Origin of the sequence: Pseudobutyrivibrio ruminis CF1b, from assembly GCF_000424005.1 — a bacterium.
GTDB lineage: Bacteria > Bacillota > Clostridia > Lachnospirales > Lachnospiraceae > Pseudobutyrivibrio > Pseudobutyrivibrio ruminis_C.
Genome location: NZ_AUJB01000010.1, coordinates 1 through 57,671, shown reverse-complemented (window position 1 = coordinate 57,671; position 57,671 = coordinate 1). Strand labels below are relative to the sequence as shown.

40 protein-coding genes, 5 tRNA genes and 1 rRNA gene (1 of these 46 running past the window's edge) are annotated in these 57,671 nt (G+C 40.5%); 8 read left to right on the top strand and 38 right to left on the bottom strand.

Features of this window, described 5'->3' with window-relative positions:
- The 17 genes from G592_RS0108915 to G592_RS0108835 all read right to left on the bottom strand — a co-directional run.
- On the bottom strand, positions 1–378 hold the start of the coding sequence (locus G592_RS0108915; RefSeq protein ID WP_028247520.1) for an ABC transporter ATP-binding protein. It extends 1,368 nt beyond the left edge of the window; only the first 378 of its 1,746 coding nucleotides appear in the window; it begins with the start codon at positions 376–378; the stop codon falls past the left edge of the window.
- Positions 379–381: 3 nt separating this feature from the next.
- Entirely contained in the window at positions 382–1,554 is a 1,173-nt protein-coding gene (locus G592_RS0108910) for a peptidyl-prolyl cis-trans isomerase (protein WP_028247519.1), read from the bottom strand.
- A 69-nt stretch (positions 1,555–1,623) separates the two neighbouring features.
- Complete coding sequence (mfd, locus tag G592_RS0108905) at positions 1,624–5,151, bottom strand: transcription-repair coupling factor (RefSeq protein ID WP_028247518.1); 3,528 nt, start codon at positions 5,149–5,151, stop codon at positions 1,624–1,626.
- A 33-nt stretch (positions 5,152–5,184) separates the two neighbouring features.
- Positions 5,185–6,834 carry a SulP family inorganic anion transporter gene (locus G592_RS0108900; protein WP_028247517.1) on the bottom strand — a complete coding sequence of 550 codons (1,650 nt, stop codon included), beginning with the start codon at positions 6,832–6,834 and terminating at the stop codon, positions 5,185–5,187.
- A gap of 9 nt (positions 6,835–6,843) precedes the next feature.
- Positions 6,844–7,950 carry a type IV pilus twitching motility protein PilT gene (locus G592_RS0108895; RefSeq protein WP_028247516.1) on the bottom strand — a complete coding sequence of 369 codons (1,107 nt, stop codon included), beginning with the start codon at positions 7,948–7,950 and terminating at the stop codon, positions 6,844–6,846.
- Positions 7,951–7,959: 9 nt separating this feature from the next.
- On the bottom strand, positions 7,960–8,328 hold the full coding sequence (locus tag G592_RS0108890) for a hypothetical protein (RefSeq protein WP_028247515.1): 369 nt from the start codon (positions 8,326–8,328) through the stop codon (positions 7,960–7,962).
- A gap of 20 nt (positions 8,329–8,348) precedes the next feature.
- Positions 8,349–8,729 (bottom strand): hypothetical protein, encoded by a 381-nt coding sequence (locus G592_RS0108885; RefSeq protein ID WP_028247514.1) that lies wholly within the window; start codon positions 8,727–8,729, stop codon positions 8,349–8,351.
- The gene (locus tag G592_RS0108880; RefSeq protein ID WP_196801832.1) at positions 8,719–9,258 is read right to left on the bottom strand and encodes a DUF4860 domain-containing protein; all 540 of its coding nucleotides are present in this window, start codon (positions 9,256–9,258) and stop codon (positions 8,719–8,721) included. Before G592_RS0108880 ends, G592_RS0108885 begins: the two co-directional genes overlap by 11 nt.
- A 24-nt stretch (positions 9,259–9,282) precedes the next feature.
- On the bottom strand, positions 9,283–9,639 hold the full coding sequence (locus tag G592_RS0108875; protein ID WP_051194842.1) for a hypothetical protein: 357 nt from the start codon (positions 9,637–9,639) through the stop codon (positions 9,283–9,285).
- A gap of 1 nt (position 9,640) precedes the next feature.
- Positions 9,641–10,693, bottom strand: coding sequence for a type II secretion system F family protein (locus tag G592_RS0108870; RefSeq protein ID WP_028247511.1), 1,053 nt, complete (start codon positions 10,691–10,693; stop codon positions 9,641–9,643).
- Between the two features lie 11 nt (positions 10,694–10,704).
- On the bottom strand, positions 10,705–11,679 hold the full coding sequence (locus tag G592_RS0108865; protein WP_155942185.1) for a transglutaminase-like domain-containing protein: 975 nt from the start codon (positions 11,677–11,679) through the stop codon (positions 10,705–10,707).
- A 23-nt stretch (positions 11,680–11,702) separates the two neighbouring features.
- Positions 11,703–12,125 carry a hypothetical protein gene (locus G592_RS0108860; RefSeq protein ID WP_028247509.1) on the bottom strand — a complete coding sequence of 141 codons (423 nt, stop codon included), beginning with the start codon at positions 12,123–12,125 and terminating at the stop codon, positions 11,703–11,705.
- Positions 12,125–13,372: a BTAD domain-containing putative transcriptional regulator gene (locus tag G592_RS0108855; protein WP_028247508.1), complete on the bottom strand. Its 1,248-nt coding sequence runs from the start codon at positions 13,370–13,372 to the stop codon at positions 12,125–12,127. The genes G592_RS0108860 and G592_RS0108855 overlap by 1 nt, the downstream gene beginning before the upstream one ends.
- A 130-nt stretch (positions 13,373–13,502) precedes the next feature.
- Positions 13,503–14,072 carry an aminoacyl-tRNA hydrolase gene (pth, locus tag G592_RS0108850; protein WP_028247507.1) on the bottom strand — a complete coding sequence of 190 codons (570 nt, stop codon included), beginning with the start codon at positions 14,070–14,072 and terminating at the stop codon, positions 13,503–13,505.
- A 6-nt stretch (positions 14,073–14,078) separates the two neighbouring features.
- On the bottom strand, positions 14,079–14,339 hold the full coding sequence (gene spoVG, locus G592_RS0108845) for a septation regulator SpoVG (RefSeq protein ID WP_028247506.1): 261 nt from the start codon (positions 14,337–14,339) through the stop codon (positions 14,079–14,081).
- A gap of 5 nt (positions 14,340–14,344) precedes the next feature.
- The gene (gene glgD / locus G592_RS0108840; RefSeq protein ID WP_028247505.1) at positions 14,345–15,478 is read right to left on the bottom strand and encodes a glucose-1-phosphate adenylyltransferase subunit GlgD; all 1,134 of its coding nucleotides are present in this window, start codon (positions 15,476–15,478) and stop codon (positions 14,345–14,347) included.
- Positions 15,475–16,749 (bottom strand): glucose-1-phosphate adenylyltransferase, encoded by a 1,275-nt coding sequence (locus tag G592_RS0108835; protein ID WP_028247504.1) that lies wholly within the window; start codon positions 16,747–16,749, stop codon positions 15,475–15,477. The genes glgD and G592_RS0108835 overlap by 4 nt, the downstream gene beginning before the upstream one ends.
- A gap of 322 nt (positions 16,750–17,071) precedes the next feature.
- Here G592_RS0108835 and murC point away from each other — a divergent pair, with 322 nt between their 5' ends.
- The 4 genes from murC (at position 17,072) to G592_RS0108815 (ending at position 22,003) form a co-directional block, all read left to right on the top strand.
- On the top strand, positions 17,072–18,451 hold the full coding sequence (gene murC, locus G592_RS0108830; RefSeq protein WP_028247503.1) for a UDP-N-acetylmuramate--L-alanine ligase: 1,380 nt from the start codon (positions 17,072–17,074) through the stop codon (positions 18,449–18,451).
- Positions 18,452–18,665: 214 nt separating this feature from the next.
- Positions 18,666–19,793, top strand: a complete 1,128-nt coding sequence (locus G592_RS0108825) for a DnaD domain protein (protein ID WP_028247502.1) — start codon at positions 18,666–18,668, stop codon at positions 19,791–19,793.
- A gap of 12 nt (positions 19,794–19,805) precedes the next feature.
- Positions 19,806–20,798 carry an ATP-binding protein gene (locus G592_RS0108820; protein WP_028247501.1) on the top strand — a complete coding sequence of 331 codons (993 nt, stop codon included), beginning with the start codon at positions 19,806–19,808 and terminating at the stop codon, positions 20,796–20,798.
- A gap of 26 nt (positions 20,799–20,824) precedes the next feature.
- Entirely contained in the window at positions 20,825–22,003 is a 1,179-nt protein-coding gene (locus G592_RS0108815; RefSeq protein ID WP_028247500.1) for a ribose-phosphate pyrophosphokinase, read from the top strand.
- Between the two features lie 65 nt (positions 22,004–22,068).
- Here the strand turns inward: G592_RS0108815 and G592_RS16080 are convergent, their stop codons facing one another.
- A complete protein-coding gene (locus tag G592_RS16080) occupies positions 22,069–24,249 on the bottom strand; it encodes a sulfatase-like hydrolase/transferase (RefSeq protein WP_036952430.1) in 2,181 nt (726 codons plus the stop codon).
- Positions 24,250–24,386: 137 nt separating this feature from the next.
- Here G592_RS16080 and G592_RS0108805 point away from each other — a divergent pair, with 137 nt between their 5' ends.
- Positions 24,387–26,939 carry a hypothetical protein gene (locus G592_RS0108805; RefSeq protein ID WP_028247499.1) on the top strand — a complete coding sequence of 851 codons (2,553 nt, stop codon included), beginning with the start codon at positions 24,387–24,389 and terminating at the stop codon, positions 26,937–26,939.
- Between the two features lies 1 nt (position 26,940).
- Here G592_RS0108805 and G592_RS0108800 read toward each other — a convergent pair whose 3' ends face one another.
- From G592_RS0108800 to G592_RS0108760, 9 genes are all read right to left on the bottom strand, one after another.
- On the bottom strand, positions 26,941–27,588 hold the full coding sequence (locus G592_RS0108800; protein ID WP_081660363.1) for a lysoplasmalogenase family protein: 648 nt from the start codon (positions 27,586–27,588) through the stop codon (positions 26,941–26,943).
- A gap of 11 nt (positions 27,589–27,599) precedes the next feature.
- Positions 27,600–29,465: a leucine-rich repeat protein gene (locus tag G592_RS0108795; protein WP_028247497.1), complete on the bottom strand. Its 1,866-nt coding sequence runs from the start codon at positions 29,463–29,465 to the stop codon at positions 27,600–27,602.
- Between the two features lie 43 nt (positions 29,466–29,508).
- Entirely contained in the window at positions 29,509–30,687 is a 1,179-nt protein-coding gene (locus G592_RS17035; protein WP_051194841.1) for a class B sortase, read from the bottom strand.
- Positions 30,688–30,829: 142 nt separating this feature from the next.
- Positions 30,830–41,539, bottom strand: a complete 10,710-nt coding sequence (locus G592_RS0108785) for a hypothetical protein (protein ID WP_028247496.1) — start codon at positions 41,537–41,539, stop codon at positions 30,830–30,832.
- A 235-nt stretch (positions 41,540–41,774) separates the two neighbouring features.
- Positions 41,775–42,386: a Fic/DOC family protein gene (locus G592_RS0108780; RefSeq protein WP_051194840.1), complete on the bottom strand. Its 612-nt coding sequence runs from the start codon at positions 42,384–42,386 to the stop codon at positions 41,775–41,777.
- Between the two features lie 4 nt (positions 42,387–42,390).
- Positions 42,391–42,555: a hypothetical protein gene (locus G592_RS17550; RefSeq protein WP_155942184.1), complete on the bottom strand. Its 165-nt coding sequence runs from the start codon at positions 42,553–42,555 to the stop codon at positions 42,391–42,393.
- A 135-nt stretch (positions 42,556–42,690) separates the two neighbouring features.
- On the bottom strand, positions 42,691–44,601 hold the full coding sequence (locus tag G592_RS0108770; RefSeq protein WP_051194839.1) for an ABC transporter ATP-binding protein: 1,911 nt from the start codon (positions 44,599–44,601) through the stop codon (positions 42,691–42,693).
- On the bottom strand, positions 44,594–46,366 hold the full coding sequence (locus G592_RS0108765; RefSeq protein ID WP_028247493.1) for an ABC transporter ATP-binding protein: 1,773 nt from the start codon (positions 46,364–46,366) through the stop codon (positions 44,594–44,596). Before G592_RS0108765 ends, G592_RS0108770 begins: the two co-directional genes overlap by 8 nt.
- A 3-nt stretch (positions 46,367–46,369) precedes the next feature.
- Entirely contained in the window at positions 46,370–46,849 is a 480-nt protein-coding gene (locus tag G592_RS0108760; RefSeq protein ID WP_028247492.1) for a MarR family winged helix-turn-helix transcriptional regulator, read from the bottom strand.
- Positions 46,850–47,119: 270 nt separating this feature from the next.
- On the opposite strand from G592_RS0108760, the gene G592_RS17030 reads away from it, so the two are divergent.
- Positions 47,120–47,680 (top strand): TetR/AcrR family transcriptional regulator, encoded by a 561-nt coding sequence (locus G592_RS17030; protein WP_028247491.1) that lies wholly within the window; start codon positions 47,120–47,122, stop codon positions 47,678–47,680.
- A 60-nt stretch (positions 47,681–47,740) separates the two neighbouring features.
- Here the strand turns inward: G592_RS17030 and G592_RS0108750 are convergent, their stop codons facing one another.
- Complete coding sequence (locus G592_RS0108750; protein ID WP_028247490.1) at positions 47,741–48,679, bottom strand: ROK family glucokinase; 939 nt, start codon at positions 48,677–48,679, stop codon at positions 47,741–47,743.
- Between the two features lie 28 nt (positions 48,680–48,707).
- On the bottom strand, positions 48,708–50,765 hold the full coding sequence (locus G592_RS16065; protein ID WP_242830159.1) for a transglycosylase domain-containing protein: 2,058 nt from the start codon (positions 50,763–50,765) through the stop codon (positions 48,708–48,710).
- A 365-nt stretch (positions 50,766–51,130) separates the two neighbouring features.
- Here G592_RS16065 and G592_RS0108740 point away from each other — a divergent pair, with 365 nt between their 5' ends.
- Positions 51,131–52,165 (top strand): aldose epimerase family protein, encoded by a 1,035-nt coding sequence (locus G592_RS0108740; RefSeq protein ID WP_051194838.1) that lies wholly within the window; start codon positions 51,131–51,133, stop codon positions 52,163–52,165.
- Between the two features lie 53 nt (positions 52,166–52,218).
- Here the strand turns inward: G592_RS0108740 and G592_RS0108735 are convergent, their stop codons facing one another.
- The 3 genes from G592_RS0108735 to G592_RS0108725 are packed head-to-tail and all read right to left on the bottom strand — an operon-like array spanning position 52,219 to position 55,432.
- Entirely contained in the window at positions 52,219–53,157 is a 939-nt protein-coding gene (locus tag G592_RS0108735; RefSeq protein WP_028247488.1) for a transketolase family protein, read from the bottom strand.
- On the bottom strand, positions 53,157–53,984 hold the full coding sequence (locus G592_RS0108730; RefSeq protein WP_028247487.1) for a transketolase: 828 nt from the start codon (positions 53,982–53,984) through the stop codon (positions 53,157–53,159). Before G592_RS0108730 ends, G592_RS0108735 begins: the two co-directional genes overlap by 1 nt.
- 23 nt (positions 53,985–54,007) lie before the next feature.
- On the bottom strand, positions 54,008–55,432 hold the full coding sequence (locus tag G592_RS0108725; protein WP_028247486.1) for an ATP-binding protein: 1,425 nt from the start codon (positions 55,430–55,432) through the stop codon (positions 54,008–54,010).
- Between the two features lie 327 nt (positions 55,433–55,759).
- Here G592_RS0108725 and G592_RS0108720 point away from each other — a divergent pair, with 327 nt between their 5' ends.
- The gene (locus G592_RS0108720) at positions 55,760–56,755 is read left to right on the top strand and encodes a zinc dependent phospholipase C family protein (protein WP_028247485.1); all 996 of its coding nucleotides are present in this window, start codon (positions 55,760–55,762) and stop codon (positions 56,753–56,755) included.
- 89 nt (positions 56,756–56,844) lie between these two features.
- On the opposite strand, the gene G592_RS0108715 is transcribed toward G592_RS0108720, so the two are convergent.
- The 6 genes from G592_RS0108715 to G592_RS0108690 form a co-directional block, all read right to left on the bottom strand.
- Positions 56,845–56,917 (bottom strand) — tRNA-Phe (locus G592_RS0108715).
- 6 nt (positions 56,918–56,923) lie between these two features.
- A tRNA-Met gene (locus tag G592_RS0108710) sits at positions 56,924–56,997 on the bottom strand.
- 13 nt (positions 56,998–57,010) lie between these two features.
- Positions 57,011–57,092, bottom strand: a tRNA-Tyr gene (locus G592_RS0108705).
- A gap of 29 nt (positions 57,093–57,121) precedes the next feature.
- A tRNA-Val gene (locus G592_RS0108700) sits at positions 57,122–57,194 on the bottom strand.
- A 21-nt stretch (positions 57,195–57,215) separates the two neighbouring features.
- Positions 57,216–57,289, bottom strand: a tRNA-Asp gene (locus G592_RS0108695).
- Between the two features lie 71 nt (positions 57,290–57,360).
- A 23S ribosomal RNA gene (locus tag G592_RS0108690) occupies positions 57,361–57,671 on the bottom strand; the annotation flags it as partial.

Sequence of the window (57,671 nt, the reverse complement as noted above, 5' to 3'; positions counted from 1 at the left end):
TCCGCTTTGGACCTGGTTAATATCATTTGTAATTCTGGTGGTGAGAACCTCATCTCCCACCTTCTCTTTTGTGCCCTGAGACAGAGAGAGAATCTTTGCAAACACATCTCTTCTAATCTCAGCTGCAGAATACACTGCAACATAAGCACTAAAATACTGAGCAGTAATAGAGAACATCAGTCCCACTACAGCAAGGAAAATCAAAACCCCACTCATCCTAATGATGTAGTGGGTATCTGAGCCCGCGATTCCCTTGTTAATGATCTGCGCCATAACAAGTGGAACCAAAAGCTCAAATATCGCCTCTAACATTTTGAATAGTGGGGCTAAAACTGCTCTTGTTTTATATTTTTTTACATAACTGATAACAAAGCTCATAGTTTAGTTTGATTCTGAATCCTCTGTTTCCTCAGTATTTTCCTCTGTAGTTTCTTCTGAAGACTCTTCTGTCTCTTCGGTTGTTTCTTCAGTTGTTTCCTCTGATGTCTTTTCTTCTGTAGTCTCTTCTGTTACTTCTTCTGCTGGCTCCTCAGTAGACTCTTCTTCCTTCTCAGGTGCCTTGAAAAGTGATGTGAATTGAACCTTTTCCCATACCTTTTCATCTACTGTCCACTCGATAGCTTCCTTCCAAGAATCCATCAATGTGTTGAATGCTTCTGTCTGTAAGCTGCTTCTCTTATTTTCTGAAGCATCTGAATCATGGTCGCTCTCAAGCTTGATTACATAATATCCAGCGTCTTTAACTTCGATTACAGATGAAACCTCGCCTTCCTTAAGTGCCTCGGCAGCCTTGATGATTTCCATATCCATTGTGCCGTCTTCTTCCTCGCCCTTAAGGTATGAGTAAGACTCCTTAGTAGCTCCAAGTGTCTCTACCTCAGCATCAAAATCCTCAGCCTCAGCAAGTGCCTTTGCGTTAGCCTTCTTCTCTAAGATTTCATCATCTGTAAGTGGCTCTACATTGCCATCTTCTGAAGTCTTGCTTGTTGTATCAAATACCACGTATGAGAATGTGCGCATCCAACAATCATCCTCTGTGATGTCCTTATCTGCTTCCTTCTTGGCAGCGTCTGCTACAAGTGTGTAGTAAGTTCTGTACTCAAGATACTCCTTAACTGTATCTACTGTAGCACCCATCTGCTCTAAAGATTCTTTATCGTTATCAGAGATAAACTTGTTTGCAGCATCCTCGATAGCCTTCTTCTGGTCATCTGTGAGGCTGATGTTGTAATCTGCAGCATGAGCCTTTGCTAAATACTGCTCCTCGAGCTCGTCGAGAACCCCATCCTTTGTCTCATCCTGAAGTGTTGAACCAGAACCTGACATATCCTGCTTCCACATGCCCTCGCCGTAATATGAAAGAAGATACTGGTCGTACATAGACTGCTGATATCTTGCAGCAAAATTACCAAGACCAAGTGAAATGGTATCTGTATTATCTCCGTTCTTTATAGTTACAAGTGTCTCGTTTGGATCAAGTTTTCCGCAGCCTGTGAGTAAAACTGAAGCTGAAAGAGCCGCAATACAAGCTGACTTTACGTATGCTTTTTTCATTATTTCCTTCTTCCTGGGTAAACCCTACCCATTATTTTTTCTAACATTTCGATTATAGTTATTCTTGGCCTAATTATCAACTTTTAGAGACTTCAAATCTGATAAGAAATCCTGCAGATATTCATATATTTCATTAGGTTTTATTCTCGTATTAGCCTTTGTGTTGAAAATAAACGCTGGCGCCTTAGGATCTGCAGCAAAAGTGATGTGTGGATTGTTCCTCTCCAAAAGGGCCGGAATCTGAGCCACATCTATCTTAGCTTTCTCATACATAACTATCTTGATAATGTCACCCTTCTGCTCAATAGCAGTAACGTATGCATCGTGTGCCTTCACCCGCAGCATAGCCACCCAGAGAAGATTCTGAACGCACTTCTTTGGCTCTCCAAATCTGTCCACAAGCTCATCCAGCATATCATCTCTAGCTTCTTCGGAATCGATAGCAGCAATTCGCTTGTAAATATCGATACGCTGCTCCTCGTTAGAAACATAGGTATCAGGAAGGTAAGCCTCGATATTGATATCCACGGAGGTATTGAAGCTGTCTTCCTTTACCTCGCCCTTTTCGCGCTTTACGGCCTCGTTAAGCATCTTACAGTAAAGATCATAACCTACGGCTGTCATGTTTCCGTGCTGCTCCACACCAAGAAGGTTTCCTGCACCACGAATTTCCAAATCTCGCATGGCAATCTTAAAGCCCGAACCAAGGTCAGTAAACTCCTTAATTGCAGCCAGACGCTTCTCTGCCACCTCTTTCAGCATCTTATCCCTCTTGTACATAAGGAATGCGTAGGCTGTTCTGTTACTTCGACCGACACGTCCTCTCAGCTGATACAGCTGGGAAAGACCCATATTATCTGAATCATGAATGATGATTGTATTTACGTTTGAAATATCAAGACCGATTTCGATGATGGTAGTGGCTACAAGAACATCAATCTCATGGTTAATGAACTGCATCATTACATCTTCGACTTTAGCCTCTGTCATCTGGCCGTGAATGTATCCGACAGTTGACTCTGGTACCAACTTCTCGATTTCAGCAGCCATATCCTGTATACCACGCACTCGATTGAACACGTAATAAACCTGACCATCTCGTGCCATTTCGCGCACAATTGCCTCTCTAACCATCTCCTCGTTGTATTCAAATACAAAAGTTTGGATAGGGGTTCTCTCCATTGGAGCCTCATCCAAAACGCTCATATCTCGGATTCCAACAAGGGACATATGGAGGGTTCGAGGTATAGGGGTAGCAGAAAGTGACAGCACATCTACCGTCTTTTTCATCTGCTTGATTCGTTCCTTGTGATTTACACCGAAACGCTGTTCCTCATCAATAATAAGGAGGCCCAAATCCTTGAATTCCACGTCCTTCGAGAGAAGTCTGTGAGTACCAATTACTATATCTACCATGCCGTTTTTCAGGCCTTCGATAGTCTTTTTCTGCTCTGCTGCTGTTCTGAAACGGCATAAAAGTCCCATATTTACAGGGTATCCGCCCATTCGCTGAACGAAATTGTTGTAGTGCTGCTGGGCCAGGATAGTGGTAGGCACCAGATAAGCTACCTGCTTGCCCTCCTGAACAGCCTTGAAAGCAGCTCTCATGGCTACTTCCGTCTTTCCAAAGCCTACATCGCCGCAGATAAGGCGGTCCATAATCTTTCTGGACTCCATGTCTGCCTTCACCGCTTCTATAGCTGTAAGCTGTCCCTCTGTCTCATCATATGGGAAGCTTTCCTCAAATTCCTTCTGCCATACCGTATCAGGCCCGTAAACAAAGCCGTCTGTATTCTGTCTCAGAGCATATAAATCCACCAGCTCCTTAGCCACAATACCTACAGCAGACTGCACTTTCTGCTTTGTCTTTGTCCATTCCTGGGTTCCTGAACCAAGAGAATTAAGCTTTGGTTTCTTTCCATCAGGCCCAGAGTACTTCTGAATCTGGTCTAGTTGATTCGTGAGTACATACAAATTGCTTCCCTTGGCGTACTCGATTTTTATGTAATCTCGGATTACACGATCCAATTCCATCTGCTCGGTACCCTTATAGACACCCAGACCATAATTTTCATGAACCACATAATCGCCAACATGTAGATCAGAGAATGAGGAAATACTCTCTCCTTCGTACCTTTTTACCCTCTTTTTCTTCTTTCTGACATGACCGAATATATCTCCGTCAGACAGCATTACAAAGGCTGAATCAGGATAATCAAATCCTCTTTTAATATTTCCAACACAAATCATTGTTTCACCAGGATTTATCCTGTGATCCAGATCTGTAGTGAAATATGAGTTCAACCCTTCGTCTAAAAGGTCCTCTGCAAGACGCTGTCCCTTGGTGGTGGAGCTTGTTACCAGAAGCACCTTATATTTTCTCTTTTTATACTGTAACAGCTCCTTTGTAAGAAGCTCGAAACTACCGTTATAAGCATTGACACCCTGTACAGCAATGCTGAAATGATCTGCAGATTTAAGCAGCTTATTCTTAGCATCCAGCACCGACATGAGGGTAATAGGATATCTCTCCAGCTTACCGAAGACCTCAGAAACACCGTAAAGCATATCCATCTGACCCTTCAGCATGTATCCAGCCTCTACACGGCGGGTCATTGCATCAGCAAACTCAGTCTCAGTGATTTCTGCTTTATTAATAACCTTCTGAACCTCATCGATAAAGACATATGTACCCTTCGGCATGAAATCAACGAAAGAACCCAGCTTATCGCAGAAGTATGTAAGATGTGTTTCCAGCTCCTGACTGAGCCCCCACTCACGAGTCTCTTCGATGACTCTGTCCGCATAGGTCTTCAGATGAAAAGCTTCCTCAGTTTTCATCTCTTTTCGGTATGCTTCGTACCTTTCATCACGCTCTTTTTCGATCTTTGCCAATCCTGTTTCAACTTCATCAGCGCTTAATATTAGCTCGACTGCGGGGAAAATTAAAACAGAATTTATATTTTCGATAGATTTCTGGTTTGTAGGATCATAAGAGCGAATACTGTCTACTTCATCGCCCCATAATTCAATACGAACTGGTAATTCCGCTGTCAGTGGATAGACATCGATAATACCACCTCGTACTGCAAATTCTCCTGGATGCTCGCAGGTGCCCACATTCTCGTAGCCCATAGCCACAAGCTTTCGTCTCAGAGCCTCCAGCTCCACACTGTCAGTATCAGAAATAGCTACTACACCATTCTCAAAATAAGAAAGAGCAGGAAGCTTATTCATAAGGGCGTCTATTGTAGTGATAACTGTACATGCATTATTGCTTATTACAGCCTCAATAGCCTGCATACGCTCTCTTGTAAGGGCATTGCCCCTGATATCAGACTGATAGAAAAGGAAGTCCTTAGCAGGAAAATACACTACGTCATTATCGAAGAAGCGATACTCCTCATACAATTCCCTTGCTCTAAGCTCATCACTGGTAACAATCAGCTTATAGCTAATATCATGTCCTATACCATAAATAAGGTGCGCCTTATCAGCGCACCCAGTAATATCATATATCTTTCCAAACTTAAGTAGAGCCTCCCTAAGAGACTCTACTGCAGTAAGTGATTCAAATGGTTCTAAAAAAGCCTTCATATAGTTAAACCTGCATTAAATATTCTAGTCCAATTACTTTAACCAAAGGATTTCTTCTGCTCTATCAAGAGCGGCATCAATGTTAGGCTGGAAGTTTTCCTCGCCTACAAGCTTAATGAAATCAGCTCTTTCCATCATCTGACGAGGCTGTTCATTTACATGTGAGAATACAACTGTAACGCCCTTTTTCTCTGCACGCTCCACTAAATCTCTAAGAGCACGAAGAGCTGTGATATCGATAGCAGGAACAGAACGCATTCTCATAACGAGAACCTTAGTGAAATCTTTTACGTTGATGCTTTCAGCAAGAGCATCTGAAACACCAAAGAAAAGAGGTCCTGTAATCTCGTATACGCGGATTTCTTTCTTAACTGGACGAAGGTCATCAACGAACTCTTCATCATCTTTCTGGTATGTCCAGCCACTTACATGTGTCTCCTCGCTCATTCTCTTGATGAAGAGGATACAAGCAACGATCATACCCCACTCGATAGCTACAACAAGGTCGAATACGATTGTGAGTACGAATGTGAGCACAAGCACGATAATATCTGACTTAGGTGCATATTTTACAAGTCTTACGAATGGTCTCCACTGGCACATGTTGTAAGCTACCTGGAAAAGAATAGCTGCGATACATGGCATTGGAATGAACTTTGCATAAGGCATAAGCACTACTAAGATAATAAGCAATGTGATTGAGTGAACCATACCAGCGATTGGTGTACGTCCACCATTCTTAATATTGGCTGCTGTACGGGCGATAGCACCTGTTGCAGGGATACCACCGAATAATACTGAACCAATATTTCCGATACCCTGACCAATAAGCTCCTGGTTACTTCTATGCTTGCTGTTTACCATTCCGTCAGCAACTACAGCTGAAAGGAGTGACTCGATAGCAGCAAGAATAGCAATTGTAAAGGCATTTGGCATCTCATTCTTAATCACTCCAAGTGAGAAATGAGGAACTGAGATAGATGGTAATCCAGCCTTTAAATCAGGATAAAGAGTACCGATTGTGTTTACGTTAAGTCCAAGTCCCTTCACCATAAAGATTCCCACGAATACAGCAATAATAGATGCTGGAACCTTTGTGAAGAACTTTGGCCAGATAATAAGCACTGCAAGACAAACAACACCTACAAGCACTGCCTGCCAGTTGATAGTATCGATATTTACAAAGAAAAGCTTAAGCTTATCCATTGTCTCGATTGGCTTCTCGCCGTGGAAATCCATACCGAAGAAATCCTTGAACTGACCAATGAGAATTGTAACAGCGATACCAGCTGTAAATCCTGTGGTGATTGTGTAAGGGATGAACTTGATAAGCGCACCAGCCTTAAATACACCAAGTAAAATAAGGATAATACCAGCCATGATAGTAGCGATGATAAGGCCATCCATACCATCAGTGGCGATAATGCCTGCTACGATAGTAGCAAAAGCAGCTGTTGGGCCAGCAATCTGAACTGTACTACCACCGAAGAAGGAAATTAAAAATCCTGCTACGATAGCTGTGTACAGACCTGGCTCTGGGCCTACGCCAGAGGCAAGAGCCAAGGCAATAGAAAGTGGCAATGCAATGATTGCCACAATAATTCCAGACACAACATCTTTTACAAACTGTTCTTTGCTGTATTTTTTCATACAGGTGAACAGCATAGGCTTAAATTGTTCCATACTTTTTCATTACACTCCTAATCTTCTTCCTAACATTTCTGCGTTAACGGAAAATTCTAACGCAGTGTCCTTAGTGATTTTACCATCCTTTACCAACTTGTAAAGACTGGAATCCATAGAAACCATATCATCAGTGTCACTTGAGTAAATTACACCCTCAATCTGTGGCACCTTATTCTCCCTAATCATGTTTCTGATGGCCGGTGTGACAGTCATTACCTCAAATGCAGGCACCAGTGTTCCATCTATAGCAGGAACCAGCTGCTGAGAAACTACAGCCTTAATTACCATTGAAAGTTGCAGAGCAATCTGATGCTGCTGTTCTGATGGGAATACATCGATAATTCTGTCGATGGTGTTTGCCGCACCTATAGTATGAAGGGTTGATAAAATCAAATGTCCAGTTTCTGCAGCGGTCATAGCTACAGAGATAGTCTCTGCATCACGCATCTCTCCAAGCAAAATAACATCAGGGCTCTGGCGCAATGACGCACGTAGAGCCGTAACGTAATTTTCAGTATCAAGATGAATTTCTCGCTGGGAAACAATAGACTTATCATGCCTGTGGAGGTACTCAACCGGATCCTCCAAGGTGATAATATGCTTATTATAGTTTTTATTAATCTTATCTACAATACATGAAAGTGTAGTTGATTTACCACTTCCTGCCGGACCTGTAACCAATACCAGTCCCTTTGACTCATTGGAAAGATTAATAACTGTTTCAGGAACGCCCAAATGCCTGTAATCTGGCAGGGAGAATGTAATAATACGTACTACTGCCGCATAGGTACCTCTCTGTTTAAAGGCATTTACTCTGAAACGGGAAACGTCCTTTATTGCGAAAGAAAAATCGTCATCACCATTTTTCTTATAGTATTCCATATCCCTTTTTGCAAGTGTGTAAATCTGGGTCACCAGCTCCTCTGCCTTTGCAGGCATAACAGGACCATCATCCTGCTCAGACTTCTCTAAGCTATTGCTTTCCAGCTCTGATCTGGTCATGACCATATCATTTACTCTGAAGGAAATTTCTCGGCCTGTGATGATAAATACATCAGAAGCCCTGTACTTTTTTACCGCATCTGTTAAGTAAGTTACGATATCTACAGCCATAGTCCCTCCTTAATTCCAGTCATCCAAAGTGATTACCGGCTGAGTACTGTCTGCCTCCCAGCTACTGTTATTGATAACCTCCCAGCTGACTATCTCACCACCACTTACCTTTACGTTTAAATCCTGTGTATCATTGATACTTACTGTAAATTCCTGATCTTCCCAGCTTGTAGCTGCTATCTTTTCATAAGCCTCATTTGATGCTGCATAATATTCGTCCGTGTGGGCTCTCTGCTTGTCGCTTAGGCTGTAATTATTGTGGCTGGAAGATATAGCCAGAGCCGCAATTACAGCAAAAGCCAGGCCAATGAGAATTACCACCATCAGCGAGGTTCCAATATTTATTATTGTACGATTTTGACTCTTCTGCTCTTCCATACTAATCCACACCAATACCCTTATTTCAAAGCTTTTTCCACAACTAATGAATAGATTTCCCTGTCCTCTGCAGTAGCTACCACTATTCGTAGGGACTGACAACTCTCTTTATTCTCAGACTCAGTAATTATAGCTGTTGTCTTGTATGCTCCCTCATCGTTTACTATTTGCCAGTTTTCATCATAATATTCTGTATATCCTTCGAAATCAGGCTCAGTCAGATATCTCTCTGCTGCATTTGTCGCTGCATTTACTGCACCTGTGATTTCACTTGCATCTTTGCTTTTTGCATAGGCGGTAGCAAAGCACTGAATACATATCGTTGATACTATAATGAAGAATAATATTGAAAACATTAGCTCCGTCATGAAGATTCGAGAGCCATTATTTCTAGTCTTCATTTGCCACCTCCTCTTCTAAAATCTCCTTAGTTTCAGAGGTTTCTTCTATATTGTTAACTATAGATTTAATTCCTATATCTACTACTTTCTTCTCTCCTGTAGTCTCTTCTACCTCCACCTCTATAAGTTGATTGTTCTTCCAACTAAAGTCCAATCCATTTATAGCAATCAGCTGATTTCCAAAATCTGCAGTTACACCAGCGTCTTCCTTTGCCTCTAATTCCATGAGGTAACCATCCATATAGTAGATATAAAGATAATAATCCTCGCCCTCATACATCCTGATTGCTTCAATACCATCAATATCTGCTATCTCAACACTTCCCATCTTATCGTGCTGGCGCACTTTCTCTCTGATGTAAGCCGTTGCAGCTCTCGTGTTTGAATTCTTCTCATTTGATACTACTACTGCTTTATAAGAATTTACGGCAAGCAAAAGAACACTCACTGCAGAAAAAGTGAATATCAAAAAAAGAATCATAAGGAACATGATATCGATATTATGTTTTCTCAATCGATTCTTGTTCATTGCCAAGGCTTTTTCCTCCCCAAACTACCTTTCACCGATATTTATAATGGTAATATCAGGCTTCATATTAGTTCCAAAGATTACATAATCCACCCTGAATAGCTCGTCATCATAGATAATTCCATAATTTTCCTTCAGGTATTCAAAGCTCTCAGGATAACGGCCCTCTGTGACATAGCACTGCATAACAGCCCTGTCGATGGCTGCTGACAGATTATTTTTCTGCTCGTCTACAGACCCCTTAGATGCTGCTGATACCGCAAACAAAAAACCAATAAATATGAGAATGAACAGGCCTGCAGAAATAAGTGTCGTGGAGGCCACATTCTTTTTTCTGATTTGATGAATGCCATCAAGGCTTCCAAATCTTGTTTTAGCCATATTAAATCATCCCTGACATAATGTTTAACAGTGGTAACATAACTGAAAGAAGGATAATTCCAACGATAACAGAAAGGATAATAACCAGTGTTGGCTCTACAACAGCGATTAAATCGTTAATCTCCTCATCTGCCTCCTGCTGATATGTTGTAGCTACCTTCTCCAAAACAGTCTCCATATTTCCTGTTTTTGCTCCTAAAATAGCCATTCTTCCATATAGGCCGCCAAAGATACCTGACATAGAAAATGCCTTTCCTACATCCATTGTATCTGCGAAGGCATCCTTACATTTCTCCACCTTCTGCTCGAATTCCGGAGCATCTACAATACGTCCACTTACATCCAGCGACTGCATTACGTCCATACCACTTGAAAGTGTCATTGCCATAGCAGATGCAAAACGGCTGGTAGCAATCTTTGAATGAATAGACTTAAATCTTGGGCTCTTGTAAAGGATTCCGTTTCGGTGCTCCTTGCCCCATGAAGTTTTGTTAATAACGATGAGATATACCACAATGGCAGCCAAAAGAATTAAGAATAATACGCCATTGCTCTTCATGAATTTTCCAACTGAAAGAAAGCCTGCCGAAAGGCCGTCCATTGTGCCGCCCAGCTGCTTAAAGACCCTGTCAAAGACAGGCATAATTTCTGTAACTAATACGATAATGATTACAAGCATCATTGCAACCATCATAAGCGGATAAGTAACCGCACTTCGAATGGCGTTGCTGATAGCCATTTCTCTTGAATAATGAGCCGCAAGATTAACAAGAACAGAATCCATTTTACCGGTCTGCTCACCCATCTTTGCCATCTCTACAAAATAATCAGGGAAGACACCTGCCCCTTCGATGGCCTTTGAAAGAGAACCAGTCTCTCCCACAACCTGCTCCATCTCTGTAAGAAGCTCTTTTTCCTCACCACCTTCTGATTCATCAATCATCATGGTAAGTCCCTGAATTGCTGATACACCACTTGAAATCATCATTCCCATTTCATCTGAGAATGCATATAATTCTTCCGACGTTAATCTCTTTCTAGATTTCTCACTCATAGCCCCACCCTTTAATATTTATACTTTAACTGGTAATAGGTATTGTCTTCTAGATATTTCTTAACTACGCTCTTGCTTGCATAGGAACCAAGTGTTGGATCCATCAAAGTCCATGTTGTACCGTCAAATTGTATTATCTTGTCTATCCAGCCTACCTCTTGAATATAAACAGATATCCATGCATGATACTCTGTTCCAGCATAGCCAATCTCTAGTCTGGTTGGTATGCCCTGTGACCTTAGCATTGCGCCCATTAAAGAGGCATAGTCGAAGCATATTCCGGTTCCAGTGGCCAATGTCCTATCCACCGTTGGAATATAGCCTGACTGGACTGTAGCCGCCTTTTGATGGTCATAACTTACGTTTTCAATAATGTAATGATATACATTCTGAACCACTTCAAGGTCGGTATTACATCCTGCCGCCAGCTCTGCGCCCTTCAATACAGCCTTTGAATTTGCATTAAAATCCACATAGGCATTAGGGTACAGGAACATGCTAAATTGGTCTTTTAGAGTGACATTCACTGACTGAGTAAATGCTGCTGCATACTGGTCATCGTGTAGGTTCTCATAGACACCGATTTTGTATTTTCCGCTACCTTCAGACAATGGATAAACATCATAGTTTCCATCAAGCGCCATCAGATAATTGTATGTATTCCCTGCTGGTGTCTCTATTAGCATTCTAACCTTTGCGGCACTTCCGGTGTACTTTACCATCACATATCCATCAGCAGCGTTGCTGGCGTCAATAGAGGCGTCATTGTTTCCGTAAACAGTAACACCACTAGCCACAGGTTCAAGCACATTTATCTGGTTGGTTCTGGCACCCTGGGATCCTTTCGCCTGAGTGCCTCCCGATGATGCGCTTGCTGTATCACCTGGCCCGCTGTTTTGTAATGCAGATGTCCCCTCCAGGGTTCCGCATGCCACAAGGCTAATACTCAGAACAATCAGTGAAAGCAAATACTTAAATCTTCCCACTTGCTTCCTCCACTTGCTCTACATTATTTCAGCAATCTTATAAGTTCTACCTCACTATTGAAAGTAAATTCAACATCTTTCTTTTTGTCATAAATCATTCCCTGCCATGTAACGTTATCACGGCTTGTAACCATAACTACGTAGCCATTCTTAGCGTCTGCAGGAATAAGCTCCTCAGCTTCCAAAACCTTATTTTCCACATCAATAGGTTTTACCTCAAAGTCTACAGAAGTCTTTTTGAAAGCTCTGTTCTTGGTCTTGACCGCTGGGAAATTCAGTGCGTCCATAACACCTTCTACTATATAAAACATCTCATTGATATCATTGAAGCTCTGTGGCTCCTTGGAAAAGCAGTTGTATACTCTTCCCTTAAAACCATTCTTTGCCTCATCAATGCAGATTCCAACACAATTTGGAGTTCTTTTCATTCTAGCTGATACTGGCATTAATCTTCACCCCTTACAATATCCTGAAGCTCATCTGTATCGTTATCAGTTCCTGCACTTGCCAAATTAACTGGAGCAAGGTGATATTTAATGTATCTCTTTCTAGATTCCTTGCTGAGGTTCTCATTAATTCTGGCCTGAACCAGTACACAATCCTCCTGAGTAATATCAAGGAGAAGTACAACAAACTGGTTGTTGCTGTATCTTGCGTACATATCTCCTCCACGGGCTGATGTTCTGATTGCCTCAGAAAGCTCGTCTGAAAGAAGATTTAAACGATCTGAATCGTTAAGGGCGAATCCCTTGCCGTCAGTAATTGTGCAAAGCATAAGCCATGCAGACTGACCAGAACGACGGATTACACGCTTAATGTATCTATAGCTCTCAACGAAGATAGGATATGTGCAGTAGAATGCACCCTCGATATCTTCTTTAGAAGTATCAAGATTCTTCTTAACTTCACTGATTACATCTGTATTATTCTTAATCTGCTCGCCAAGCTTGTTGAGTTGCTCAGACATTCCTGCTGAAACAGAAACACCAAGCTCCTGGAACATGAGAGCCTCTGTATCCTCGTAAAGCTTAAGAGCTTCCTTAGCCTTACCAAGCTCGATAAGAGCCTGCATCTCATATGTCTGCCAGTTGTCGTATGGATATAATCCATCTGCCTTATGACTTACCTTATAGAGCTTGTCGAACTTCTCCTGAAGTACGTACATTTCCATAAGCTGCTTTAAGCATCTGTCATAGAGCTTCTTAAGCTTAACCTGAACTGTTACAACCCATTCAACGCCGCTGAGACCAGGTAAAAAGTCTCCGTTGTAAAGCTTAACAGCTTCCTCTAAAAGCTTCTGCTGCTCTTTTATATCTTCTGAAGCAAGAGCCTGTCTTGCAATGTTCTCAAATTCAATAGCATCGCATTCCACTGTTACGTTTGGACTGATGCGATATGTTCCGCGCTTTACGTGTACATAATCTTCATCTGGAAGGCCTACCTTTGGAAGTGCCTTTCTTAATCTGAAGACAAGCGCTCTTAAGCTGTTAGACTCATCAGCTATATCCTCGTTATGGAACAAGTTGTACATTACCTGCTCACGAGGTAAACCATTTGTATAATATAGTAACATCTGGAAAAGCTGATTTACCTTTGTAGTATTGTTTCGCTCGATTGTGAAAGGCTTATCATTGTACAAAACCTCCACATTTCCCAACATTCTTGCTTTGATAATAATTGTTTGATTAACCATCACTCATCCCTTTTCTACTACTCGATATTGCCTACTTGTTACAACCTTAAGTATAGATTTTTTAATTGTTATTGTAAATAACATTGTTACAAAAATGGGCACACTTTTAAGTGTGCCCGTAAGTTCTATCCTATTTCTCTTCTTTCTTATTGTATTTATTCATTGCAGCGTCCAAATCACCATCCAGGAACAATTCAACAGCTCCTATTACTTTCTCCATGGAAGCGTCAACTCTTTCCCTGTCCTCGGCGTTGTATCTTCCAAGTACATGGGCAACCATATCGCCCTCGCACTCTCCCACACCTACTCGGATTCTTGGAAATTCGTTGGTTCCCAAAAGATTAATAATGTTTTTCAGACCATTATGCCCACCTGCGCTGCCTTTCTTTCTAACACGGATGTTTCCTGTAGAAAGAGATACATCGTCTGAAATAACGACCATTTCTGTGGATGGATCAATTTCATAATAATCTGTAAGTGGCAAGACACATTCACCACTGAGATTCATGTAAGTCTGTGGCTTGACAAGAATCACTTTCTTTCCGTTAATGATTCCCTTTCCCACAATTCCCTTGTGTTCCTTGTGGTTTACCTCGATTCCAAACTGCTTTGAGATGGCATCGATAGCCTCAAATCCTACATTATGTCTGGTTCCATCATACTTTCTCTCTGGATTACCTAGACCTACAATTAAATACATAAAATACTACTCAGGGAACTCTTCTTTATACTTATTAAGAATCATTGTCTGCATCTGCTCTCTAGTCGTAGACTTGATTGGATGTGCAATGTCCTTATAGCCACCCTCAGAGCCACGTCTTGATGGCATTGCGATAAACAGTCCCTTATCTCCTTCAATAATCTTGATGTCGTGGATTACAAACTCCTCATCGATTGTTACTGAAACAACAGCTTTCATCTTGCCTTCTTTTTCAATCTTGCGAATTCTGATGTCTGTAATTTGCATTTGCGTTATACCTCCCCAACTGGCATATCATATCTGTTCTTGTTACCGGTAACGATGCGGATACCATTTTCCCCAATATATGTTGATCCGCTGAGCAACGTCTCATGGCTCTCTACAATGCAATTCTCTACATGCACGTTGTCTCCTATATATGCTCCGTTCAAAATGACGCAGTTCTTAACAACTGAATTGTTTCCTACGAACGCCTTCTTGAACAGTACAGAATTCTCTACAGTGCTGTTAATGATGCATCCTCCAGCGATAAGTGAGTTTGAAACCTTTGAGCCTGCGTTATATTTTGCAGGTGGAAGGTCGTGAGTCTTAGAGTAGACTCCTGGCTCTGTGTGGAAGAAATTATCTCTAACATCCTTGCGTAAGAAATCCATGTTTGCCTTGAAGTAACTGTCTACGTCAGCAATGTTTGACCAGTAGCCTTCCATTCTGTAGCCGTAGATTTTCTTCATGCTCTTGTATCTTATGAGAATGTCTGTAACAAAGTTGTACCTGCCCTCACGATTGCACTCCTCCAATAAATCGATAAGAGCTCTTCTTCTAATGATATAGACACCAGCAGAAACCATATCAGAGCTTGCCACCATAGGCTTTTCTTCGAACTCAGTGATTCTGCCATCTCTATCCATTGTAACCACACCGTATCTATTGATGTCATCGCCCTCTGGAAGCTTAGCGCAAACCACTGTGATATCAGCCTGCTTCTCAATATGATAATCGAGAACCTTGTTGAAGTCCAGTTTATATACGCCATCTCCACTTGCAATGATTACGTATGGCTCATGTCTTTTCTTTAAGAAATCAATGTTCTGCCAAATAGCATCTGCGGTACCTCTGTACCACCAGCTATTGTTAGTAGTAACTGTTGGTGTGAACAGGAAAAGTCCTCCCTGCTTTCTACCAAAGTTCCACCACTTTGATGAGTTAAGATGCTCGTTTAATGAACGAGCGTTGTACTGTGAAAGTACTGCTACAGTCTGGATGTGAGAATTTGTCATATTTGAAAGAACAAAATCAATACATCTGTAGCTACCGCCTATTGGCATTGCAGCAATGGCTCGCTTTTCCGTAAGCTGTTGCATTCTGCTTGAGTTTCCACCTGCTAGTATAATTCCTAATGCTTTCATAATCGATCACCTGCCTTGATAATGTAGCCACCACTTGCTAATTGTCCGTCAGGATAATCTCCCTCGCTAGTCTCGCCCTTGATAGCTGTATTCTTTCCAATAGTTACATTTGCTGGGATAGTAGAATTCTCACCAATTACCGCTAATCCATATGAATATACGCTGGCATTCAGTCTGCTTTCTACTTCCTCGCCCTGACCAATCTTAGCGTTATCGCCAATGACTGTGTTTTCGGCAACAATCGATTTATCTATTACACAGTTCTTTCCAATCTTTACGCCTTCCATAATGATTGAATCTCTGATAACTGTGCCTTCCTCAATAACTACGCCTGCGCCTAGTACTGAGTTGTAAACTTCTCCATAAATCTGAGCACCCGCACCTACAATCGCCTTTTCCACTACTGCGGAATTTGCTACGAACTGTGGCTCGATAATGTTCTGATTTGTATAAATCTTCCAGAACTCCTCGTAAAGATTAAACTCTGGAATTAAATCTATAAGCTCCATATTGGCTTCCCAATATGAACCAAGTGTTCCTACATCCTTCCAATAGCTGTTAAATTCATAAGCATACATTGGCGAACCCTTCTCGTGAAGGTATGGGAGCACGTGCTTACCAAAATCGCAATTGCTTTGATCCTTAAGGGCACAAAGTGAATCCTTAAGTGCCTTCCAACTAAAGATGTAAATACCCATTGAAGCCAAATTACTACGTGGCTGAGGTGGCTTCTCCTCAAACTCGCTGATGCGCTTGTCATCATCAGCAATAACTACACCGAATCGCGATGCTTCCTCAATAGGAACTGGTATTACAGCGATAGTAACATCAGCACCCTTTGCCTTATGAAAATCTAACATGGCCTCATAATCCATCTTATAGATGTGGTCTCCTGAAAGGATAAGCACATACTCTGGGTTATAGTTCTCCATGTACTTAAGGTTTTGGAAAATTGCGTTAGCAGTACCAGAATACCATTCACTAGTGTCACTCTTCTCGTAAGGAGGGAGGACAGTAACTCCGCCGTTGTTTCGATCCAAATCCCATGGAATACCAATTCCAATGTGAGAGTTCAAAACAAGAGGCTGATACTGAGTTAGTACGCCAACGGTATCAATCCCTGAGTTGATACAATTTGATAGAGGAAAGTCGATAATACGATACTTACCTCCGAAAGAGACAGCTGGCTTTGCCACGTCTGACGTTAGCACGCCTAGGCGGCTTCCTTGCCCACCAGCCAAAAGCATTGCGATCATTTCTTTTCTAATCATCCTTTTTCATCTGCCTTTCTCATGGTGTCCGTAAAGGATGTGCCAATTAAAAAGAACTCATAGCACTCCCCTTTAAGAGTTGCAAAATCTAACGAATTCTACACTCTTATGCATTTAGTATAACAAAGTGATAATTTACACGCAATATTATTCTAATTTTTTACTATTTAATCGTTAATTATTTGACAATTCACTGTCATATTCACCAAAATAATCCATATTTTTCCTTAACTTGACCCTTGAAAGTATATCCATTTGGGGGTATTGTAGGGGGAGATGTCCCGAAGGGACGGATGATGAGTAAAGAAAGGAAATCCTTATAATGTATAAAATAAATTTCGACAACAAGATCCATGTCCACTTTATTGGCATCGGTGGTATCAGCATGAGCGGTCTTGCAGAGATTCTTTTGGGTGCCGGATTCACTATTTCCGGTTCAGACAGAGATTCTTCTGATTTAACAAAGCACCTTGAGGCACTTGGTGCAAAAGTTAACTACCCACAGGCTGCTGCAAACATCACAGACGATATCGACCTTATCGTTTACACAGCAGCCATTTCCAATGACAATCCTGAGCTTATGGCTGCAAAGGCATCTGGCAAGCCAATGCTTACACGTGCCGAGCTCCTTGGTGAAATCATGGAAAACTACGCTAACTCAATTACAGTTGCAGGTACTCATGGAAAGACTACTACCACTTCTATGGTAAGCCAGATTCTCCTTGAGACTACAACAGAACCTACTATTACAGTAGGAGCTATTTTAGATGCTATCCACAGCAATGTTCACGTTGGTAACAGCGATGTATTTGTTGCAGAGGCATGTGAATACACAAACAGCTTCCACAGCTTCTTCCCTAAGTACAACATTATTCTTAATGTAGAAGCTGACCATCTTGATTTCTTCAAGAACCTTGATAATGTTCGTGCATCCTTTAGACAGTTTGCTGAGAACACATCAGATGAGGGTGCACTTATTATTAATAACGAGATTGAAAATGTTTCTTACTTCACAGAGGGACTTAAGTGCAAGGTAATCACTTATGCTCTCCACGGTGAAGCAGATATTGTTCCTACTGATATTACATACGATGAGAAGGGATTCGCTTCTTTTGTTCCTGTTTATAAGGGACAGGCTCTTGAGCGCATCACTCTTCATGTACCAGGAGACCACAACATCAGCAACGCTCTTTCAGCTATCGTTCTTTGCATTGAAATGGGTGTTGATTACAAATGTATTAAGACTGGTCTTGCTAAATTTGGTGGTGCTCACCGTCGTTTCGAGCTTAAGGGTACCTACAAGGGTGCTACAGTTATCGACGATTACGCACATCATCCAACAGAGATTCGCGCCAGCCTTGCAGCTGCAGCAAACTACCCACACAACCGTGTAATTGTTTGCTTCCAGTCTCACACATACACTCGTACACTTAGTTTATTAGATGATTTCGCAGATGCACTTAGCGCTGCAGACATAGTTATCCTTCCAGACATTTACGCAGCCCGCGAGCCAGACATTTATGGAGTCAGTTCAAAGGACATCGCAGACCGCTTAGAAAAGCTTGGAACAGAAGCCCATTATTTAGGCACATTTGAGGCCTGTGAAAAATTTTTAGAAAAAAATGTTTTGAACAATGACTTGTTGATAACTATGGGAGCCGGAGACGTGTATTTAGTAGGTGAAAATCTACTTAAAAAATAGTTATCCACATTATCCACATTTTTTTGATGGTTTTTCCCCACAAAAAGATGTGGATTTTTTTGCCCCTTTTTTACTACATTGAGGAGACTTTTCCACATTATCCACAATCGCCACAAACCCTTTATTTACAAGGGTTGCGGGGCTTCGAGCTCTTTTCTTTTCAATGTGACTTTGCTATAATTTGCCACATAGTTAAGAGGGAGATGAATAATTTATGGCTGACATCATGTTGCACACAACTTCGAACACAGGCTTTACCTGTGTCTCAAATTCTTTCATAGACGATTTCATGAAAGACGCTAATGGGGAATACGTAAAGGTTTACCTTTATCTGCTTCGTTGTCTTACTAGAGATGGGTTCGAATTTTCCATCTCGCAGTTGGCGGACTGCTTAGACCACACAGAAAAAGATGTAATGCGTGCCTTTACTTATTGGGAGAAAGTAGGCATTCTTCGCCTTGAGTATTCCGCAGACAATGAGCTTTCTGGAATCTACTTAGTAGATGTGAATGGTAATGGATATGGCAAGACAGAGAGTCCTGTCATATCCAACATTACATCCATGAACAAGGCTACTCGCTGCACATCTACAGCAAACAATAGCATAGCTCCTGTTTACACCACCGCTGATACCAAGCCTAGCTACAGTCCTGATCAGCTCAAGGCTTTCAGCGAGGACCAGCAGGTAGAGGATTTAATTTTCGCTATTCAGACTTATCTGAAGCGTCCACTGTCTATCAGCGATACCACCACCCTTCTATTCTGGTATGACAGTCTCCACTTCTCAGTGGATCTTATCCAGTACCTGGTAGAGACATGCATCGGCGGTGGCCACAGCAGCTTCCACTACATGGATACTGTAGCCCGCAACTGGGCTGAGGACGGCATCACTACAGTGGATGAAGCTATCAGCACATCTAGCGCGAGAAACAACCTTGTTTACTCTATTATGAAATCATTTGGTATTTCAGGAAGAGTTTTAGTTGAGTCCGAGCTCAACTATGTTAATAAATGGTCAGGTTCATATGGAATGGCTCTTGATTTAATCTGTGAGGCCTGCAAGCGTACTATCATGCAGACCAACAAGCCTTCTTTCCCATATGCAGATTCCATCCTAACAAACTGGCACAAAGCCGGTGTTAGAACAATGGGAGATGTTGAAAGACTTGACCTTGAACACAGCATGGCTAACGTTGCTAACATTTCTTCAGCAACCCGTGCAAGAAGCTCTGCTGCAAACTCTGGAGCTGCTGCAAAGCCTAAGACTAACAGCAAGTTCCACAATTTCTCACAGAGAGATTACAATTTTGACGAATTAGAGAAAAGAATTTTAGGAAACTAAGGGGGAATACATATGGCATTAACTAACGAACAGTATGATGCTCTTATGCGTCAGTACAACCACAAGCAGGCTCGTAACAATCAAATCGTTGCTTACCGTACTGACGAAGTCTACTCAGCTATTCCTGCTCTTTCAAAGATAGATGAAGAAGTTTCAAAGATTTCCGTATCTTCTATCACTGCTATCTTCAATGGCAGTGATATTCAGACTGCGGCTGCAGAGTCTAAGCGCAAGCTCTCTGAATTAAAAGAACGCCGCATTAATCTTATGGAGTCAGCAGGCTTCCCAGCTGATTACCTCGAGCCACCATACGATTGCCCTGATTGCAAGGACACAGGTTACGTTAATGGAAAGCGCTGCCACTGTTTCAATCAGGCAGCTATCAATCTTGTTTATAAGCAGTCTAATATCAGCAACATCCTTTCAAAGGAGAATTTCGACTATTTTGACCTTAATGTATACGACGAAAATTACTATGAGGGTAATTCTGACGTCAGCGCAAGGGCTACTGCACAAATAGCCCTAGAAAGAGCGCAAAACTTTGTGCAGAATTTCAAGGTAAAAGGTGGTAATTTAATGTTGCTTGGACAGACAGGTTGCGGTAAAACCTTTCTTTCCAATTGCATAGCTAAGGCTCTATTAGACGAAGGCATATCTGTTATTTACTTTACAGCCTCTGAGCTATTCAAAGTATTTGAGGATCAGACTTTCAAAAGACACGTTAATGTAGAGGATTTACACGATCAGATTTTTGATTGTGATTTACTCATCATCGACGACCTTGGCACTGAATTTCCTAATAATTTCACTATTACAAAGCTATTCCAGTGCTTAAATGAAAGATTGCTCAGAAACAAATCAACAGTGATTTCCACAAACCTTTCTCTCGAGGAAATGAGAGATACTTACAGTGAAAGAATTACTTCGCGAGTATTTTCATATTATGACGCCATCAGGCTCATTGGAGATGATATTCGTATTAAGAAAGTAATGATGAATAAATAAATAAAATATCTTTCAAGGAGCAAACAATGCCAAAAAATGAAATCGTGTTGGAAAACACACCACCTATGGCTGAGCTTGGATTAATTCCACACAAGAGCTGTACAGCCATCGCGGAGCGAGTTAATGACTACCTTCTTCAGTGGAGACAGGAGCGCAAGAGCGACCAGTCTATCATCACTCTAGCAGGTTACCGTAGTGATTCCTACATTGTTGACGCCGAATGCCCACGTTTTGGTTCGGGCGAAGGTAAGGGACTTATCAAGCAGTCTGTTCGTGGACTTGATTTGTACATCTTAGTAGATGTTACAAACTACAGCCTCACATATACAGTATGCGGACATGAGAATCACATGAGTCCTGACGACATTTTCTGTGACCTTAAGCGTATCATTGCAGCTGCAATGGGTAAGGCAAAGCGCATCACAGTTATTATCCCATTCCTTTATGAAGGACGTCAGCACCGCAGAAGTGCTCGTGAATCACTTGATTGTGCTATGGCACTTCAGGAGCTCGTTAACATGGGCGTTGATAACATCATCACATTTGATGCTCACGACCCACGTGTTCAGAATGCGATTCCACTTCACAGCTTTGAGACTGTTTCACCTACATACCAGTTCCTTAAAGGCATCTTTAAGCACTGCAAGGACTTAAAGCTTGATAACGATAATCTTATGATTATCTCACCTGATGAAGGTGGTACAAAGCGTGCCGTTTACATGGCATCTGTATTAGGTGTTAATGTTGGTATGTTCTACAAGCGTCGTGATTACAGCCGCATCGTAGATGGACGTAATCCTATCGTCGCTCACGAATTCCTTGGAAATGACGTTGCTGGTAAGGACGTTATCATCGTTGATGATATGATTTCTTCTGGCGAATCAATGATAGATGTAGCTACAGAGCTTAAGAAGCGTAATGCTAAGCGTATCTTCGTAGTAGCCACATTCGGACTCTTCACAAACGGTATGGCTAAGTTCGATGAAGCCGTAGAAAAGGGCATCATCTACAGAGTTGTTACAACAAACCTTACATACCTTCCAGAAGAAGTTCAGAATAAGGACTACTTCATCAAATGCGATATGTCTAAGTACATCGCTTACATCATCGATACACTTAACCACGAGTGCTCAATCTCAGAGCTTCTCAACCCATATGGACGTATCGAAAAGCTTATCACTCGCTACAAGAACGGCGAATACTAAAAACACTAAAGGCCCCGCACAATGTGCGGAGCCTTTTTTAATAGCTTCAGCTGACTGATGAGGTGTTAGTCCTCTTTGTCAGCATCTGCTTCTGCTTCTAATTCTTCCTCTTCTTCCTCAACATAATGTGGATCATAAACCACATACTCATTTGATTCTCTGAAGATTGTATTTGAACTTCCCACCTGACAAACCTTGATTTTATCTCCGTTCTTAACGTCAGATGCATTTACTGTAATAACCTGGCCTGATTCATACTTTGTAGAGACCTGCTCATCATTTACGAATACCTTAGACCATTTAGTGAATTCATCACCGTAGATATGTAGCTTTCCGTTAAAGAAGTATGCTCTGTCTACGTTTACCTCGTTGACACCCATAATGATGTCAGAAGGCTTATATGCTTTTCCATCCTTATATGTGTAGCGGTCACCGTACATAATGTCGTACTGAAGCATTCTAAGGTCGTTCATGTAGTCGCTGGTGCCGTACTTCTTACCCTCAGCCATTGCTGTTTGGTGGTATCCATTGATGTTTCCATTGTGGATACCAAGTCTGTTTAAATACTCTGATACAAGCTGATATGAAGTAAGATCCATATCATTCTTTTCCATTCCAAAGTTGTTCCATGTGAAATACTTTGTCTTGTACAAGTCGCCTGTTGTAACTTCGTCATTTGTAAGACCCATTGTTGGAAGGTGGTCACCAAACATGATTACGATGGTGTCCTCTCCACGCTCATCAAAGGCCTCAATATACTGTCTGATAAAGTCGTCTACGTTGTGAATACGGTTTACGTAGTATTCCCAAGCGTAATTCTGTCCTTCTGTCTTACCGTTGGCTGTAACCTTGATTTCAGGGTCCTTTTCTACCTCATATTCTGGATATGAGCCGTGGCCCTCAACAGTGATTGTGTAGATAAAATCGCTGCCTTCTGTTGTATCCATGGCATCAAGTGTAGCCTGAAGAAGAATATCATCTGTAGGCCAATTGCCAAGTGGTGTGTACTCTGTAATATCTAAGAGTTCCTTCGATGTGAAGGTATCAAATCCCATCTGGGAGAATGCGTTCTTTCTTGAGTAGAAGTTTCCACCGTTGTTATGAACTACATGAGATGTGTAACCAATCTCATTAAGAACATCAGCGTAGCTTTCTACATCTACTTCCTTAAGAATAGTCTTCTGTGGGTACTCACCTGGTCCAAAGAAGTTACAGCTGAGACCTGTAAGAACCTCGAACTCTGAGTTACATGTACCGGCACCAACTACAGGCACGATACAGTGACCTGTGGAGTAGTTCTGCTCCAATGAGTGAATGAAAGGAATTGGATCCTCGCTGGTCTCAAGGAACTTACACTCTGAAACATCGTAGAATGACTCCAAAAGAATAACTACTATATTAGGTCTTGTTCCATCTGATGTCTGGAGGGTCTGGATGTATGCTCCGTCATTCTCCAGAATAGTGTCGATTTTAGCTTCTGAATATCCGAATGGTCTGTTCATACCTCTGTCTAAAACAGATGTAGAGAAACCATATAAATAACCGTAATCAAGGTATCCCTGTGCAAGGTTTCCGAAATATGATGTCATGATTCCGGAATTTCTAAGAAGGATAGTTGATGGATAAAGTGATACGAATAAAGCAACTACAAGTATCAGTCTCTGCCAGAATGGCTTACCATCCTCTTTCTTAGGACCACGAATCGCATAAAGAGTCATTACTATAATGTAAACGATCAGTGCGATGATGGTCAGCATAGCCTGCTGGGCTGAGAAGTAGTTGGAATCCTGCATTGTAAGCAGGTCACTAATCATATATAAATCTGTATATCCAAATGGTGATACTCGATTCAACAAAATGACACAGTTTATAATTCCAAGAATTATAAATATCATACTGATGAATACTCGCCACCAGCCTCGTCTCTTACTAAGAAATACGATTGATAATGCAACGAATACGCAATATGAATTGAATAAGTAAGGACCTGTATGGTCTGAAACGAATGTGCAAGCTGCTGCAAAGGAATGACGTGACATCCACTCCATAAGGAAAATGATTATCAGTGCAAGTGGAATGTGCATCCAGAATGCATATTTATCCCAAAGCATAACCCATGTTCTGTGGAACTTAGAACCCAGATAGCTCTGAACAACCTTTGAATTAGCAAGCTTTATGAATGGCTTCTTTATAGTATTTCCAAGCCAACTAAAACCGGCTTTTATCTTCTTAAGTACTTTCTTCATGAATCCTCCGATATTAAAAACCACATCTATCTTAATTTAACAAGACAGTACTAAAAAATAATGATATTATTATTACGTGTTTTAATCTCACGGATTATATCACTTTATTTTTTATTAAGCAAGAAAGCGAGTCCTTAATGAAACTTCAATTCTACAAAAAGGGGATTCCTACCAAAATAATTAAGCGAATAGCTGTTTTATTCGTCGTTTTTGTGGCATCCCTTGTATTTTTCGAAATAATAACAAACGTATCTGAAGTGGTGGAAATCTCCAGCCAGGCATCCCCTACTCTTCCTATTGTAAGAGTTAATTATCTAAATGATGCTTCCACAGAGCTCCACGGTTATGTGTCAGAGATGGATCCGGCATACATGCGTGATGCCATTATCCCTCTTGATTCAGAGCGTAACATTTCCTTATCTATAAATGCTAAGGATTATCCAGTTGATGGTCTTTCTTACGAGATACGTTCCCTTGATACTCAGAGAAATATCTCTAAGAACGCCCTCAAATTCAAAAAGAAAAATGGCGTCATTACAGCCGGCTTCCAGGCAGAGAACCTTATCGAAGCCAATGAAGAATACCTTCTGGTAATCACTGTTACAAGCAATTCAAACAAGATTTACTACTATACACGTATTATGCAGCCAGAGGGCTGTAATGAGGAAGAAATTCTGGACTTTGCTCAGTACTTCCACAATACTGCTCTTTCTGAGGATGCCTCTGATTTGGCCACTTACATCGAGCCAAAGTCATCTATGGCTAATCAGGATTTGAGCCACGTTACTATCAACTCAAATCTTACTCAGGTTTCATATGGCACTTTCAAGGCCACTCAGCAGGGCGATTGCAATGTAGCCCTCACTGATATCAGTACCAACTATATCAGCCTTACTTTGGATTATACACTGAACCTTGATAACAATGGAAAGAACGAATACTACACTTGTTCAGAGGACTATCGTATCCGCTACACAGCAGACCGTATTTACCTTCTTTCCTATGACCGCACGATGGAGCAGATTCTTGATGAGAATTCCATCTCCATCCAGGACAACCTGGTTAACATCGGTATCACAGACGCTGATGTTCAGTACCTTTCAAACGAAACAGGCACCATCGTTTCCTTTGTACAGAACGGAAGCCTTTTCGAATATAATCAGACTGACCGTCAGGTAAAAGAGATTTTCAGCTTTGTAGACGACCCTACCGATATCAGATCCACCTACAATCAGCACCAGGTGCTCATCCTTAATATCGATGAGTCCGGCACCATGGATTATGTTGTTTACGGATATATGAACTCAGGCCCTCACGAGGGATACTGCGGTATCAATCTTTACCACTACGATGCCATCAGCAATATCTCTACTGAGCAGGTATTCATTCCATCTACCAGCTCATTCCAGATATTGAATGCCAACTTCTCAGACCTTTTGTATGAGACAGCTGACAATGAGTTCTACATTATGGTTAACGGAACTCTTCTATATATGAATCTTAACGATTTGACCACCAAGGAGCTTCTCACTGGCCTTGATGACCGCCAGTACGCTTCATCTGGTTCTCGTCGTTACCTTGCATGGATGTCAGATGCCACTGTTTCTGATACAATCCACGTCATTGATTTGGAAACCGGAAACAACTTCGAGATAAAAGCCGAAGATGGCCAATTGCTGAGACCAATGGCATTTATGGACGAGGATTTAATTTATGGTACCCTCTACAAAAAGGACATCACCACAGACGGTGCTGGTGCTACCATTTATCCTATGTACTCTCTGACCATTTCCGATATTTCCAGCGGTTCGGAGCGTCCTAGAAAGACTTATAAAAAGAGCGGCTATTATATTACTGATGTGTCTATTCAGTCATATTCAATTTATCTTGACCGTATCCAGTTCGACGCTGACGGAAATATTCTTCCAGCAGAGGAAGGAAATATTAAAAACAGTGCCGGTGAGCAGAACAAGGCCGTTCCTATCACCACTGATATTGACGATGTAAAACAACAGGTTGTCATCTTAAATATGACACCTCTTGAGGAAGGCGAAACACTGGGCAAGATCAAATACGATGTTACCGACCTGGTACTTGCCGATGAAAGCCATAGTATTTCAGTAGCTTCAGCTACAAGCTCTACACAATACTTTGTATATGTAGGCAGCAAGGTTAAGCTTGCTACAGATAACCTTATCGATGCCATCGCCATAGCCGATGAGGAAATGGGTATCGTCCTTGATAACGAACCTAAATATATATGGAAGCGAGGCCGAAAGGCTTACCAGACTTCCATCAGCCCAATCACCATTGGTTCAAGCGATTTTGAGGCCAGCGGCTCTGCACGAGCACTGTCTGCAATGCTTGTACATGAAGGCGAAAACGTACAGGTACATACACTGTTAGAGAACGGTGAGACACCTATTTCAATCCTTTCAAAGACACTTAAGGATTACACTATTTTAGATTTAACAGGTGCTACCCTCTCAGAAGTTCTTTACTATGTAAGCAATGGCACTCCAGTCTATGCTTACACAGGTGAGGATACAGCCGTTCTGATAATCGGTTATGATTCTACTTCAATCATATACTTTGATCCTATCAAAGGTGCAAACGCAAAAATGTCCATGACCGAAGCCACGGACTATTTCGCATCATTTGGTAATGTATTTGTAAGCTATTTGCAATAGCCTAAAGGCTGAATATAAATAAGAGAATTGCCATGTAGTAGGTCGCAAGATTTACGAAGTGGACAAGTCTCTTATTTTTTTTGTCTGGAAAGTGGAAAAAGTACAAAAACAGGATTGTGAAATCACTGAGTAAAAACAGCACGCCAGCACAGGCTATTTCTACCATTCCAAGGATTCCACATTCGATTGCCTTAAATGTCATTGTGGCTACAAAGTAACAATAAATAAGACTTGGAATAAACAGGCTGCCCATGTGCAGATGCCAGTTTTTCTTCATCCACACCAAAGTTACGCAAACCGCCACTGGAAGGATGTATACAAACCAGCTTGTATCATCAGTAATTCGGCACATGTAATTGAGAAGTCCTACATGACCAAGCATAAACGCTATCATACCAAGGACAATAAACTGCTTACGCATATAGGTGTTATACAGGCCCATTAACAAGTCTCCCACGAAGCATGCCAACAGCGCCCAAAACAATAGCCACAACTTATCTGAAAAGCACTGATTTATCCAAAGAATCACTAAAAAGGAGGCACTACATACCACCTTTAAAGGGACATAGTACCTCCTGGATAAGCTATTATCACATACTGAAAATAATGCAATTAACAGTGCCACGTAAATAATAGTCTCAATAATCATTTTTCTCCACCTTAATAATCATCTCGCTGTTCAGCCAAAATCATCTCCAGCTTTCTCTGTCTACCCATAAGGATTGAGCCCGCTCCAAGAAGGAAAATTGCCAAGCAAAGCAAGTATCTGGCATCGAATCCATCCGCTGTTTTAGGGGTTGTATCCTTTGTGTGGCCAGATGAAATTGAACCATCTGAGCTAACTTTGTAAGATACAGTTGTCGTTGTCTTAGAAGCTGTAATCTTAAGACCTGTCATGGCATAACCATCATCATACTGGAACTGTACTACGTGGTCTCCAGGTGTGAGACTTGCAATATATTCCTTTGTGAGGGTAAGGATTGTAGATCCTGATGCCACTGAATAGTTGGCCTTATCTAATACGCTTCCATCTACAAGAATATATAACAATTTATTTAATTCGCCGTTGCAGACGATTGTGACAGGGCCACCACTCTGGCTTACTACCTGTCCACCGCCCTTGGTGATTAAGTACTTATTTGTCTGCTGTGCTACAGCGCTTGCTGTAATTCCTTCACCAGACTTATTTGTTGTTCCACCGTTTGTTCCTGTTGTAGTCTCAGCTGTTGATTTTCCATCTGTAGGCTTGTAGAAGAAGCAAACCTTGATGTCGCTGTGAACTACACCCGACTCATTTCTTCCACCCCAGTTTGAATATCCGGTATAGGATGTAGGGCTGAATGAATATGAGGCTCCGTCAACATACTTGTTTGTTGAACGGGTAATTGTCTTTGTCATTGTAGACAAATCTGATTTATAAAACTCGTCCACTACCGTAACCGTGTACACCTTACCTGTTGAAGGTGGTGGGGTTGGTGTTGGAGTTACTGTTGGTGTAGGAGTAACTGTAGGTGTTGGTGTAACAGTTGGTCCTGGTGGATCAGGTGCATCTTCAGAATCTGCCACGTATTTAAATGTGGCACTTTGTTCGCTATCACTTGTAACAGTATAAGTATCTGTTGAAGTGTAACCTGTAACTGTAGGAGCACTTATCAGTGTACCTATGTTGTAGTTAGCCTGTGAAATATATTTAGGTGTTCCATCTCCTACAGGAGTTGATCCATCATTTTTATAATATGTTCCGTAAATAGTAACCTTAGGCTTTGATTCGATAGGTGTTGTTCCGTTATCAAAATTCAGCTGTGCTTTTGAACCACCACACTCTACTACCTTTGCATCAAAGAAAGCTTCAATATTTCCTGTATCACCTTCTGCTTTAACAGTAAGTGAATAAGAAGAATTCTCAAATGGAGGCCACTTACTCTGTGTACCTATGCTGGAAATGCTTGCAGCATCTTCAAATATCAATGTGCTTACATTAGCATCATAAAAAGCCTCAGCAGCTATTGATGTTGTACCAGCCTTTACTGTGAGTGTTGGTACTGTTCTAGGAACATATATAAGCTGGGTTCCATTATATAAGGCTCCGCCACTCATATAGTATCCGTTAGCTGATGGAATAACTAAGTTATCCAATTTCTTACAGCCTTGGAATGTTGTTGCAGATGCGTTTGTAATTCCTGATTCAAAAACAGCACTTTTTAGCTCTGAACAACCTGCAAAAGCATATTCTCCAAGAGATACTGTTCCTTCGATGTCTACTTCAACAAGGCTTGTGCAGTTGTTGAAACCATAGGAACCAATTGTTCCACCGCTTCCACCAGCACTTCCTATTGAGTGTATTGAACTATTATCTTTGTATTGACTCGAAGAAACACTCTCACCATTTTCAAAAGTAAATACTGTCCCCGTGTCATTAAGACCAGCATCTGAAATAGTGCTTCCAAAGAACGTGAAGCCCGCCAGAATAATAGATGCGCTAATTAGAATACATCCTGTCTTTTTAAAAAATCCTTTTTTCACCATAGCATCCCCACCCCAAATATCAAGGCAAAAACTTTAGTGTCAACTACTTGACTCTCTTTGCTACGATGAACATTCTACCGTCTTCCTTGTAAGTATTACACGTGCTGAGAGTCAATATTTTATCAGTGCTTGAAATATCGATAGTCTCATCAAATGCAGATAAATGTTGGATGTTATCTAAAAACTCCTGAAGCTCTGCTCCAGTGATGGCATCAATGAAATCGTAGTATTTGTAAGTATCATCATCGTCATATCCGACTTCTGATAAACCTACTCCTACAACCTCATATTCCTGCTCTTCATAAAGAGTTTTAAATATTATCTTCTTGTGTGCCTGATAATAATCATGATTCAGGTATCGCTTTAAGCCACCAAACATAGTTCCTTTTCTCATATTGTGTCCGTATATGATTGTGTTGGTGGTTGGATTTAATATGTCGCAACGATAGTCCACAAATAAAGTGCCGCCTGTGCTATCATTACCATAAAAATCCCTGCGAAGATAATATTCTGGGTCATTTGGTGTTTGAACAACCGGATAGTTGATATCAGTATCGACTACCTCTAAAACCCCTACCAAATCATGATTTGCCGAATATAGTTCTGCAAGTTCTGGAAGAATTTCTCGCTCACCCTCGGAATAATGGGTATCCCAAGGACTGTTGATTAAATCATCCTCAATGACTTTGGCAGGTGAGTTATTTTCCTCACGCTGACCCGCATTTGAATCCTCTACAGTACCTATATCGTCAATTTCATTATCAATATTAACGTTATTTTGTGAATTATTAGTGTTCGATGCTTTTTGGACACTTTCCTGTAATTTAGCGATTTTTCTGGTCTCAGCAATCTCTTTAATCTCTATTCCAGCGAAGATGATAATAAGCACTGCTGCAATACCCACAAAAATAAGGCCAAAGAGTCTGGAACTCTTAGCCTTTCCTGCTGCTTCTTCTATGATTTCCCTGTCATCAAGCATACCTGCAGACTTGTTTGCTACGATGTCTGCCACGTGATCTACATACTGCTTTCCTATAGGGCTGTTGAACGTAATAATACCGTCTCGAATGTCGTTATAAAGGCGCAAAGCAACCTCAGGATCTTGGATATCAAGCTCCGCATTGATGCATTCTATTTTCTTTACATCTTCCTGTGCTGCTCTGTACTCATAGTAGGTCTCAAACTCGAAGCCACCTATGATGAACCTTTTGTTTTCCGCCATACTTTCCCCATTACATTTTGTCCAATTATAATGCTTTTTCTTTATTCTATCAGTTATTTTAAAGAATTACACATTTTTACAGAAAATTCGCATTTTCAAAGCACGCAAAAAGGGCGGCCATAAAGACCGCCCTTTAATTACATTACAATGATATGGTTACTTTCTTGTGTTCAGATTCCTGTGTAGGCTTAAGTTCTCCATCAAGAATTGTATAACCTACAATGTAATACCAGTATACTCCTGGCTCATCTACGATATTTGTATATCCTTCTGTAGAAGCTGGGTAAGAAGCTAACTTCTTAGCACTAGCTTTACCTTCAGAATCTTTATATCTGTAGATCTTATAAATCATTGCATTACCAGTATCATCCCATGTAATGGTAACCATGTTCGCACTTGGCTGAGTAACTTCCACAGATGTAGTTGAAATACCTGTTGTTGCATATGCATATGAGTACTCACTGTACATCTTTTCTGTTCCATCTATGTAAGAGCGAACTGCTATCTTGTAGTTTGTAACATTCTCAAGGTTTTCAAATACATATGCTGTTGTGTTACCAGAAACAGATACTGTGTAGTTATTTGTGTCGTTAATCTTTACTGCAGTTGCCATGCTTCCGCTCATCTTGTAAAGCATCAGCTCAGCTCCTGAACTAAAGATATCCTTTACCCATGTAGCCTTGATTGAATTACTGCTACCTTCCACTGGTGTCGCTGTAAGTCCTGCAACCTGACCAACGTCGATACTGAATGTCTTTGACATCTTTCCAGTAATCTTATCAGTCTTACCTGTAACAGTAACCTTACCAACATTTTTGATATTATCAATATTTGTACCACCATAGGTTACATCGTAATCAGTACCTTCAACTAACGTCCTAATATCATTTCCATCCTTAGGGTTAATAAATACGATTACATTTGGTTTAATCATGCTACCTGTATATCTGTATCTTGAACTTACTACAAGCTCACAATCTACCATTGGTCTAGGTATAATCTGATATGTACCTGTAGCAGGCTTTCTAGCTGCCTTACCTCCTATCTGATAAGGTACTTCAACGGTAATATAGCCTGGTTCGATGAAATCTTCATCCTCGGAAATTTGCACATCTCCAATACCATCACCATTTGTATCACGATAGTATTTAATATTGCTTTCATCGAATTCTGCAGTAGAAACGTTAAGCTTTATTTCAGGTCTAATTGGATAACTTGTGTACTTTTCTTTTGTTCCATCGCATGTAGGCTTTACCTTGTTCTCATCAAAGTTGATGAAATACTTAATTGTCTTTTCGCCTGTCCAGTACTTATTCTCATTACCCTTATAAGTAACCTCTCCAGTGTAGAAGAAGTGATCATCTGAGTAATCGGACTTCAAACTATAGTGGGTTCCCTTAGTAAGTACAATGTCTTTCTTCTGAGCATTCTGCTTTAAGAGAACTAATGCAATTGTCAATTCGTCTGATACAGATGGTCCAACTCCTGTATATATCTGGACTGGAACACTGCTATAACCATTTGACATATCACTATCGTATGCATTTGTATTGCTCAAATCACCCCAAATATAGTAAGTAACCTCTATCTCTCCACGATAATGATTAATGCCCTTTACAAGCACTTTCTGCTCACCTGGTGAAGCCATGTCATAGTATACTCCGTCGGCATCCTTTGCTTTGGCTATTTCATAATCAACATCCTTTGTAAGAATCTGATCTCCAGAGCGTACTGTGAGTGAAGGTGTCTTTACTCTACCTTCATCATACTTATACTGCTTATCATCAAGTCCATTATCGTATTCAACTGTAAATGTAGATACATCTCTTTGTAAGATAAGATATCTAATTGTGTAGCTTGTAGAACTTGTTCCACCAGCATCATTTCCAGTTGCGAAGTAGTTTGTTACATAATCTGTTTTATCCTGAGCAAACTTAATGGTCATCTCGCTGTAATTAATCAGTTCGCCATCCTCAAAGGATGCAACAGTATCACTCTTTCCATTATAGTCTATCTCAAGATCCTTAGGGTCTATCTCGTCTGTAAGAGCCTCACTGCTCAAAGTCCTATCATATACAAATATATCTTTGCCAAGCTCAGGCTTAACAGGCTTACCATCATATACTGCATAGAAGTATCCTACATATTTACTGCAATCATCTTCGTTTGCAATAAGGTCAGGATAAAGAAGCTCTTTTGCTTTTGCTACGGTTGGAATCCTTGAAAGGATGGTTCCCTTAATTTCCATAGCAACAACTTCCTTGCCATTATCTCTTACTGATAATTCCTCAGTAGTAAAAGTATTATGGGAAGTTGTTATAGCTTTCTTCTTGATTGTGTATCTCTGAGAAATCTTTCCACAATAAGTTCCTATACCTGTAATCACAATATTCTTATATCCTGCAGTTATAGAGTCATCCTCTTCTCCAGTGTTTGCATTTTCGAATGTAAGCTCATAATCCTTAGTTGGATATAATAATTGCTTCTCAGTTCCTTTATTCAGGTATACCTTTGCAGTAGGCTTCTGCTCGGCACCGTTATATGTAGTTGTAAGTAATGTGCCATCCTCATTATTTCCACTATCCTTATTTTCATCATTATAAGTAAGTGTCTGGCCATTAAATGTATACTCTACCTCTAACCCTTCCAGATTGTTTATATTCTTACCAATGTTGTAAGGAATTGTAATCTCACCAGAATAATTACCTAAACCAGAAATAGTAAGCTGTGGTGCATCATCTGTTGGCTTAGCATGAGTACTATCAATTCCATCCCCTCTATACCAAGCAGCTGTGCCAGCCTTCGTATTATTCTTTGGATTCTTTATTTCATAATCTGTTCCAAGGGTCAATGGCGTAGTCGTTGATATTGCGGTATCGAATATCTGTAATACTGGATTTGCCTCTTCTGCCGTCAATGTAGGTACATCATGTATTACTATTCTAATGGTATCTGACTTACTATTACCATTTGCATCTGTAAAGGTGTAATTTGGTGTGTAATCATAATATGGTGTCTCGCCTTCAGGAACATTTGAATGATATACTGGCTTACTACCTACAAAATCAGGCGTAGAATAGAAGTAATGCCAGTTATTTGGTAACGACTTCTCTGTGATAATAAATGGCACAGCTGTACTTCCTGTACAGTTATGAGCACCTGTAATTACCAGATAATATGTACCACGTTCCTTGATAGAAGGAAGGTTATCACCACCTGCACCATCACTTATTGTAATGGTGTAATCATATGTGGTTGTATCCTCTTTATTAGAGCATAAATATCCATCTCCAACAATTACCTTTACAGTATCACGAGGATCTACTGCACTACCTGTATATTCTGTTGTTGTAGTTCCCTGCTTTACAGTAACCTTGCTTGTATCGCCCAAATCAAGCGGAAGTATCTTATATGTCACCTTTTTACTTCCAGTAAAATCGTTTCCAGCTGCAGTAACTGTTACCTCTGCTGAGTCTGTTATACCCATATTATGGAGGTTATACGATAGTGTATACTCCGAGTCTTTTGTGAGGGTATACGTGCCATTTTTAACAGTTACTTCTGTTTCAACTGGAACCACCTCGCGCTGATCACTTTGATTAATAAAATATCCTGAGAAGTATGCATCCTCCGGTGTAATATCACATGCTGAAATATTAGCTGCTGAAATATTAAAGTGTACTGTTCCTGTGCCTTCATAGTTGTTTTTACCTTTGACAAGCACAGTTGCTTTTCCTACATGAACATTGTTCATATATTCAACAGTATAATCAACATCCTTTGTTAAAGGCGTACTTCTGCCCGATACTGTTACAACTACTTCTGGAGTGAATGCACTTCCCTTGAATATTACGTTTGCTTGATTAGGGTCCTTTAATGCTACATTATCATCACCTATAGCAGAGCCTGATACTTTAAATGTGCCAGTTAAAGTACCTTCAACATATGTCTCTGCCGCAGCATCCTTTGCTGATGCTACGATATTATAGGTTCCCATATCGGTAGCAGTAGTACGATCCAGTTTTACCAAAGTGTTTTTCGATGGATCTGAATAGTCATACAAGTCATGTTTTCCATCTGCAGTTTTAATAACAGCTGGAATAGTTATGGTGCTTCCTGTATGACTAACTACACTTCCACCAGTAAAGCTAAATACTGCATCCGGCAAATAGTACTTGATATAGAATGCATAGTTCTCTTTTGTTTCAGCATTACTATAGCTTCCTTTCTTGAAATACTTACTATTATCCGTAGCTTTAATTATGGCATACCACTTGCCCGCTTCTGTATGAGCAGTCTGAGTATTAACCTGTGATGGATTTTCTGTATAAACTATAGAATAATCTCCATCTCTACTATCTATTGCACTATTATATTCTGCATCCTCAAGTCCATTAAATCTAATTTCTATTGGACTTCCTGTGTAATGATATACAGTTCCTCCTTTAATAGATATTCCCTTATATACACCCAAATCTACCAGGAATATAGGTGGATCTGAACTTCCTACAGGGCATACATTTGTCCTTTGACCCTTACATGCATTCTTACCCTTTACGGTAATATTAGCGTCTGGTCCAGGCAACTTATCTCTTGAGCGGGTAATAGTATAGTTGTTATCACCTGTTAACTCAACATAAGTTCCAGTTAAATCCTTATACTTAATTACAGCTTTGAACGCTACTGAAGAATCATTTACATCTGTTGGATTTTCACCATTCGCATCCAAATTATATTTTGCTGCATTGGTATTAACTGTAACAATACTTGTTTCATTTAAGTTAAGGACGACATTAAATGGCACCTTACGAACACCACTGTATGCATTAATACCCTTTATAAAGATATAGTTGTCGCTTGCATCAACTGTACTTGAGTATGATGGAAGACTATTTACACCAAACAGATCAGCATTTACATTTTTAGCTCTCCAAGCCGCAAGTTCCGGATCTGTAGCATCTGTGATAATAATATAGTCACCATTGGTATCAGATTCATTTTCAGCAAAGTTCAGAAGTGTACCACCAGCCTTTACTGTTAGCAGATTCTTATTTGCCTTAACCATATCCTTAATTACATCTGCTCTATATACCTTCTGGGCATATGGCAAATCATCTAAGGCAACAGTATATGTACTCTGATTAATGTCATTTGTCTGAATGACATACTTCACAGTAATGACTGTATTAATAAAGTTTCCAGTAGAAGGTATTGAAATTACTGCTGTAGAAGGATCTTCAGTAGTTGTATGTGTGTCATACCTGTTGTATGAAATAGTGTTGTAATCTGTACCTTCTACAAGTAAATTGCCACTTGAATCCTTAAGGATAAATGTAGGCTTATATTCATTACCGCTCTTGTAAATATATGTTTCTTGGGCAGGGTCAATAGTTACAGACATCTGTCTTGGTGTTGTTGCACTACCTGAATCATCTGTTGTGAAATCTGTTAATGGCACTTCACTGCCTTTGTTAGCACCTGTAGTAGGTTTCAGGAATAGCTTTACATCACCCTTTTCCACTCTAAATGTATACGACTGGCTCTCATCAAAGTTACCACAGCCAGTGAGGGTTCTTGGATATGAACCTACATTTGGGCCAATAGTGTCAGGATTTAATGTAAAGTCCTTTGAACCAGAGTTAGTTGTCTTTTTAACTGTATATTTAAGAGGTGTAGTGCCTCCATTACCATCGTCGGCATATCCATAAGTATATTCTGGTTCTATTGTTGGTATAATCTCTGCTCCTGTGTATTTTATTCCTGCAAAACCTGCTGGATATGATACAAAATTCTTTGTCTCACTTAACGATACTGGAGCTATCTCATATGTAATAACCTTCTCACCATAGAATTCACCTGTGTATAGACCACCGGCACCCTTTGCAGCCGAAAGTGTTACAGTTATGGTGTTATAGGTACTTCCTGTATCACCTGCTGCACGAGAATCATACTTATTGATAGATGTATTGCTTGCCACATCTACAATATTAATTCCAGATGTTACATATGGTGAAGTAGTATTTGGTACTGTTGGATTATCACTATCTCCACCATCGAAAGTCACTGAAACATCAGCGTTATCTACTCTCTGCCAATGTAATTCCATCTTTGGAGCATGACTATTAGTCCAGCGTACCTTGTAGCCGGTTCCCTTTGTAGAACAATATGCTGTATCTGCTGAATTATAATGATTAGTCAAGCTAACAACCTTAGTATCGTTAACATCGATACCAATGGTATATGGCAGTGGATAACCGTTAGCATCAGCATAAGAATAGTTGTTCTTAAACTTAATGTGTGCAGTCTTTTCTCCTGCCGAATAATCAGTTGGAACATCAAGGTCATAGTCCGTTCCCGCTACAAGAGTCTTTCCATTGTAAGTTATTGATGTAACCGAAACATTGACATCCGATCCATTATTCCAGTCGTACGCCTTTTTCCACAATTCGGCCTTTTGGCCATCTACCAACAGTTTCTCATCATTTTCTGTAATGACTACTGGCTTAATATGGTATAAAACTTTGGCATTACTTCCAGCATAATTTCCACGACCAGTTATCTGAATATATGGAGATGCTGCAATTGTAGTATCATCAAACAAATTATAATCGCGGACATTATAATTTGTCGAATATGTAACATAGTAATCTGTGTCACCATTAAGTTTTACTGCTTTTCCGTTATCTTCAATGTATACAGCAACTGAACCCCTATATACACTACCTGAATACACAACATTTAAATCTGGGCATATCCATAGATTCTTAGCGCTATTTTGTATAGTTGCTGTAGCCCCACCTTCTCCACCTATTACAATACTCTTAAATGTGACATTTTTAGGGCTGATATCAAATGTTTTTACAACTTTACCAGTAAGATTTTGTCCGTCAGTACCATTCGTTCCTGCCAAAATAGTTACTGTAGCTTTCTTGGTATCTGTTGTAGCAGCTATGTTGTTATCATATTTTACTGTATAGTTTCTGACAGTATTAGTGTCATCTGTAAATTCATTTATGGAGTTCTCTCCAATTTTCACTGTCATTACAGGTTCTTTAGCCGTACCATCATATGTATAAATCATATTGGCAGGGAAGCTAACCATACTATCTGTAAGAGTTGCCTTGCCTATTGTGAATTTATACTTTGTCTGTGAGCTTGTACCTGTAAAGTTTCCTTTTCCAACTATGCTAAACTTAGCTGTTCCTGCGTTGACATTTGTGCCATTGTAGTTAATGTCATAGTCGATTCCTGGCTTAAGAATATAACTCTTTGCAAGATAAGTAAGCTTCAAATTCCTACCTGTATCTGTGGATGAAGCTGCTGTTGTAAGCTCGATTGCACTACCTGTATATGTCTTGCCAATTGGAGCAGTATAATCAACCTGTATTGCACTACTTGAAATTGTTCGTTCTACAACTTTAAATGTAGCTTTAACTATGCCATCCCCTGTGATGTTATAATACGTCTTAATATCATCAGAAGGAGTAATTGTTATTGTCTTTGTACCTACATCTGCAGAGAACGTATTCGTTCCTTCGTCAGTGACTGCGATTTCATAATGAGTCCCTTCAGTTAATTCACTTGGATTACGTCCTGGAACATATACTTTTATACGGTCTTTTACAGTATCTACATCTAATGTTGGATCATAAGTACGACTGTAACCAACCTTTGAGAAATCGTAGTTCTTATCGCCTTTTACTGTATATCCACCATCCTCATCGAAGAAGACCTCTAAATCACTTAGATAATTAGCTACAACGCTAAATGTTTCTGTTCTGGTATCTTTGAAATTGGTGTTTCCTGTTATTAATAACTTTGCAGCATTTGTAATTCCAGTATTACCTGTACATTCAATAGAATACTGGCTTGTATCTATCGCTGTTCCTTTAAACTTTACTACAAAATCTTCTCCTGCCTTTGGAACATTATTGTTTACGCCATTACGTACTGATATTGCAGATGGGTCAACAGTAATATCGCTGCTGTTCATAGAAACAGGCACAACTGTAAAAGTAGTAGAAACACTTCCTTTGTATCCACTACCGTCTTTCATTGTAAATGTAATCCTTTTTTGTCCAGCAGTAGTTGCCGGAGAATCATCAGCCGAAGTTGCTGTCTTACCTGTAGCTACATCAGTAATTGTATAATCTGCAGTTTCACTTGTAATGATTTCATCTCGTACAATTTCATCATTTCCAACAAACTCAACCTCGTTGTAACCCTTATTCACCGTACCATCCATTCTGTCTGTCAAACTGAAGGCAGAACCTTTATATGTTGGGTTAACAAGAGTACTTCCTCTCAGACGAGGTTTCAGTAAGGTTTTAATATCAATAATTGCTGAAGAATCATTATTAACTAAATCTACAGAAAAGCTTCCAGTAAAATTGTTTACTCCACTAATAGCAATTGTATAAACTAACCCACCCGCACTTACTGTTGTCTTTTCTATAATTGCAGAGAAATCCTGTGTTGAAGCATTGTACTTAGGTTGAACTGCAACAGTACCATTAACTCCATCGGCAGAAATAGTTGCCATTCCTGTCATATTCGTGATTTCACCGCCAGTGATTGTAAACTTAATTGGAAGGTCATTCTTATCATCACTATTATTATCCAGGTAAAATACTTGTTCTGTTAGTTCAAGTGGCTTAATTTTATAGTATTTAGTCCATGTCTTCTTGTAGCTTGAATCTGTAGGTGATGTAAAGGTCAATCTTACTTCTGCAGCATCATCTACACTTCCATCTCCATCTACGACGGCAGTAAGAGTAGTTACAGCATCAGCTCCGATATATCCCTTTATATCACTTGAGCTAATAGCACTTCCTGTGTAATCAACTGTGCATCCATCTATCGCCTTATTTCCAATTTTAAATTCAATTACATTTATGTTTATTTTCTTCTCAGTATTGTTTCCATACTTCGCCCTAAGTACTGTTGTTCCAGACCCTACTGCCTTAATAGTAGCTTTATTAGCAGAAGAAGAGACAATTTCTACTACACTCAAATCATCTGATGTCCATTTAATTGCTCTTTCAATTGTCGAATCGTTATTAATTGTAGCTGTGAAAGTCTCTGTATCATTTAAACCATAGTAGAACTTATAGCCAGACACTGCTAACATCTCATTGTTCTTACTATCTACGATAGAAGTAATGTCATATGTATCTGTTGGGTCATCAGGGCTTACTTTTTCTTGGAAGATACCATCATAGGCGCCACTGTTATTGCTCCACTCATTATATGTATTAAATATATATGACTTCAAAAGAGGTGAAGAACCCTGACCATAAACAACGGCACATGGCACCTGATTTGTTACTTTAACAACTACAGAGTAGTAAGTATCCTTTGTTAAAAAGGCTGTGGATGGAGCATCTGCAGTTTCACCATAGTCAAGCTTTACTTCTACATATTCTCCTGCTGTACCTGATACAGATTTTGTCTCATTTTCATATAGTTTTGTTCCGCTGGTTGGGTTTGTTGCACTTGTTAGGTTTTTATATGTATCTACAGATAAATCCACTGTTCCTGTTGATTCAAAGTATAAATAGAAAAGTACTTCTTTTAGTCTTGAATAATCTTCTGTCGAACTTGTCTTGTTAATATATGAAAAATGTTCATAATACTCTAGCGTTTTTGTACTTACATTTGACTGAGAAGAATTACCATAAACATAGATAGAAAAGTGATCAGCATCAAAGCGCACTTCCTCACCAGAGACTTCGCATTCTATCTCAGTAACTGTCTGGTTGTCATCTTCGATTCTATATACGCTTACATCTTCCTGGGAAAGCTGTTCTACTTCCTCTACGCCCATGAAGCTGACCTGAACAGAACCTCCATCCTCCTGTGGTTGATACTTCTCTCCACCACGGCGATAAATATCGATATCGAAAGCTACGAAAGCAGTAAAGTTAGTCTCATCAGTATTCTCATTAATGATTTCCTCCACTGGTCTGGTTCCTGCATAGAAAATATCTACGCGGGCGCCTCGTGGAAGGTCACCTGATACCTTTACAGTTGTTCCAAAGAGAGTCTTCGAGAACTCCTGATACATCAGTCTCTCATCTTCATACAGACAGTCATGGCAGATACCATTCTCATCAAGCTGACAAGTCTCTTCTACCTCTTCACCGCAAATCTTGCATCTCTTAATATGAGTGCCATTTTCATTAGAAATATATTCCCACTCATGCTCGCACTCTTCCTTCTGCTCATAACCACAGTGAACGCACTTGCCCTCTTCGTCAAAAGTACAATCCTCTGTGATTTTCTCATCGCACTTAGAGCACTTCTTTACATGAGTGCCATCGCCATTAGAAGTGTAAGTCCATTCGTGCTCACACTCTGCCTTTTCTTCCTCGTTATCATTCTTCTCTTCTTCTGATTCTTCTATATCTTCAGGGGTTTCTTCGCCATCTATATTTTCTACTACTGGGGTATCTTCAGGGGTAATTTCTTCAACATTTTCAGACACAGTATATTCTGTGTTTTCGATCTCAGGCTGTGGCTCTTCAGGCACAGAGGTATCCTCAACCGGCTCTTCTGCTGGAAGCTCTTCAGCTGGCTGTACCTCTTCTACTGCTGCATCTTCTTCGACTACAGGTTCCTCTTCCACATGCACATGAGCCTGCTCTACCTGACCGCAATAATCGCAGTATCCGTCTCCTTCTCCCACTGGCTGAAGTATGTTGGCTGCATATGTCTGTTCATCCACATACTCCGAGCAGTGATTTTCTTCTGTTGCAATTACAAACACATCATTCCAGATGGTTGTGCCCAACAACAGAACTGTGAGCGTAAACGCCACTAATCTTTTGATTGCGTTTAAGTTCTCTCTCATAGGCCAATTCCCCTTTACATAGAAACCCCATTTTCCATGTCTTTCCTTGAAATTTATAGCTTTCCGCAACTATTTTTGCACGCAAAAATAAACGCAGATATACTACTACATTTTCAATATCGGCTGTAATTATTATTAATTTTATAATGATAAGGGGTATTAACTATGAATTTTCTATGAATAAAGTATGAGGGAATGGCTTTAATTCAACCATTCCCTCTTAATAGACTATTATTTACATTTCTACCAGACACATATACAGCAATTCCTCAAAGGGCTCGTAGTTCAGCACTGCCGATTCCTTGCTGGCAAGTATCATGTCATTCTTTGTAGTTTTTGAAAAATCAATATCAAAGGTCTTACTGTTCTTGCAAACATACTCGATGTACACACGCTGGGCTCTTCCATTGCCCTCTCGGAATGGATGAATCATATTTATCTCACCGATTAGGTATGCCAATCGCTTTGCCATTACCTCTTTATCGTGCACGTCCTGTAAGTAATTATTGTTTATAAGCCATTCCTGAACCTTTTTAAATTCTATTTCTATAAACTGAGTAAGGCAGAATATCGTGCCCTTTGAAATATCGACTGTGCGAATCTTTCCCGCCCAATCATAAATATCCTGGAATAAGTACCTGTGAATGGCACAAAGATGGTCTAAAGAAAAATCTCCAGGAATAGGATGCTTCACAAGCTCAAAGTATCTGGCAGAGGTAAGCTCCTGCTCAGCCTTGAAAAGCTCCTCCTTGTCATGAATATCAAGTTTGTTCTTGAGAATGTGAGTATGTGGATAACAGTACTGGCCGTTATCTTCGTACTCATAACGGTAATATTCATCCATCATAGGCTTATCCTACTGAAACATATCTGGATGTAATCTCTCGAACTACATCTTCCACATCTACCTTATCTTCAATTATCATTCTCCCACGCTCAATCTCCTCAGCAGTGAGAATCATATCCTCCATAGCAAAGGATGCCTGTACACTAGCGATCTTCTCGTCTGTAGACATTAGTCTCTCCTTAGTTATCGTCTCAAATGTCATAATAATGAACTCTGCTCCCCCGTAATTACGAAAAATACATTGATTGTTATTAATTATAACATAAAAAATGGATTCTGACGACAAGCGCCAGAACCCCATAAACTATGCGTTTTGAATTTTTCCAGTATAAAGCTGGTAGTATTTTCCGCCTTCTCCGATGAGTTCATCGTGGCTACCGCGCTCAATAATGCGTCCCTGGTCAAGAACCATGATGCAGTCTGAGTTGCGGATAGTAGAAAGTCTGTGGGCGATAACGAATGTTGTACGTCCGTGCATCAGCTTATCCATACCATCCTGTACAATCTTCTCTGTACGTGTATCGATAGATGATGTAGCCTCATCAAGGATGAGTACTGGCGGATCTGCAATAGCAGCTCGAGCGATTGCAAGTAGCTGTCTCTGTCCCTGTGAAAGGTTTCCGCCATCTCCTGTGATTACTGTGTCATAACCCTGTGGTAATCTGTGGATAAAGCTGTCTGCGTTGGCAAGCTTAGCTGCTGCAACAACCTCTTCATCTGTAGCATCCAGCTTACCGTAGCGGATATTGTCTGCGATAGTGCCGGTGAAAAGGTGTGTATCCTGCAAAACAATACCAAGTGACTTACGTAAATCAGCCTTCTTAATCTTGTTGATGTTGATTCCGTCGTAACGAATCTTTCCATCAGCAATATCATAGAATCTGTTAATAAGGTTTGTGATAGTAGTCTTACCTGCTCCAGTAGCACCTACAAAGGCAATCTTCTGACCTGGAGTAGCGAAAAGCTTAATATTGTGAAGGACAGTCTTGTCTGGGTTGTAAGCAAAGTCAACATCGTCGAACACTATGTCACCAGTGAGTTTCACGTATGTTGTAGTACCCTCTGCTTTATGGTAATGCTTCCAAGCCCACATACCTGTACGCTCTTCGCACTCTACAATCTCGCCATTTACTTCCTTAGCGTTTACAAGCATTACATAGCCATCATCAGTCTCAGGCTCCTCGTCGATAAGATCGAATACTCGCTCTGCACCAGCCATAGCAAGTACGATTGACTGGAACTGCTGTGAAATCTGATTTACAGGCATATTGAAAGCTCTGTTGAACTGAAGGAATGCTGCAAGACCACCAAGTGTAAGGCCTGTCCAACCATTTATGGCAAGGACACCACCGACTACGGCACATGCAAGGTAACTGATGTTACCCATCTGCATATTTACAGGACCGATGCAGTTCGCAAGACGGTTAGCCTTGTATGCATTATTGTAAAGCTCTTCATTAAGCTCATTAAACTTCTCCATTACTTCGTCTTCATGGCAGAATACCTTTACAACCTTCTGGCCCTTCATAATCTCTTCGATATTTCCATTTACTGCACCAAGAGCCTTCTGCTGCTTTCTGAAATAGCTTCCAGAACGACCAGCTACTGCTGCTGTTGTAAAAGTAATAAGGGCAATCATAATGATTGTTACGATTGTAAGTGGCCATGATGTAAGCACCATGTAAGTAAATACAGTAACGATTGTGATTGCGCTATTGAGAATCTGTGGAAAACTCTGAGAAATCATCTGACGCATTGTATCGATATCGTTAGTGTAGATTGACATTACATCGCCGTGTGGATGTGTATCGAAGTAGCGAATTGGTAAATCCTCCATCTTCTCAAACATGTCATCTCTTAGGGAACGAAGTGTACCCTGTCCTACGAAAATCATTGTATAGTTGTAAACAAAGATAGCAATTGCACCAAGTGCATAGTAAACAATAAGCTCTCTAATAGCTGCTGCAAGTGGTCCAAAATCTGTGCTTCCTGACTTAAGCATTGGCACAATATAGGAATCGATAAGAGTCTGCATGAAAGCAGTTCCCTTGGCATTGCAGATAACTGCAGTAAAAATTCCTATAACTACTACTATAAGGTGAAGCCAGTAATTGGCTCCGATGTATTTGAACAGGCGGCCAAGGACTCCGCGTCGCTTTGCCTTCTGCTCTGCTGTCAATTTAGGAACTGATCCTGGTTGTGGTCCTCTAGGCATTGTCCTTACCTCCTTCCTCATCTACTTTATCGAAATCACCGCTTCCAGCACCTGTCTGCTGCTCGAAAATCTCGCGGTAAATCTGATTTCTTGCTAACAACTCATCATGGGAACCAAAATCATCAATCTTACCATCATCCATAACAATGATTCTGTCTGCATCCATAACTGAGTTAATTCGCTGAGCAATGATAAGCTTTGTTGTGTTTGGAATCTCCTCACGGAAAGCCTTTCTAATCTTTGCATCAGTAGCTGTATCTACAGCTGATGTTGAATCATCAAGAATAAGAATCTTTGGCTTCTTAAGTAATGCTCTTGCAATACAAAGTCTCTGACGCTGTCCACCGGATACATTTGTACCTCCCTGCTCGATGTGGGTATTGTAACCATCTGGGAACTTCTCGATAAACTCATCTGCGCATGCGAGCTTAGCTGCATGCTTTACTTCTTCATCAGTGGCATTCTTATCACCCCAGCGAAGGTTCTCTGCGATAGTTCCAGAGAAAAGAACATTGTTCTGAAGCACAACAGAGACCTCATTTCTGATTGTCTCCACATCATATTCTTTTACATTTCGTCCACCAACAAGAACCTCGCCCTCGTTAACGTCATAAAGACGAGAAATCATAGATACTAATGTAGACTTTGCGGAACCCGTTCCACCAAGTACACCGATTGTCTCACCAGATTTAATCTCTAAGTTAACGTGATCAAGTACTGGTCTGTCAGCCGTCTTATTGTAGCCAAATACTACATCCTTGAACTTGATAGAACCATCCTTTACCTCATAAACAGGATTCTCAGGATTTGTAATAGTGCTCTTCTCTTCAAGTACCTCATATATACGCTGCATGCTGGCGATTGACATTGTAATCATAATGAAAATCATAGCAAAGAACATAAGTGAGAAAAGAATGTTCATGCAGTAGCTGAAAAGAGAAAGAAGCTCACCAGTTGTAAGTGTGCCATCTAATACAATAAACTTTGCTCCAAACCAGCTGATAAGAATAATGCATGTATAAACAACTACATTCATGAACGGCATTGTGAAGGCAACCATCTTCTCAGCAGAGGTTGCTGCCTTATATATTCCGTGGCTGCCATCTGTAAATTTCTTCTTCTCAAACTGCTCTCGTACGTATGCCTTAACAACACGCATACCAGTGATGTTTTCTTGTACTGAAGCATTCAAAGCATCATACTTCTTAAATAATGTATCAAACAATGGACGTGCCTTTGCCATTACAAAGCCCATAACTGTAAGCAATACAATCATGGCAACTAAATATACAGAAGCTAAACGTACATTAATTTTAAATGAAAGAATCATAGCAACTGCTACTGTAACAGGGGCTCTGAATCCCATTCGAAGAACCATGATAAACGCATTCTGCACGTTTGTTACGTCTGTTGTAAGTCTTGTTACAAGACCTGCTGTAGAGAATTTATCGATATTCTCAAATGAGAATGTCTGTATATTTTCAAACATTGCCTTTCTAAGATTCTTTGCCAAGCCGGCTGATGCCTTACTTCCTAAGATTGCTCCCATAATACCACCGAACAATCCAATTAAGGCACATATCAGCATCTGACCTCCAATGCTGTATATTTCTGTAAGGTTACCTTGTTCAACACCCTTATCTACAAGATCTGCGATAAGAAGTGGTATAAGCATTTCCATAGCAACCTCAAGAACCATAAATACAGGAGTCATTATAGCCGCTAGCTTGTATTCTTTTATTTCCTGTAAAATTCTCTTGACCAAAACTTAATCCTCCTTCTTTATTTCCACATAGGCTTTGTAGTCCTCTGCGTTTTTTCTCATTTTTTCAAGAACCTCCACAACAATATCCATCTGCTCTGGAGTTATGTCCTTAGTAATATATTCATCAACTGCCAATATCTGAGTCTCGATAAGGTCGTTAAACCTTTTTCCTTCCTCAGTGACAATGATTTGCTTTTTTCTGCCGTCACCATCAACCGATGCTTTGGCAATGTATCCACTCTTTTCAAGGCTCTGAATCATGTCAGCAAGAGTAGATTTTGGAAAATGAAAGATCTTTTCTAGGTCTTTTTGGAAAACTGGCTCTGTCTGACGCTCTAAATATCCTACCAACCAGCCGTGATTAACGTTGCAATTATCTGCATTATTTTCACTTATTCCACGCTTAACAGCCTTTTTGATTTCTCTAGATGCACAATCATACAAAAATCCAAAATGTCTTCTGCTATCAAAATCTTTGAGCATATTTATACCCCTTTCCCCTAAAATTTAGTCCGGAACCGTATAGTCCGATTCCGAACTAATTCTCATTATACATGCCAAAATGTGTTCATTCAACAAACAAATTATAAAAAATCTATTAAAAATTCCACGAGGGACCTCTTACGTGGTATAGTAGACAATGAACTAAGAAAAGAAATAGTTCGCGTTATTATGGGTTTTAGACGACATCATGAGTTTACTCCATATATATGTGTTTCGAGGGGATAAATAATACAAATAAGGAGTACAAATATGAGAGAAAGAAGTAAGGATTTAAGAGTAAGAAGAACTATCAATTCTATCAGACGTGCGTTCTTCGAGCTTGTTTTAGAGAAGAACTATAATGAGATCTCTATTACAGAACTTACAGAAAGAGCTGGCATCAATAGAAAGACCTTCTATTTACATTTTTCATCACTTGATGATTTTGTAGCTGAAATCGAGGAAGAGATTGTGGCTGACATTCTCGATCATATCGGTTCAAATGCCGAGGCCTTCGATTTAGCTGGATGTATCACAAACTTCTATCTGTACCTCGAGTCTTGTAATGAAGTTCAGCAGAAGCTTCTTTGTGACGAACACTACTCATTCTTCTATGAGTCAGTTACTGAGGGCGTTCTTCGTAGCGTTCCTTTCTCAAGATTCTTCGAGCGCACAGAATATCCTTCTATCGTTCGTTCATACACAATCTCTATTACATTCATCTATAGAGATTGGCTTAAGAGTGGAAAGCAGATTCCATTTGATGTACTTACAGCACAGGCTAGTAAGATTGTTGAGAATGGATATGCTGGTATTATTAGGAAGAAATAAGTTGGCATACAAAAAGTGGCCCGGAAATCCGGACCACTTTTTTAATGTCTAAATATCAAATTAAAGAATGAGCTTCATAGCTCCATAGATACCTGCATCGTTTCCAAGTGTAGCAAGTGTAATCTTAGTGCTCTTGCATCCGTGGAATGCGATCTGGTTGAATCTGTACTCAACTTCATCGATAAGATACTGTCCAGCCTTAGAAACACCGCCGCCGATAACAAATGCCTCTGGGTTTACAACGCAAGAAATTACCTGTAATCCCTGTGCAAGGTACTCACATGCTCTCTTAGCAATTTCCTTAGCTACTGTGTCACCCTTCTTTGCCTCGTCAAATACTGCCTTAGCATCAAGAGTCTCAACTTCTCTAAGTGTGCTCGCATCATCGTTCTGTGCAAGACGAATCTTTGCAAGACGAGCGATACCTGTAGCTGAGCAATACTGCTCAAGGCATCCATGATTACCACAACCACATGTGTTTTCCTCTGTATAGTTAACACGAATGTGTCCAATCTCTCCACCAGCACCTGCTGCACCGCTAACGATATCATCGTTGATGATTACGCCGCCGCCAACACCTGTACCAAGTGTTACCATAACTGAGCTAGAGTACTCCTTAGCTGCGCCCATCCAAGCCTCGCCAAGTGCTGCAACGTTTGCATCGTTACCAGCCTTAACCTTAAGACCACCGAGGCACTCTGAAAACTCCTGCTCTACATTGAATACGCCCCATCCAAGGTTAACGCAACGATTTACAACGCCATCCTCAGAGATAGGACCTGGGATACCAATACCAACGCCTGAAACGTCATCAGAAGTGATTCCCTTTTCTTCCATCTTCTTGATAACTGCCTGCGCAAGGTTCTTTAAAATGTTAACACCACCGTTAGTAGTATCTGTAGGAACCTCCCATTTCTCAACTAATTCTCCTGCTGTGGTAAACAACCCACACTTACATGTTGTTCCGCCTAAATCAAGGCCAAATCCATACTTTGCCATTATTTCTTCTCTCCCTTTCATAGCTATCTTATTCGGTTACCGTAGTAATCTCGATATCTGTAGCATCTTCAGGTATTGCGCCCGCTGGAATCTCAGTACCCTCAAATGTCTGAGTGATGATTCTGTATGCCGGCTGTTCCTCCCGTTGCTCCACTCCCTCAGGATTTTCCTCATCAAATACTCCGAAAGGCTCCTCGCCCTCCAGTCCTTCCATATTTTCCATGTTTTCTGGGTTTTCCCCGCCGGCTTCCTGCTCATCGTTACCAATATATTCTACTGGCTTCTTGAATGGCACAGGAGTGAGTCCCTCATGAATCTGAGCCATGAACTCATTCCAGATTTTTGCCGGATAGGTAGATCCCTTCAAACCAGGAACTTCCTTTGGAATGTCATATCCCACCCATACGCTGGTGGTATAGTAGTCTGTGTATCCCACAAACCAACCGTCTCTATTGCTATTGGTGGTTCCCGTTTTTCCCGCAACAGGCATGTCCCCAAGGTCAATACCCTTTGCTGTACCGTCAGTCACTACCGATTTTAGCATATCTGTCATTGTTCGTGCAGCATTTTCTTTATAAACTTCAATTTCTTCCTCAGTTGTCTCATATATAACATTACCTTTGGAATCGGTAATTTTTGTGATGCAGGTAGGATTTCGCATATAACCATCGTTATATATAGTTTCGTATGCCTTGGCCATCTCAAGTGGACTTACACCAACTGTAAGTCCTCCAAGACATGCTGCCATGCCGTAATCATCCTTCTCTATCTTGGAAAATCCAAGCTTTTTCAGGTAGGCAATACCCACCTGAGGCGTGAGCTCTTCATATAATTTCCAGGCAATTGTATTCTTTGAAACAGCTACCGCCTGCCTTAAAGTCATTTCTCCAGCATAGGTTCCGCCTGCATTTTCAGGGCCGTCCTCTATTTCCTCATCAACCACTATAGTATCCGGGGTATAACCACGCTCCAAGGCCGGAGTATAAACTAGCAAAGGCTTAATAGAACTTCCAGGCTGTCTGTAGCTTTGATAAGCACGATTCAGGGTGTAACCTGTCACTTCCTGGCTTCTTCCACCTACAATAGCCTTTGTCATTCCTGTCTTGTTATCGATGCATACTGCTGCAGCCTGAAGGGCATAAATTCCCTCATCATTTACATCTGTAAACTCCTCCAAATTAGTATCTATAGCATTCTGGAGCTGGTTTTGCATATTCAAATCAATGCTTGTATAAATACGATATCCTGAAGTAAACAGACTCCTGTTCCACTGATTGTACGACTCCTCGTAGGCCTTGTCATATGCACGCTGACCTTCCACAGTAGTGAAATCATTCTTAAATTCGAATCCATCAAGAGCCATCAATTCCCTTGTTGCACAATAATATATGTATGTTTCTACATAGTTATTCTTTGTGTTTGCGGTTCTGTTTAGTATGATTTCCTCGCTTAATGCACTCTGATAGGTCTTGTCTCCGATTACTCCATCATCGTACATAGCCTTTAAAATCAGGTTTCTTCTACTTATTGTATTAGCAGGATTTACCACTGGGTCGTAATAGGTTGGGCTGTTTGGAATCGCTAAAAGATAACAGATTTCGGACAGTGTCAAATCCTCTATATCCTTACTAAAATAGCCCTTTGCCGCCGCCTGTATTCCATAATATCCATTAGCAAAATATACGTTATTTAAATAGAATTCCAGAATCTGGTCTTTGGAATACTTCTTTTCCATCTCAGAGGCGATATAAATCTCCTCCACCTTTCTCTGCCAGGTTTTCTCACTGGTGAGGAAGATGGTTCTGGCCAGCTGTTGGGTGATGGTACTTCCACCCTGGGTAATCTCTTTATCGCGCATCGTAGCAATCAGCGCTCTGACGATAGCTTTATAATCTACGCCACCATGCTGATAAAACTTCTTGTCCTCTATTGAAATGATTGCCTGTATTACATATGTTGGAATTTGATCGAAGGTGATGTAATAAACATCTTTTTCACCCTTAAGCACAGATATTCTGGTTCCGTTAGCTGCGTATACCTCGCTGGTTTCCGTCTGCCTAAAGGTTGATGGACTAGAATGCCGCACGATAGTAAAAGCCTCCGTCTTTAGATGGGAGACCTTGGAAGCATAACCACTCACATAGTAGAATGTTATCCCCGCCACAAATATGAGTAGTAATACGATTTGAATTTTTAGCAGCCGTATAATCTTTCGATCAACGACCTTTATTTTCTGCGCAGTTCCACTCATATCTTTATTTTACGCATTTGTCATTTTCTGTACAATACGCCCCACAAAACCCTCACTAATTACTCACAGAAAATTCAAATGTCATATCTTTGACTTCTTTGATTTCAAAATTTTATTAAATGTCCCTTAAACCTTGTTTTTACTTGTTTGTACCTTTATCATAGTGATAGTTTGATTTTATACAAAGGGAGGGTTTTATCGTGGAAAAAGAAATACTTGGCAAAACCAAAAATAACGAAGACATTATCGCCTACACACTTGTAAACGAGAACGGTATGCAGGCTAAAATCATGAATTACGGATGTAACTTACTTGAGCTCTGGGTTCCAGATAAGGAAGGCATCCTTTCAGACGTAGTACTTGGCTATGACAAAATCGAAGATTACTTCGTAAATGGCCCTGGCTTCGGCTGCTGCATCTGCCCTAACGGCAACCGTATTGGCGATGCAAAGTTCACTCTCAACGGAGTAGAGTATAAGCTTGATGTTAATGATGGAAAGAACAACCTTCACTCAGGTTTCAATCCAATGCACAAGAGAATCTGGGATATCAAAGAGGTAGATGAGAAGCACATCACATTCACATGCCATAAGGCAGACGGAGAATGCGGTTTCCCAGGCGAGATGGATATCGAAATCACATACACACTTGGCGATGACAACTCATTACGCCTTGATTATTCTGGGGTTTCAGATGTTGATACAGTATTCAACCCAACTAACCACAGCTACTTCAATCTTAACGGACATGACTCTGGTTCAGTTATGAATCACATTGTTTGGATAGATGCTGACAGATATACTCACACAGATGAGGCTTCTATTCCACACGGCGAATGCCGCGAAGTTAAGGGAACTCCAATGGATTTCACTACTCCAAAGGCACTTATCAAAGATACAGAGGCCGATTACGATCAGCTTAACTGGGCTGGCGGTTTTGATCACAATTACTGCTTAAATAACCCATCACTTTCTAAGCCATGTTGCACACTTGAAGATCCTGAGAGCGGCAGAAAGATGGAAGTTTATACAGATTTACCTGGTATGCAGCTTTATGCTGGTAACTACCTTGATCAGTCACACATCGGCAAGGGCGGAGTTACTTACGACAAGCGTTTCGGCGTTTGCTTCGAGTCTCAGTACTTCCCAAATGCGCTTAATGTGCCATCATTCGCTCAGCCAATCGCAAAAGCTGGCCAAAAGGCTCATTCAACAACAATTTACAAATTCGTTTAATATCAAAAAAATAAGAGTCACACAATCGTGTGACTCTTTTATTATGCTTTATTTTATAAGAAAGCCTTAATCTGCTTATAGATACCTTCTGCATCGAGCTCATACTTAGCGAGAAGCTTAACAGCTGGGCCTGACTCACCAAATGTATCCTTAACACCGATGCGAAGCATCTTTGTAGGGCACTTCTCAGAAAGGACCTCTGCTACTGCTCCACCAAGACCACCGATAACTGAATGCTCTTCAACAGTAACTACCTTTCCTGTCTTTGATGCGCTCTTTACGATAAGGTCAGCATCGATAGGCTTGATTGTGTGGATGTTGATAACCTCTGCATCGATTCCATCCTCAGCAAGCTTTTTAGCAGCCTCAAGAGACTCATTAACCTCAAGACCTGTAGCGAAGATTGTAAGGTCCTTACCTTCCTTAAGAACAACACCCTTACCAATCTCAAACTTGTAATCAGCATTGTCATTGATTACAGGTACTGCAAGACGGCCAAATCTAAGGTATACAGGGCCATCCATCTTATAAGCAGCTTCTACAGCAGCCTTAGCCTCAACATCATCAGAAGGATTGATGATTGTCATTCCTGGGATTGTACGCATAAGTGCGATATCCTCGTTACACTGATGTGAAGCACCGTCCTCACCTACTGAAATACCAGCGTGAGTAGCACCAATCTTTACATTAAGGTGTGGGTAACCAACTGAGTTACGAACCTGCTCGAAAGCTCTGCCTGCTGCGAACATTGCGAATGAAGAGCAGAATGGAACCTTTCCAGTAGATGCGATACCAGCTGCAATACCTACCATGTTTGACTCTGCGATACCGCAGTCGATATGACGCTCTGGGAACGCCTTCTTAAAGATACCTGTCTTTGTAGCCTCTGCTAAATCTGCATCAAGAACTACAAGATTATCATATTTCTCACCTAAAGCAACGAGAGCGTTACCGTAGCTCTCACGAGTTGCGATTTTCTTAACGTCTGCCATTACTCTTCACCTGCTTTCTTTAATTCTTCCATAGCAATTGCATATTCCTCATCGTTAGGGGCCTTTCCGTGCCATCCTACCTGATTCTCCATGAATGAGATGCCCTTGCCCTTTACTGTCTTCATTACGATTGCTGTAGGCTGTCCCTTTGTCTCTCTAGCCTCTTTGAATGCAGCTCTGAGCTGATCAAAATCATTACCATCAGCAACCTCTACTACGTGGAAGTTGAAAGCTCTAAACTTGTCAGGGATTGGATATGGACTGTTTACATCCTCGATACGTCCATCAATCTGGAGACCGTTGTTATCAACGATTACGCAAAGGTTATCAAGGTTCTTAGCAGCTGCGAACATAGCAGCCTCCCATACCTGACCTTCCTGGATCTCACCATCACCAAGAAGTGTGTATACTCTATAGCTTTCCTTTGAAAGCTTAGCTGAAAGAGCCATACCAACTGCAACAGAAATACCCTGTCCAAGTGAACCAGATGATGCATCGATACCTGGTGTGTGCTGTACACATGGATGTCCCTGAAGGTGTGAACCAATGCTACGAAGTCCCTTTAAATCCTCAACTGGGAAGAATCCTCTCTGTGCAAGTGTAGAATAAAGACCTGGTGCTGTGTGGCCCTTTGAAAGTACGAATCTGTCTCTGTCTGCCTTCTTAGGGTTCTTTGGGTCGATATTCATCTCCTCAAAATAAAGGTATGTAAATACCTCTGTTGCTGATAAAGATCCGCCTGGATGTCCAGCCTTAGCTGCATGAACACCTTCAATGATGCCTTTGCGGACCTCAATCGCTGTTTTCTTAAGCTCTTGATTTGTCATTTTTCTCCTCCTAAAACTTATCTTTATCGCATTTCATCCAACGTAATAAGCATGATATTTTTAATAGCAGATGAAATGGTAATAGCATTTTCATGGAAACCTGCATTAGAGAATACCAGATAAAAGGCATCTCCCTGCCTGTGAAGCTGCTTAGTCTTCTCGATGAGAAGCTTTAACTGTGCTACCTCGATTGGCTCATGGTTGTAGTAACACTGAGCAAAAATTGTAGCGGACTTACCTTCACATTTTCCAAGTGAAACAAGGTCAAAACCATCTGTGGTACCGGCCTCGTCATCATTAACCCACCAGTTTCCAATCTCCTCAACAGTGAATGGAAGCATGTTTTTATCACTTCTGTCAGCAAGATATTCGCCACAAATCTTGATGAATACTGTCTCCATATATTCATCCATTGAAGCCTCTACTTTACCCCAAAGAGCCTCAATATCGCCTGCTATATAGGCATCGTAGTTTGGAACAATAAACTTGTACCAGAACAATGTGCTTGTATTTACAATAGAATATCTTGTCTTCTTGCGATTAGTAATCTCAGTAATGGCGGTATCTTTTGTACAAATACCGATAGCCATCAATGAATTAAGATATGGGACAACCACATCCTTAGGTTTCTCAACCTCAGCAGAAATCTGATTTACACGGTTGAGTCCTTTTGCAAGAGTGGTAAGCATATAGTTGTAATATGCCAACTCTCTTAGCTCTGTAGCCATAATCTTTTCTGGATTAAGGCCAAGTGCAATATTTTTATCCAGGAATAATCTGGTAGTAATCTCTTTAACCTTGTCATCTCCTGTAATAGGAGTAACACCATAGCCCTCAAAGCCTTCTATACCAAGAAGTGCAGCTACTCTTACAAGATTATGTGGTATTCCGCCTGTAATTCCATAAAAGTATGCTGCTTCTTTTGGACTTGCATCACCAAAGAATTCACAAGCATCATAGAAACCTAATGGTTTTACCTCTAAATCAAGGGAAATACTCTTATTCCAGATTGCCTTCTTTCCCTTAACATATTTATCAAGCAGAACAAAAGCATCTGAACATAGTATTAATTTAACTGGCAAATCCTTCCATGAGCCTGTAATCGCTTCATGAAGAACCTTATCAAACTCAGGATCAGCCTTAACGAAATTTGGATATTGATCGATAATAACGAGCTGCTTTGTGCTTGCTGCACGATTTGCAATCTCATTGCAGAATGATTCGGCATCAAGTGTTTCTACCCCCATCAACTGAGCCAAACGCTCTAACTGATGCTTTCCAGTAGTCTCGTATGCCTCAAAGAAGATGGCATCCTTATCACTTGCAAACTCCTGTAATAGCGCTGTTTTGCCTACACCAATAGAACCTGAGACTACTGCGACTTCCGCAGTATTCCCTTCATAAAAACCGTTTAGTAATTGAATTTCATTCGTTCTTCCTTTAAACATAACACCTCTCCTCTGCAGCACCTATTGGCACGTGCAAATCTATGGTATCACGTTTCAACTATTACTGCAATATCACTGATTTTTCGTTATTTTGTTTTAATTATAGTAAAGTATTTTAATTATTTCTATACTTACTTTTCTTACTTTAGCATTATCTCGTATTTCTATCAACTCTTCTTTCCCTTTTTTTACCTTTCAGGGTGAAATTTTAAAGAAATTTGATTACACACTTATTTCTCAGTTATATAGGTTCTTTATGATATAATCTTCTAAGAAGGTTATTTTGCTATATTTTTACTAGAATTAGAAAATTATGAGGGTTAGCCTATGCCTGGTTTTATTGCACATTTATCATTTGGGGAACAATCATTATCATTCGTAGAATTCGCAGAAACTCGTAAGATTATAGAGCATCATCAGACCTGTTTTAACCTTGGTTTAGAGGGGCCTGATATATTCTTCTATCATATTCCAGCCTATTTATTCTATAAATATAATATCGGAAACGTTATGCATCGCGAAAATGTAATGCTCTTTTTTGACAGGCTTTTTGATGCCAGAAATGGCTTTGAGGATAATCATGATAGAAATATTTGCGATGCTTATATTCTTGGCTTTATTGGCCATTATTCGCTTGATGTAGCCTGTCATCCTTATATCTATTTCAAGAGTGACCATTTTAACAATCTAAAACGTAGTGGAAAATACGATTTTGGAAAACACGTATCCTTAGAAACAGATATAGATCATGTTTTACTAGACCATTATAAGAAATTAAAGCCTACAAGTTTTGATTACGCTGCAGCTGTAAGGCCATCACCTCATGAACAGACAGTGATTTCAAACTTATTATTTAATGCAATCAGGAAAACCTATGGTGATAGCAGCATACGCCTGGGAACCATCAAAAGAGCTATGAAATCATTTATCAATTTGAATCATGCAATGAAGGACCCTACTGGACGTAAAAAGCACAATCTTAGGCATATAGAGCAAGTCCTGTTTAAGTGTGCTTTTATATCTTCCATGATTCCAAGTGATACTAAAATCAAATATACAGATCCTTGTAACCTTGAACACCATGAATGGTATAATCCATGGAATCCAGAAAAAACAAGAACAGAAAGTGTATTAGACCTTATTAATCAAGCCATGCCAGGCTATATAGAACGTATTGATTTATATTCTAAAGCTGTAGGAATCGCTGATTTATCAGGTTTAGATATGGATTCTATAGAAGAAACTAATAATTTTCTACGTTATAGAAATCTCCTTTTAGTAAGCTTAAGTGATTTAAGCTATCTATCAGGACTTCCACTTTAATTCAAAAATATAAGAAGATGCCTTACGACATCTTCTTTTTTTTATATGAAAAAACCCTTCAGTAAAACTACTGAAGGGTAAAATTAAAGTGCCCAGAGTCGGAATCGAACCAACGACACGAGGATTTTCAGTCCTCTGCTCTACCAACTGAGCTATCTGGGCACGTAGTTGCGGGAGATGGATTTGAACCACCGACCTCCGGGTTATGAGCCCGGCGAGCTTCCAGACTGCTCCATCCCGCGATATTAAAAAAGATGGGCGGTGGTGGATTCGAACCACCGAAGCAATTTGCAGCAGATTTACAGTCTGTCCCCTTTGGCCACTCGGGAAACCGCCCATGTTATTAACTATCTATATTCAATTGAATGGGACCTACAGGGCTCGAACCTGTGACCCTCTGCTTGTAAGGCAGATGCTCTCCCAGCTGAGCTAAGATCCCACGATTTTATATGAAATTCAACGACCCCAGAGGGACTTGAACCCTCGACCTCCGCCGTGACAGGGCGGCGCTCTAACCAACTGAGCCATGAGGCCAGGATATTAAATTCGATAGCAACCTCAAAACTTCATACAGTCATGCGAGAATTATTCGCTAAACATCTTTATAGAATAAACCTTCGATCTATTAGTATTCATCAGCTGAATGCGTTACCGCACTTACACCTTGAACCTATCTACCTTATCGTCTTTAAGGGATCTTATCTCCTTGAAGGAGGGGATATCTCATCTTGAGGGGGGCTTCACGCTTAGATGCCTTCAGCGTTTATCCCGTCCAGACTTGGCTACTCAGCTATGCCGTTGGTCGACAGCTGATACACCAGTGGTCCGTCCACCCCGGTCCTCTCGTACTAGGGGCAGCTCCTCTCAAATATCCTCCGCCCGCGCCGGATAGGGACCGAACTGTCTCACGACGTTC

Excerpts from the sequence above, each read along its gene's own strand:
- G592_RS0108910 (WP_028247519.1), bottom strand. The coding sequence starts at position 1,554 with ATGAAAAAAGCATACGTAAAGTCAGCTTGTATTGCGGCTCTTTCAGCT.
- mfd (WP_028247518.1), bottom strand. The coding sequence starts at position 5,151 with ATGAAGGCTTTTTTAGAACCATTTGAATCACTTACTGCAGTAGAGTCT.
- G592_RS0108900 (WP_028247517.1), bottom strand. The coding sequence starts at position 6,834 with ATGGAACAATTTAAGCCTATGCTGTTCACCTGTATGAAAAAATACAGC.
- G592_RS0108895 (WP_028247516.1), bottom strand. The coding sequence starts at position 7,950 with ATGGCTGTAGATATCGTAACTTACTTAACAGATGCGGTAAAAAAGTAC.
- G592_RS0108890 (WP_028247515.1), bottom strand. The coding sequence starts at position 8,328 with ATGGAAGAGCAGAAGAGTCAAAATCGTACAATAATAAATATTGGAACC.
- G592_RS0108885 (WP_028247514.1), bottom strand. The coding sequence starts at position 8,729 with ATGAAGACTAGAAATAATGGCTCTCGAATCTTCATGACGGAGCTAATG.
- G592_RS0108880 (WP_196801832.1), bottom strand. The coding sequence starts at position 9,258 with ATGAACAAGAATCGATTGAGAAAACATAATATCGATATCATGTTCCTT.
- G592_RS0108875 (WP_051194842.1), bottom strand. The coding sequence starts at position 9,639 with ATGGCTAAAACAAGATTTGGAAGCCTTGATGGCATTCATCAAATCAGA.
- G592_RS0108870 (WP_028247511.1), bottom strand. The coding sequence starts at position 10,693 with ATGAGTGAGAAATCTAGAAAGAGATTAACGTCGGAAGAATTATATGCA.
- G592_RS0108860 (WP_028247509.1), bottom strand. The coding sequence starts at position 12,125 with ATGCCAGTATCAGCTAGAATGAAAAGAACTCCAAATTGTGTTGGAATC.
- G592_RS0108855 (WP_028247508.1), bottom strand. The coding sequence starts at position 13,372 with ATGGTTAATCAAACAATTATTATCAAAGCAAGAATGTTGGGAAATGTG.
- pth (WP_028247507.1), bottom strand. The coding sequence starts at position 14,072 with ATGTATTTAATTGTAGGTCTAGGTAATCCAGAGAGAAAGTATGATGGA.
- spoVG (WP_028247506.1), bottom strand. The coding sequence starts at position 14,339 with ATGCAAATTACAGACATCAGAATTCGCAAGATTGAAAAAGAAGGCAAG.
- glgD (WP_028247505.1), bottom strand. The coding sequence starts at position 15,478 with ATGAAAGCATTAGGAATTATACTAGCAGGTGGAAACTCAAGCAGAATG.
- G592_RS0108835 (WP_028247504.1), bottom strand. The coding sequence starts at position 16,749 with ATGATTAGAAAAGAAATGATCGCAATGCTTTTGGCTGGTGGGCAAGGA.
- murC (WP_028247503.1), top strand. The coding sequence starts at position 17,072 with ATGTATAAAATAAATTTCGACAACAAGATCCATGTCCACTTTATTGGC.
- G592_RS0108825 (WP_028247502.1), top strand. The coding sequence starts at position 18,666 with ATGGCTGACATCATGTTGCACACAACTTCGAACACAGGCTTTACCTGT.
- G592_RS0108820 (WP_028247501.1), top strand. The coding sequence starts at position 19,806 with ATGGCATTAACTAACGAACAGTATGATGCTCTTATGCGTCAGTACAAC.
- G592_RS0108815 (WP_028247500.1), top strand. The coding sequence starts at position 20,825 with ATGCCAAAAAATGAAATCGTGTTGGAAAACACACCACCTATGGCTGAG.
- G592_RS16080 (WP_036952430.1), bottom strand. The coding sequence starts at position 24,249 with ATGAAGAAAGTACTTAAGAAGATAAAAGCCGGTTTTAGTTGGCTTGGA.
- G592_RS0108805 (WP_028247499.1), top strand. The coding sequence starts at position 24,387 with ATGAAACTTCAATTCTACAAAAAGGGGATTCCTACCAAAATAATTAAG.
- G592_RS0108800 (WP_081660363.1), bottom strand. The coding sequence starts at position 27,588 with ATGATTATTGAGACTATTATTTACGTGGCACTGTTAATTGCATTATTT.
- G592_RS0108795 (WP_028247497.1), bottom strand. The coding sequence starts at position 29,465 with ATGGTGAAAAAAGGATTTTTTAAAAAGACAGGATGTATTCTAATTAGC.
- G592_RS17035 (WP_051194841.1), bottom strand. The coding sequence starts at position 30,687 with ATGGCGGAAAACAAAAGGTTCATCATAGGTGGCTTCGAGTTTGAGACC.
- G592_RS0108785 (WP_028247496.1), bottom strand. The coding sequence starts at position 41,539 with ATGAGAGAGAACTTAAACGCAATCAAAAGATTAGTGGCGTTTACGCTC.
- G592_RS0108780 (WP_051194840.1), bottom strand. The coding sequence starts at position 42,386 with ATGATGGATGAATATTACCGTTATGAGTACGAAGATAACGGCCAGTAC.
- G592_RS17550 (WP_155942184.1), bottom strand. The coding sequence starts at position 42,555 with ATGTCTACAGACGAGAAGATCGCTAGTGTACAGGCATCCTTTGCTATG.
- G592_RS0108770 (WP_051194839.1), bottom strand. The coding sequence starts at position 44,601 with ATGCCTAGAGGACCACAACCAGGATCAGTTCCTAAATTGACAGCAGAG.
- G592_RS0108760 (WP_028247492.1), bottom strand. The coding sequence starts at position 46,849 with ATGCTCAAAGATTTTGATAGCAGAAGACATTTTGGATTTTTGTATGAT.
- G592_RS17030 (WP_028247491.1), top strand. The coding sequence starts at position 47,120 with ATGAGAGAAAGAAGTAAGGATTTAAGAGTAAGAAGAACTATCAATTCT.
- G592_RS0108750 (WP_028247490.1), bottom strand. The coding sequence starts at position 48,679 with ATGGCAAAGTATGGATTTGGCCTTGATTTAGGCGGAACAACATGTAAG.
- G592_RS0108735 (WP_028247488.1), bottom strand. The coding sequence starts at position 53,157 with ATGGCAGACGTTAAGAAAATCGCAACTCGTGAGAGCTACGGTAACGCT.
- G592_RS0108730 (WP_028247487.1), bottom strand. The coding sequence starts at position 53,984 with ATGACAAATCAAGAGCTTAAGAAAACAGCGATTGAGGTCCGCAAAGGC.
- G592_RS0108725 (WP_028247486.1), bottom strand. The coding sequence starts at position 55,432 with ATGTTTAAAGGAAGAACGAATGAAATTCAATTACTAAACGGTTTTTAT.
- G592_RS0108720 (WP_028247485.1), top strand. The coding sequence starts at position 55,760 with ATGCCTGGTTTTATTGCACATTTATCATTTGGGGAACAATCATTATCA.